Below are 55,303 nucleotides of genomic sequence, written 5' to 3'. Positions count from 1 at the left end.
GCGAGAAGTGCATGCCCTCGTGACCCATCGAGATGCCGTCGGACACGGAGATGGTGCCGAACTCCAGGGGGTAGCCGCCGGCAGCGTGGACACCGTCCTTGACCGCCTTGGCCAGCCGGTCGAGGGAGAGGTTGCAGGGCGTGATCTCGTTCCACGAGCTCGCGACACCGATCTGCGGCTTGACCCAGTCGTCGTCGCCCATGCCCACCGCTCGGAGCATCCCTCGGGCCGCGGTCTTCTCGAGACCGTCGGTGACGTCGCGGCTGCGGGGCTTGATGTCGATCTCGGGCTTGCTCATGGGGCAACTCTAGGGCGCCCGTCCACGACGTGGGACGCCGATCTCACTGTCCGACCAGGCCCGTCCGGAGTGGCGGTCAGGCGAGCCGACGCGGCCACCAGAACCGGTCGCCGAGCACGAGCGCGATCGCCGGGACGAGCACCGTGCGCACGACGAGGGTGTCGAGCAGCACGCCCACGCAGATGACCACCCCGAGCTGGGCGAGCACGACGAGCGGGAGGACGCCGAGGACCGCGAAGACCGCCGCCAGCAGGATTCCGGCGCTGGTGATGACCCCTCCCGTGGCCGAGAGTGCCCGCAGCATGCCCTCACGGGCACCGTGACCACGCGCCTCCTCTGCCGCCCGGGTGACGAGGAAGATGTTGTAGTCCACGCCGAGCGCCACGAGGAAGACGAAGGCCAGCAGGGGCACCCCGTCGTCGAGCCGCTCGAAGCCGAGCACCTGGGTGAAGAGGACCCACGAGATCCCCAGGCTCGCCAGGTAGGTCGCGACGACGGTCGACACGAGGATGACGGGCGCGACGACCGAGCGCAGGAGCAGGCCCAGCGCGACGAGGACGAGACCGAGGATGAGCGGGAAGATGAGGAGGCGGTCCCGGGTCGACGCCTCGGCGGTGTCGAGGGCCTCGGCCTCGGTCCCGCCCACGTGTGAGTCTGGGGTGCTGCCGAGCGCCGCCCGGATGGCGGTCACTGCCTCCGCTGCCTCGTCGGAGCCCGGTGACGGCTCGAGGACCGCCTGGATCTCGCTCACGCCACCAGCGCTGGCGACCTCACGCGTCGACGAGACACCGTCGACCGCGGACACGGCCCGGGTCAGCTCCGCCGAGCTCGCGCGGGAGACGATGACGACGGGGTCGGCGGATCCCGCGGGGAAGGACTGCGACAGGCGCTCCCCGGCCGCGATCGCCTCGGGCTTCTGGAGGAACTGGTCAGCGCCGTCGAGGCCGGTCCGGATCTGGCTCAGCCCGGTCCCGGCCAGCGCCAGCAGCACGACGGTCACTGTCGCGAACAGGGCGGGGCGCCGGGCGACCGCGTTGCCGATGCGCCGCCAGAACGACCGCGAGTCGGCGAGGCTGGCCTGACCCTCTCGCGGCACCTTGGGCCAGAAGATCCAGCGCCCGAACACGACGAGGGTCGCCGGCAGCACGACGAGCACGAAGGCCGCGGCCACGACGACGCCCACGGCACAGGCCAGACCGAGCCCGCGCGTGGTGGGGAAGGCCGAGAGGAGCAGGGTCAGCAGACCGACGACGACGGTCGAGGCGCTCGACAGCACGGCCTCGGCGGTGCGGGCGAGCGCCCGGGCCATCGCGTCCCGACGGTCCGTGTGGACCCGCAGCTCGTCGCGGTATCGCGAGATGAGGAGCAGCGCATAGTCCGTGCCGGCTCCGAAGACGAGCACGGAGAGGATGCCGATCGTCGACTCGTCCCACTGCACGTCGAACGCCGCCAGCGTGTGGGTCGCGAGGACCGCCGCCAGCTGGTCGGCTGCGGCGACCACGGTGAGCGGCACGAGCCACAGCACCGGGCTGCGGTAGGTGATGATGAGGAGGATGGCGACCACTCCTGCGGTGGCCCCGAGGAGGCGGAAGTTCGCCCCGTCGAAGACTGCGGCCAGATCGGCCTCGATCGCCGCGGGCCCGGTGACCTGCGCGAGCAGGCCCTCGGGCAGGTCGGCCTTGGCCGCCGCGCGCAGCTCAGTGACGACCTCTGCGGTCCCCGTCGCATCGTTGGCCCGGACGGGGACGAAGACCGTTGCGGCAGTGCCATCCTGCGAGATGACGGGTGGCGCGCCGGAGGCCCCGGGCAGTGATCGCGCCCTCTCCTGCACGAGCGCGAGAGCATCCGGGTCGAGCGGTCGGTCGCTGCTGAACAGCACGACGGCCGCGGAGCCCTGGGCCTCCGGCAACGTGGCGCTCAGCTCCGCCGCTGCACGGCTGTCGGACCCGATCGGGAGGGCGGCGGTGGCTGTCGGGCCGCGCTCGGCCTGCCCCAGCACACCGATGACGGCCCCCGCGCCGACGAGGGCGAAGAGCGCGAGCAGACCGGCGACCCACTTGCGGGTGATGAGGCGAGCAAGACCGGCCATGGCCACGGGCTCCTTGATAGTGTTGATCGATGGGTGATTCACCAAGTTACTAAGTAGGTGAGTGATATTACGGAACCACCGCAGGGCGATGCAAGCCGCGACGCCACGGCTGAGGACCCGACCACGACGGTGACGTCGTTCGTCCCGGGCTATCGACCTTCGGCGTCCCTCGACGCACTTCAGGAGCTCGTCGACCTCGCTGCGCAGGTGCCTCATGACGTCGCTCGCAAGGCGGGGCTCTCCGTGTCGGAGCTGCACTCACTGCGTCACCTCATGGCAGCGCCCATGGGACCGGTCGAGCTCGCCAAGGCACTCGGCGTCACCTCAGCCGCCTCGTCCGGAGTGGTGGATCGGCTCGTCGCCCGCGGGCATGCGAAGCGCCACCCCCATGGCCAGGACAGGCGCCGCACCGAGGTGGTCGTCACGGACTCGGGCCGTCGCGAGGTCTTCGCCCTCCTGGCACCGATGTTCGCGAAGCTGGCCGAGGTGGACTCCGCGCTCGACGACGACGAGCGAGCCGTGGTCGAGCGCTACCTGCGCGGGGCCATCGCTGCGATGCAGGCGGTCACCTAGGCGTCGGGACACTGACCGGGCTCCCGGGCAGCACTTCAGCAGCACTCCCCCAGCGCGGCTCAGTGGCTGCCGGCGCGCGCAGTGCTCGCGGGGCTCGCGGGGCTCGCGGCACGGGCGACGTGGAAGCGGTCGAGTCGCGCCACCCCGGCAGCGAGATCGCTCCAGTGACCCGAGAAGCGCAGGATCGCAACGCCCGCCGTGGGGAATCCCTGGCTGAGGAGCTCGTGGGCCCGGTCGCTCCCCTCGCCGTCCGCCAGGAGCGAGGCCAGCACCGGGATCCCCGGCGCGTGACCGACCATCATCACGACGTTGGCGTCGGCGTCGGCCTCACGCACGACCTCGAGGAGCCGGTCGACGGAGGCGTTGTAGATGCGGTGCTCATGACGGATGTCGGCCTCCGAGCAGCCCGCGCTCCACACACCCTCACAGGTCTGCTGGGCGCGGGTGGCCGTCGAGCAGAGCACCTCGTCGACGCCGATGCCCTGCTCGTGGAGCCACCGTCCGGCAGCGGCCGCGTCGCGGTGCCCGCGTGGGGTGAGCTCGCGCTCATGGTCGGCGTCGTAGCCGCTCTGCTGCGCCTTGGCATGGCGCACGAGCACGAGCGTCCGGTCCTCAGCAGCAGCGGTCATGTCCTGATCTTGCCCCTGTCGGGCGGGGTTGTCAGGTCTTGACAACCGGTCGAACGAGGTGGCGGGGCGCGTCGCCTGCGGCCACTCCGGTCAGCTGCTTCCGCAGGAGCTCGGCCATCCTCCCCAGCAGGTCGGTCGTGTTGCCCCCGGCGTGCGGAGTGATGAGCACCTGAGGCGCGGTCCAGAGGGGGTGCCCGTCCGGGAGGGGTTCGGGGTCGGTGACGTCGAGGGCGATCCGCAGGCGTCCGGCGTGCCTCACCAACGCGTCGGTGTCGGCGACCGGTCCCCGGGCGACGTTGACGAGCAGCGAGCCGTCGGGCATGGCCGCGAGGAAGGCCTCGTCGACGAGGTGGTGGGTCGAGTCGTTGAGCGGGACGATGACCACGACGACGTCGTGGACCGGCAGCAGGTGAGGCAGCTCGTCGATGCCGTGCACTTCGTCGACGAGGTCGTCTCCGGCGCGGGCGCGGGAGGCCACAGCCGTGAGGGTCACGTCGAAAGCGTTGAAACGGCGAGCGATCGCCGTCCCCACGGAGCCGTAGCCCACGATGAGCACCCGGCAGCCGACCAGCGAGGGACGTTGTCCGAGCGGGTTCCATCGCGCGTCATCGCCGGAACGCACGGCCTCGGGGATACCGCGCAACGAAGCGATCGTGAGGCCCAGTGCCAGCTCGGCCGTGGGCGCGTCATAGACACCTGCCGCGTTCGCGACGGCGACCGACTCGGGGACGACCTCGAGCACGCCGTCGTAGCCGGCCGACTGGAGCTGCACCAGACGGCAGTCCGGGAGGTCGACCACATGACCGAGGACTCCGGCCGCCCCGAGATAGGGGGCGATGACGACCTCGATGCGTGCGTCAGTGGCCGGCCCGGCGGCCGGGTCCCACAGGACCGGCTGCACACCGGGTATCTCGCCCACGGCGTCTCGCAGCAACGGGTCGGGGAAGGAGACGACAACCATGCTCCGACCCTAGGCGACCTCAGATCCGGATGAGCTCGGCGACCGGAATCGTGCGGTCGGTCTTGGCCTCGTAGCCCGCGAAGGTCGTCCCCTCCGTGACGAAGCGGACCCACAGCACGTCCCGCTCGGCAGCGGGGAGGACGCGAACCCGGACCTGGTGGGTCACGTCGCCCACCTCCACGCTCGCACGATCTGCGGCCCGGAGGTTGCGGAACCACTGCGGGTCCCCGTCGGCGCCGTTCGCGCTCCCGGCCACGGCATACCCACCGTCGATCTCGATGTAGCAGACCGGCGTCGTGATCTCCTTTCCGCTGCGACGACCCTTGACGGTGAGCAGCAGGATCGGCAGTCCGGCGATGCGGCGGATCCTGGGCGAGTCGATCCGGCGGTAGAGCGCAGCGTGCAGGCCCGTGGCGGCCCGGGAGAAGCTTCGACGTGAGGGACATGCTGTGAGTCTGGACCTCCCCGGCGGTTTTCGACAGCCCTTGGGCGACGATGGAGGTATGCCGTCCGCTCACCTCTGGAACCGACCTCTCCTGCTGGCTGCCGTCGTGGCACTGGGCGCGACCGGATGCACGGGCAGCGGTGGCGACCCGGCTCCCTCGACTGCCGGCCCGTCAACGACGTCACCGTCGACCTCACCCACGACAGCGACCGTGACGCCGTCCGGGTCCCCGTCGGGATCTGCGTCCCCGAGCCGGTCGGCGAGCCCGGCGATCCCCGCCGGATCCCCCTCCGACGTAACGACCGGGCTCGACGTGCCGTGGTCGATCGCCTTCCTCCCCGAGGGTGACGCACTCGTGACCCTGCGGGACAGGGCAGAGGTCCTCCGCGTCACCCCGACCGGCCAGCGGTCCAGCCTCGGAACCATCGACGGCGTGGACGCCGGTGGCGAGGGCGGCCTGCTGGGCGTCGCGGTCTCCCCTGCGTTCGCCAAGGACCGGACGGTGCACCTCTACCTCACCGCCGACAACGACAACCGGGTCGTCAGGACGACCCTCGGGGCAGACGGGTTCGGCTCCACGACAGCGGTGCTCACCGGCATACCCAAGGCAGGCAACCACAACGGTGGCCGCATCGCCTGGGGTCCGGACGGCTTCCTCTATGTCGCGACGGGTGATGCGGCGGACACCGGGCGCTCCCAGGACCGCGACAACCTCGGCGGCAAGATCCTGCGCATCACCGGCGACGGGAAGGCTGCACCCGGCAACCCGTTCGGCGGCAGCCCCGTCTGGAGCCTCGGGCACCGCAACGTGCAGGGACTCGCGTGGGGCAAGGACGGGACGATGTTTGCCAGCGAGTTCGGCCAGAACGCCTGGGACGAGCTCAACGTCATCATGCCGGGCCGCAACTACGGCTGGCCCGAGGTCGAGGGCATCGAGGACGGTGGCGGGGACTTCACCGCGCCGATCGCCCAGTGGGAGACCTCGGACTCGTCGCCGAGCGGCATCACGGTCGGGGCAGACGGCGCGGTCTACATGGCGGCGCTGCGAGGTGAGTCGCTGTGGAAGATCGCCGTGGCCGGGAGCCGTCGGCAGGGCGATCCGGTTCGCCTGCTGGAGGGCCGGTTCGGCCGGATCCGCGATGTCGTCAGTGCACCGGACGGGACCCTGTGGATGCTCACCAACAACACCTCGCGCGGCGACCCGCGCGACGGGGACGACCGCCTCGTGCGGGTGCCGATCGGCTGAAGCCGTGGCCCCGTCCGGGTCCAACCCCCCTCGGGGCCCACGCGGTGAGTACGTTGAGCGAAGTGGTGGGCGCCGACGCCCACCAGACCCCTGAGAGGTGGCACCCACGATGGCTGCAGTTGACGACATGCTCCAGAACCTGCCGATCGAGCAGCTGGCCCGACAGGTCGGCGCGGAGCCGCAGGAGGTCCAGCGAGCCGCTCAGGCCGCCCTGCCCGCCCTCTTCGGCGGGCTCCAGGCCAACGCCCAGGGTGGAGGGTCGGGCTCGATCGTCGAGGCGCTCGGCCAGCACACCGACGAGGTCGAGCCGGGCCAGGTCGACCGTGCCGACGGCGAGAAGATCGCCTCGCACATCTTCGGACCCAACGAGGACCAGGTCTACTCCGCCCTCGGCGGCCCCGGAGCCAGCAGTGACCTGGTCAAGAAGCTCATCCCCATCCTCGCGCCGATGGTCCTGTCCTACCTCGCCAAAAGGGTGCTGGGGGGCGGTGGCGGCCTCGGTGGTGGCACCTCGGGGACCCAGGCGGCGCCCGCCGACCAGGGCGCCCAGAACGGTCCGGGCTCCCTCGACTCGATGCTCCAGGACGTGCTCGGCGGAGCGCTCGGCGGAACGACCCAGCACGTCCCACCCCCGCAGCAGCAGACCCAGCGGTCGGAGCAGTCACCCGGTGGCGGCATCCTCGACGTCCTCGGCGGCCTCCTCGGCGGAGGTCGCCGCTGACAGACCCCGACGCACATGGTGCGGTGCGTGCGTTTGCGACGAAGGAGCAACTGAGCACGTACCGCACCATGTGCGTCGGGACCATGAGCGTGCGGGGAGCGCCAGCTGACGAGCGTCAGCTGGTGAGTGTCAGGAGGTGAGCTTGGCGAGGATGATCTCGCGGGCCTTGCCGGCGTCGGCCTGGCCCTTCATCTCCTTCATGACCTGACCGATGAGCGCACCGGCGGCCTGGACCTTGCCGTCGCGGACCTTTTGCGCGACATCGGGGTTGGCGTCGATGACCTTGTCTACGGCCGCCTCCAGGGCACCGTCGTCCTGGACCAGCTCGAGCCCGCGGGCGTCGGCGACAGCGGTCGGGGTGCCCTCACCGTCGAGCACGCCCTCCCAGACCTGTCGGGCCATCGAGTCGTTGAGCCGACCCGCCTTGACGAGGCCCTCGAGCTCGACGACATGGGCGGGCGTGATCCCCTTCTCCGCGGCATACGCCGGGACGTCGGTCGCGGCCTCCGCGTTCGCACGACGAGCGATCTCACCGGACCACCACTTGCGCGCACCGGCCGGGGTCGAGCCGGCAGCGACGGTCTCACCGATGAGGTCCACGAGACCCGCGTTGAGCACGTCGCGCATCTCGAGGTCGCTGAAGCCCCAGTCGGACTGGAGCCGCTTGCGACGCTCCGCCGGCGGCTCAGGCAGCGTGGCCCGGAGCTGTTCGACGGTCTCGCGGGACGGAGCGACCGGCACGAGGTCGGGCTCGGGGAAGTAGCGGTAGTCGTCGGCGTCGGACTTGACGCGACCGGAGGTCGTGACGCCGGTGTCCTCGTGCCAGTGACGGGTCTCCTGGAGGATGGTCCCGCCCTGCTGGAGGATCGCGCCGTGCCGGCACATCTCGTAGCGGACCGCGCGCTCGACCGACCGCAGCGAGTTGACGTTCTTGGTCTCGGTGCGGGTGCCCAGCGTCGTCGAACCCTTGGGCATGAGCGAGAGGTTGACGTCGCAGCGCATCGAGCCCTGCTCCATCTTGACGTCGGAGACGTCGAGCGCCTTGAGCAGGTCGCGCAGGGTGGCGACATAGGCCCGGGCGATCTCGCCGGCCCGCTCCCCCGCACCGCGCAGCGGCTTGGTGACGATCTCGATGAGCGGGATGCCGGCGCGGTTGTAGTCGACGAGCGAGTGCGTCGCGCCGTGGATGCGGCCGGTCGAGCCACCGACGTGCAGCGACTTGCCGGTGTCCTCCTCCATGTGCGCCCGCTCGATCTCCACGCGGTAGGTCGAGCCGTCGTCGAGCGGCACGTCGAGGTAGCCCTCGAACGCGATCGGCTCGTCGTACTGCGACGTCTGGAAGTTCTTGGGCATGTCCGGGTAGAAGTAGTTCTTCCGGGCGAACCGGCACCACTGCGCGATCTCGCAGTTGAGCGCGAGGCCGATCCGGATCGCCGACTCGACCGCCTTCTCGTTGACGACCGGCAGCGCGCCGGGAAGCCCGAGGCAGACGGGGCAGACCTGGGTGTTGGGCTCGGCGCCGAACTCGGTCGCGCAGCCACAGAACATCTTGGTGTTGGTGCCCAGCTCGACGTGGACCTCGAGGCCCATGACGGGGTCGAACGACGCCATGACCTCGTCGTAGGAGATCGTCGCTTCGGTGTCGACATGCGTCGATGTCATGGGTTCACGCACCCTTCGTCATGGTCGAGAGATCGGGGGCCTTGCCCAGCAGGGGACCACCCCACGACGCGAGGAGACGCTGCTCGAGAGCGGCACCCACGGCATACAGGCGCTCGTCGGCAGCGGCCGGCGCGAGGATCTGGAAGCCGGCCGGCAGCCCGTCCTCGTCGGCGAGGCCGCTGGGCAGCGACATGCCGGGCACGCCCGCGAGGTTGGCCGGGATGGTGGCGACGTCGTTGAGATACATGGCTATCGGGTCGTCGAGCTTGTCGCCGAACCTGAACGCCGTCGTCGGCGCGGTGGGGCTGACGAGCACGTCAGCGCTCTCGAAGGCCTTAGTGAAGTCGTCGGCGATGAGCCGACGGACCTTCTGCGCCGAGCCGTAGTAGGCGTCGTAGTAGCCGGACGACAGGGCGTAGGTGCCCAGGATGATGCGGCGTTTCACCTCGTCGCCGAAGCCGGCGTCGCGCGTTGCCGCCATGACCTGCTCGGCGCTCGGGTCGTCGACGCCCTCGGGCAGGACGCGCAGGCCGAAGCGCATGGCGTCGAACTTCGCGAGGTTGGAGGATGCCTCGCTCGGGAGGATGAGGTAGTAGGCCGCGAGCGCTGCAGTGAAGCTCGGGCACGAGACCTCGACGACCTCGGCGCCGGCGTCGACGAGGTGCTGGACCGACTCGTCGAAGCGCGCCTGCACCCCGGCCTGGAAGCCCTCACCCGTGAGCTCGCGGACGATGCCGATCCGCATGCCCGAGACGTCGGCGCGGCGAGCGGCCTCGACGACGCCGGGCACGGGCGCGTCGATCGAGGTGGAGTCCATCGGGTCGTGGCCACCGATGACCTCGTGCAGCAGGGCCGCGTCGAGGACGGTGCGGGTGCACGGCCCCGCCTGGTCGAGCGAGGACGCGAGCGCGACGAGGCCGTAGCGCGACACCCCGCCGTAGGTGGGCTTGGTCCCGACGGTGCCGGTCACGGCGGCCGGCTGACGGATCGAGCCACCCGTGTCGGTGCCGATCGCGAGCGGCGCCTGGAACGACGCGACGACGGCACTCGAGCCACCACCGGAGCCACCGGGGATGCGGTCGAGGTCCCACGGGTTGCGCGTCGGGCCGTAGGCCGAGTGCTCGGTCGAGGAGCCCATCGCGAACTCGTCCATGTTGGTCTTGCCGAGGATCGGCATGCCGGCCTCGCGCAGTCGCGTCACGACGGTCGCGTCGTAGGGCGGGACCCAGCCCTCGAGGATCTTGCTGCCGCACGTCGTCGGCAGGCCCCTGGTCGCCATGACGTCCTTGACGGCGATCGGCACACCGGCGAGCAGGTGCAGCTGCTCGCCGCGCCCGCGTCGCTCGTCGATGTCGCGCGCACTCGCGAGGGCGCTCTCCCGGGCGACATGGAGATAGGCGTGGACGTCGCCGTCGACGGCGTCGGTGCGGGCCAGGAGGGCCTCGGTCACCTCGACCGACGACGTCTCACCGGTCGTGAGGAGGTCGGCGAGCTCGGCGGCGGTGGCGCGGGTCAGGTCGGTGGTCACATCGGTCCTTGCGGTCTGGGTGTGCGAGGTGCGGGAGAACAACGGCGGGGTATGCCGGGTGCTCACCACCCGGCATACGTGCGTCTCTCAGTCTTCGTCGAGGATGCGCGGCACGGAGAAGCGCTGCTGGTCGGCCTCGGGCGCCCCCGCGAGCACGGCGTCGGCACCGAGGCTCGGTCGGATCACGTCGGGGCGGGTGACGTTGACGATGGGCATGGGGTGGCTCATCGGCTCGACGCCGTCGATCGGGGACTGCTGCACGGTCGCGACGGACTCGAGGATGACGCCCAGCTCGCCGACCATCCGGTCGAGCTCGGCGTCGGAGAGGTCGATGCGGGCGAGACCGGCGAGGTGCGCCACGTCGTCGCGGGTGAGTTCAGCCATGGGCGCCAGTCTAGGTCTCCCCTCCAGGTGCCGTGTCAGGGCTCCGACGGGCGGGGCCACCGCTCCCCGGACATGACGGAGCCGCCCACGGATCTCCCGCGGACGGCTCCGGCCTGTCGTGCGTGCGGCTCAGCGAGGGGCCTTGACGGCGAGCACCGGGCACTCGGCGTCGAGCAGGACCTTCTGGGCCTGGCTCCCGAGGAGGAGCTTGCCGACCGGTGTGCGACGTCGGACACCGATGACGATGAGCTCGGCGTTGGTCTCCTCGGCCAGGTCGACGAGGATCTCGGCAGGGTCCTTCTTGTGGACCGCGTGCGACACCTCGTAGTCCAGGCCCGACGCGTCGAGCTCGGCCCGCAGCGCCGTCAGCTGGTCGTCGTCGACGTAGCGGTTGTCGGCCGAGGCCGCACCCGTGCTGGCGTTGACGACGAGCAGGCGACTGTTGCGGCTCCTCGCCTCGACGACAGCAGCGTCGAGGGCGGCACGTCCTTCCTTGGTGGGCACGAACCCCACGATGACCGGCATGTCAGGCTCCTTCGTTGTTGGCAGGCTGGCGGGCGGTCTCGGCCCCTGTGTGCGGGTCCTGCGGGGTGGTGCCGCGACCGCGAACCCTCGACCAGACCAGGGGGACGATGACGACGAGCAGGATGAGGGCGTAGACGACCTTCGAGAACGTCGTGTTCACCAGGCCTGACAGGTGGCCGTCGCTGATCTGCAGGGCGCGGCGCATGAAGATCTCGGCCCGCGGGGCGAGGATCAGGCCGACGATGAGCGGAACGACCGGGAGTCCGTAACGGCGCATCGCAAACCCGAGACCGCCGACGAGGAGCAGCAGCCAGAGGTCGAACGGCGAGCCGTTGGCCGCGTACCCGCCGAGCGAGGCGAACATGAGGATGCCGGCATACAGGTAGGGCCTGGGGATGAGCAGGAGCTTGGCCCAGAGGCCGGCCATCGGCAGGTTGAGCACGAGGAGCATCGCGTTGCCGATGAGCAGGCTGGCGATGAGCGTCCACACGAGCGGACCCTGCTCGTCGAACAGGCGCGGGCCGACCTGGATCCCGTAGCCCTGGAAGGCGAGGATCATGACGGCCGCGGTCGCGGTCGTCGGGATCCCGAGTGTGAGCAGCGGGACGAGGCTGCCCGCCGCGGAGGCGTTGTTGGTCGCCTCGGGTCCGGCGACGCCTTCGATCGCGCCGTGCCCGAACTCCTCGGGCTTCTTGGACAGCTTGCGCTCGGTGACGTAGGACAGGAAGGTCGGGATCTCGGCGCCTCCGGCCGGGATCGCGCCGAAGGGGAAGCCGATCGCGGTGCCGCGCAACCAGGGCCTCCACGACCGGGAGAGGTCCTCCTTCGTCATGAACCGGCCCTTGATGGGGGTGATCCGGGCCGGGGCCCGCCGCAGGTGCGCCGCGATCCACAGGGCCTCACCCATCGCGAACACGGCAACTGCCACGACGACGACGTCGATGCCGTCCGACAGCTGGTCGATGCCGAAGGTGAGCCGTTGCTGTCCGGACGTCTGGTCGATGCCGATGAGGCCGATCCACACACCCAGCCCGAGGCTGGCGAAGCCACGGATCTTCGAGGAGCCGAGGACCGTGGTCACCGCGACGAACGCGAAGAGCATGACGGCGAGGTAGTCCGGGTCGCCGAGCTGGATCGCGAACTTCACGACCTGGGGCGCGAGGAGCGCGAGGAGCAGCGTGGCGATGGTGCCGGCGACGAACGAGCCGATGGCCGCGGTCGACAGGGCCGCCGCGCCGCGACCCGCCTTGGCCATCTTGTTGCCCTCGATGGCTGTCATCACCGAGGCGCTCTCGCCCGGTGTGTTGAGCAGGATCGAGGTCGTGGACCCGCCGTACATCCCGCCGTAGTAGAGACCGGCGAACATGATGATCGCCTGCTCGACGGGGAGGGTGAGGGTGAGTGGCAGGAGCAGGGCGATGGCCATGGCCGGGCCGATGCCCGGCAGGACGCCGATGGCGGTGCCGAGCAGCACACCGAGGAAGGCGTAGAGGAGGTTCATCGGCGTCAGGGCCGCCGACATCCCGTCGAGCAGGGCGTTGATGCCGTCCATGTCAGAGGATCCCGTCCAGGAGGCCGGCCGGGAGCTTGACTCCCAGACCGAGGAAGAAGCCGTACCAGGTGATGAGGGAGAGTGCGACCGAGATGACCGCGAGCCTCACGTAGTGGCGGTTGCCGAGAGCGTAGGCGGATCCGAAGAAGAGCACGGCGCCGGTGATCGGCCACCCGAGGCGGTCGATGAAGGCCGCGTTGAAGGCGAACGCTGCGGCGAGCAGGCCCACCGTCCTCCAGTCGGAGCCGTGGCTGAGGTCGACGTCCTCGCCCTCCTCCTGCTCACCACGTCCACCGCGAGCGACATCGATCGCGAGGAGCACGGCGCAGAGGATGAGGAGCGCGCCGACGAACATCGGGACGGTCCGCGCGGTCATGAAGCCGCGCGCGCCCCGCTCGATGAGGCCGAGGGCGTCGACGATCGCGACGATGCCCAGGGCCAGCAGGAGGAGGGACACCCCGTACTCGGAGCGCCCCTCCCCCCGCGACTGCAGGTCGTCGCTCATCAGACGAGTCCCAGCTCCTTGAGCACACCGGCGACGCGGTCGCTCTCGGAGGTCAGGAACGTCTTGAACTCGTCGCCCACGATGAAGGCGTCGGTCCAGCCCTTCTCGGCGAGCGTCTTCTTCCACTCCTCCGTGCCGTGCAGGGCGGTCACGGCGGCGACGAGCTTCTGCTTGTCGGCGTCGGTGATGCCCGGAGCGGCGACCAGACCACGCCAGTTGGTGAAGACCAGGTCGACGCCCTGGTCCTTGAGCGGCTTGGCGTCGAGGCCCTCGACCGGCTTGTCGCTCGTCACGGCAAGGACACGCACGTCACCGGACTCGGCCTGCTTGACGACCTCGCTGACGCCGGTGGCGGCGAAGCCGAGCTTCTTGCCGAGGACGGCCGTCATCAGCTCGCCACCGCCGTCGTAGGCGACGTAGTTGACCTTCTTGGCATCGAGGCCGACGGCCTTGGCCAGGAGCATCGGGGTCAGGTGGTCGGGACCGCCGACGTTGGACGCGCCACCGACGGGCACGGCGCCCGGGTTGGCCTTCCAGGCGTTGACGAGGTCGTCGAGGGTCTTGTAGGGGGAGTCCTTCGCCACGACGATGGCCTCTGACTCCTCGATGAGCTTGGCGACGGGTGTCGTGTCGGTGAGCTTGGCCTCCGACTTGTTGCTGTAGGACGCGCCGACGACGCCGAGTCCCATCTGCATGAGGAGGTCGCCCTTGCCCTTCTCGTTGATGAGCCGCGCGAGGCCGACGGTGCCTCCGGCACCGGCCTGGTTGAAGACCTCGACGGAGCCGCTGAGGCCGGCCGACTGGAGGTCGGCGGAGACCGCGCGGGCCGTCTGGTCGTAGCCCGAGCCGGGCGAGTTGGGAACCATGATGCGCAGGCCGGAGAAGCTTCTCGGCGCTGGCGCTGCCACTGGCGCCGGCGGCGGGTTCGTCGGTCTTGCTCACGCCACAGGCGGTGAGGGTGAGGGCTGCGGCGGCGGCGACTGCGGCGCCGCGAACCAGAGAGGTCTTTCGCACGGGTGACTCCTTTGTCGGGGTGGGTGCGTCGATGTCCACCGTTCCGCCTCCCGGCCCCGCTGTCACGGTTGCGGCCACAGACTCTGTTGAGTTCTTTGTGCTCACGGTCCCGGCACCTGTGCGGCGCACCGACCGGCACAATCAAGAGGTGGAGCGAGGAGTGGGCCAACGGGTGCGGACGCTGCTGCGTCGCATCTGGCCCCAGACCCTCGCCGGTCGCATGCTCGCCACCCAGCTGCTCATCGTGAGCATCGTCTTCGTCGGGGTGGGCGCCCTCTCGGTCGCCCAGCAGGGTGCCGGCGTCACCGACCGCGAGGTCCGCCGCGCGCGCCAGGTCGCCGAACAGGTGACCCAGGAGCCCGGAGTCCGACAGGTGCTCGGGCCGCAGGGCGAGTCCTGGATGTCGCAGGCCCAGGCAGCACTCGAGTCGGCCCGCACGCTCTCGGACTCCGAGGGCGTCTACCTCGCGCGCACGAGCGACGGCTCCGTCATCGTGGCCGCCGCTGAGGACCCGCTGCGTCGGCTGCCCCGGACCGACGCCTTCGAGGGCAGCTCGTGGCTCGGCGGTGAGGGGGACGACGACGACCCCGAGACGATGATGGCGATGGCGCCGGTCATCGTCCCCGGCGAGCTCGAGCCGGTCGGTGTCGTCGCCGTGACGAGGCCCTCGCCCTCGGTCTGGGACGACCTCGCGACCATCACCCCCAATCTCCTGACCTACCTCGGCCTGGCCGGGGTCATCGGCGTCGTCGGCTCCCTGCTCCTCGCACGACGGGTGAAGCGACAGACGCTCGGGCTCGAGCCCCGCGAGATCGCAGGCCTCGTCGAGCAGCGCGAGGCGGTGCTGCACGGCATCAAGGAGGGGCTTCTCGCCATCGACCTCGCCGGGCGGGTGACACTCATCAACGACGAGGCCGCCACCCTGCTGTCCATCCCCCAGGCGGGGGCCGTGGGGCACTCGCTGTCCGAGCTGGGAGCCGACAGGCCACTCCTCGAGCTGTTCCCGTCACGACGCCTGCGCAGCGGGCCCACGGTGACGGTCACCGACGAGCCCGAGGTGCCGTCGGTCGACAGGGTCATGCTCGTCCGGGGACGGCTCGTCACCGCCAACGTCATGCCGGTGCGCCAGCAGGGAAGGCTCGTCGGGCACGTCGCCACGCTCCGCGACCGCACCGAGCTCCTCGAGCTGCAGCGCGACCTCGACGTCACCCGGGCGACGACCGACTCGCTGCGTGCCCAGGCTCACGAGTTCAGCAACCGGATGCACGTCGTCGCCGGGCTCATCGCGCTCGAGGAGTACGAGGACGTCCGGGACTACATCCGGCACATCACGGCCGACGAGGCCGAGCTCACCGCACGCGTGGGGACCGCGGTCGCCGACCCTGCGGTCGCGGCCATGCTCATGGCCAAGAGCCGGCAGGCCGCGGAGCGCGGGATCACCCTGGACCTGGATGACGACACCCGGCTGGCCCGGCTCGACGGTGACGTGTCGACAGACCTCAACACGATCCTGGGCAACCTCGTCGACAACGCCCTCGATGCCGTCCCGGAGCTCAGCGGGCGGGTGCGCGTGGCGCTGGCGGGCCCGGACGACGGCACGGTCCGCCTCACGGTGCGAGACAACGGCCCCGGCGTCCCGACCGGCGACATGGGCACCCTCTTCGTGCGCGGCTTCTCGACCAAGGACAGCGAGCCGGGGTCCTCGCGCGGCATCGGCCTGGCCCTCGTGCGTATGGTCTGCACCAAACGCGGAGGAGTGGTGAGCGTGAGCAACGACGACGGTGCCGTCTTCACGGTCAGCCTCCCGACGGGCTGAGCCATGACGCCCTCCCACTCCCTTCCCATCCGCACCGTCGTCGTCGACGACGACTTCATGGTCGCGCGGCTGCACTCCAGCACCGTCGCCCGTCTCGACGCCTTCGAGGTCGTCGGTGTCGCGAGCACCGGCGCGCAGGCCCTCGCGATGGTCAAGGACAAGCGGCCGGACCTCGTGCTCCTCGACGTCTACCTGCCCGACCTCACCGGGCTCGAGGTGCTGCGCCGGCTGCGCGGCCTGGGCGCCGACTGCGACGTCATCGTCATCAGCGCCGCCCGCGACCTCGACTCGCTGCGCCAGGCGATGCAGTCGGGGGTCTACCAGTACCTCGTCAAGCCGTTCGAGCTCGAGGAGCTGCGACGACGGCTCGACGAGTACGCCCTGCACCGCGCCCGGATCCGCGGACAGGACCCGGACACCGCGGTGGAGCAGGACGAGGCCGACCGCCTCTTCCGCGCGCCCGCCGGCAGGAGCCGCACCTCGCTCCCCAAGGGCATCAGCGCCGAGACGGTCCAGCTCGTGAGCCAGGCCCTCGTGGGCGCCGGCGACGAGGGCCTGTCCGCGACAGAGTGCGCGGAGGTCGTGGGCGTCGCGCGGAGCAGTGCTCGCCGCTACCTGGAGTACCTCGTCGACTCAGGGGCGGCCGTCGTGCGTCACCGCTACGGCTCTGCCGGCCGTCCGGAGCGCCGCTATCAGACCGCGGCCCAGTAGGTCCGCTGGTTCATGAACGCATACATCCCCTCGGCCGACAGCTCGCGCCCGTAGCCCGACTGCTTGGTCCCGCCGAACGGCACGCGCACGTCGGACGCGACGACGGCGTTGATGAAGACCGCGCCCGTCGTGACGCGCGCGGCGAGCTCGACGGCCCTCTCGGTCGACGCGCTCCAGACCGAGAGACCCAGCCCGTATGCCGTCGCACCGGCCAGCCGTGCCGCGTCGTCGTCGTCCTTGGCCACCACGACTGCGGCCAGGGGACCGAACGTCTCCTCGTCGAAGGCAGGGACGCCCGGTCCGTCGACGACGAGGACGGTCGGCTCGAAGAACCAGCCGGCACCATCGATCGGCGAGCCACCGGCCACGAGCCGCGCCCCCGCAGCCACGGACTCGTCCACCTGCCGCTTGACGGCCGTGCGCAGGTCGTCGCGCGCCATCGGCCCGACGTCCACCGACTCGTCCGTCGGGTCGCCCACCTGCAGCGCCGAGACACCGAGGAGGAACCGTTCGAGGAAGCTGTCCGCGACGTCGGCGGCGACGACGAACCGCTTCGCACACACACAGGACTGGCCGGCGTTGTGGAAGCGGGCGCGCACGGCGGAGTCGGCCGCAGCGGCCACGTCGGCATCGGACAGCACGACGAAGGCGTCGGAGCCACCGAGCTCGAGGACGGATGGCTTCACCGCACGACCCGCCGCCGCTCCGACCGCTGCGCCGGCACGGTTGCTGCCGGTCAGGGTCACGCCGGCCACCCGCGGGTCGGCGATCAGCCGCTCGCTCACCTCGGCGACCCGGGCCTCGTCGACGACGAGAGTGCGCAGGACGCCCTGTGGCACACCGGCATCGAGCAGCAGGGCCTCGATGGCGAGGGCCGATCCCGTGACGTTCGGCGAGTGCTTGAGGAGGACGGTGTTGCCGGCGCCCACGGCAGGGAGAACGAAGCGCATGACCTGCCACAGCGGGAAGTTCCAGGGCATGACGGCGAGGACGGGGCCCAGCGGCTCGCGGGTCACCCACGCGTTCGCCGAGTCCCCCACGTCTACCCACTGTGGCTCGAGCAGCCGGTGGAGACTGTCGGCGTACCAGCGAGCCGTGCTCGCCGACTTGTCCACCTCACCGCGCGCCTCGCGCAGGGGCTTGCCCATCTCGGACGTGATCAGTGCGGCCATCGAGTTTCGCTGCGCGTCGAGGGTGTCGGCGATCCGGGCCAGGAGGGCTGACCGGTCGGCGACCCCGAGCGCCGCCCAGGTCCGGGCAGCCTCGGTCACCTCGGTGAGGGCGTCCTCGATCGCAGCGTCATCCATGACCGGGTAGGACGCGAGCAACTCCCCTGTGGCCGGGTTGACGGTCTCGATGACGGTCCCGTCGGTGCTCACGGAGTGCTCAGCCCGCCCCGGTCGGCCTCCGAGAGGTGCTCGAAGGTCTCCCCGGTCGCGGTGATCGTCCGTGTCACGTCGCGGCCGCCATAGACCCAGTAGATCCGCATGACGCCCGTGCCTCGGTTGTAGAAGCGGTGCGGCACACCCGCTGGCACCCACGTCGCCTCACCGGCGACGAGCTCGTGCTCCTGCCCGTCGATCTCGGCGACGGCCTCGCCCTCGAGGATGAGCACGGACTCCTCGACGTTGTGGCTGTGCAGCGGCAGGCCCGTCCCCTCCTGGAACTGCGTCTGCCCAGTCGTCACCCGGTTGGTCTCGCAGTTCCACCTGCCGACGTAGGGGATGGTGCGGACTCCGTTGCCACGGTCGAACGGCTCGACCTCGTCGGGTCGGATGATCAGGTTCGGGGCGTCGGGTGCTGTGCGGTCGGTCATCGTGGGGACTCCAGCTTCGTGAGGAGGGCGGTGGTGAACTGGTCGGTGTCGAGGCATCCGCGCAGGTCGCGGGTGCGGGTGGCGGGATCGCCGATGCACTCCCCCACGGCGGCGTCGATGGCATCGGCGGCGCGGGCGAACGTCTCGGACGCGGTGCGCTCCGACCACCAGCGCAGCAGCATGGCGGTGGAGAGGATGAGCGACGTCGGGTTCGCGATCCCTTGGCCGGCGATGTCAGGTGCCGAGCCGTGCTGGGCCTGGGCCACGGCCACTCCGTCGCCGACGTTGAGCGAGCCTCCGAGGCCCAGGCTTCCCGAGAGGGCACAGGCCAGGTCGGAGAGGATGTCGCCGAACATGTTCGTGGTCACGACCACGTCGAACTCCTGCGGGGAGCGCACGAGGTGGGCCGTCGCGGCGTCGACGATGAGCTGGCGCAGCTCGACGCCCGGGTGCCGTGCGGCCACGGCGCGGACCTCCTCGAGGAAGAGCCCGTCGGACAGCTTGAGCACGTTGGCCTTGTGGACCGCCGTGACCCGGCCACGGCGCCCAGCCGCGAGCCGGAAGGCCTCCTCCGCCACGGCGTTGCAGGCCCGGCGCGAGACCTTGCGAACCGAGAGCGCCAGGTCGGGATCGGGCATGAGCTCGCCACTGCCGGCAAACATGTTGCGGTCGCTGTAGAAGCCCTCGGTGTTCTCCCTGACGATGACGAGGTCGAGCGGCTCGGGCAGCACGGTGAGGTCGGGGATGCTGCGGGCCGGCCGGATGTTCGAGTACAGCCGATAGGTCGTCCGGATCGCCGCGGACGGGTTCCATCCGCCCTCGGTCCGGGCGGGGTAGTCCAGGTGCGAGACGGGTCCCAGGATGGTGCCGTCGACCTCGCCCACACGCTCGAGCACGTCCTGCGGCATCGTCTCACCGACCGCCTCGTGCGCAGCCCAGCCGATGTCGCGGCGCTCGATCTCGAGGTCAAGACCGAACGCCTCGTCGGCCGCGCGCAGGACGCGTTCGGTCGCGTCGGTGATCTCGGGACCGATGGCGTCACCCGGGAGCAGGAGGAGCCTCATGCCGGTGCCTCCTGCGCCTTGTCGGTCTCGCGATGGGCGATCACCAGCTCGGTGATGGTGTTCACCTGGCTGCCGGGGACGACGGTGCGAACCACCGCTTCGCGCCACCGCGCGAAGTGGGGTGCGGCACGGTGGGCCTCGAGCGCCGCCTCGTCCCCATAGATCTCGTAGAAGACGAAGTGGTCCGGGTCGGACCGGTCCTGGCAGACGTCGAACCGCAGGCACCCGGGCTCGTCACCGAACGTCGAGGCCGCGTTGCTCGTGATGGCGTCCAGGAACTCCTCTCGACGATCCGGGAGGACGTCCAGTCGGACGATGAGCGAGATCATGCGGTGTCCTTCGGTGCGCTGGTCTGCGGTGGTGTCACGCCCGTGGCGTCGGCGAGCTTCGCCAGCTCGGCCCAGGTCTGGGCGGAGACGGGTATGCCGTCCGCTTCCGCGCGTCGTCGGTTGCGGTCCTCCAGCTCGCCCGGGGTGAGCACGCCGTCGGACCACGCGGCCGGCTCGCTGGAGCGGACCTGGTCGGCCAGCGCCGACACCCTCGAGTCGTAGTCCGCCCGGTCGGCGAAGACGTCGACGTCGAGGGTGATGAGCAGGTGACCGGCGCCGCTGGCCCCCTCCGGGCGGTAGGGACCGACGACGTCCGCCCCGAACGCGCTGCCCGTGAGCACGCCGGCGAGCACGTCGAACATGAACGCCATGACATAGCCCTTGGCGCCGCCCACCGGCAGGATGAGGCCCTCGATCGCCTCGCACGGATCCGTAGTCGGAGTGCCGTCGGCTGCTGCACCCCACCCCGGCGGGATGGACCCGCCCCGGTCGGCGGCGACATAGACCTTGCCACGGGCCACGGCGGTGTTGGCCATGTCCATGACGAGGACGTCGCCGTCGGGTCCGGGGGCGGCGATCGACCACGGGTTGGTGCCGATGAGCTTCGTGCGACCGCCCCAGGGCGCCATGGCCGGCGAGGCGTTCGTCGCGAGCATCGCGATGAAGCCGCGCTCAGCGGCATACCTCGTGAAGTAGGCGGCCGTCCCGAAGTGACCCGAGCGCCGCACTGCGACGGCACTGATGCCGTGCGTCCGGGCGCGCTCGACCCCGAGCTCGACGGCGCGCTGGGTGACGACCTGCCCGAGGCCGTCATGGCCATCCAGGACGACGACACTCCCCGAGTCGCGCACCGCCTCGACCTGTGTGACGGCCCGCATCGCACCGCTACGGATGCGGGTGAGGTACCAGGGAAGCCGGATCGCACCGTGCGACGGGTGCCCCCACAGCTCGGCGACGAGCAGGGTGTCGGCCAGGAGGTCGGCGTCGCCGGTCGGCACCCCGTGGGCCCGGGCCACGTCGGCCATGAACGTGGCCAGGGGCTGTGCCTCAAGGATGCGATCGGTCATGACGGCATGGTTGCATACTTGTACACAAGTAGACAAGACGATCTCACCGCGACAGGATGCCCGCATGTCCACGAGCCCCCGTCGCCGCAGCGGCGCCCAGTTCGTCTACGAGGAGCTGCTCGCCCAGATCCAGGACATGCGGCTCGAGCCGGGACGACGCCTCAACGAGACCGAGCTCGCGAGCTCGCTCGGGGTGAGCCGCACTCCCCTGCGCGAGGCCCTGAGGCTGCTACTCGCGGAGGATCTCCTCGAGCAGCTCCCGACCGGCGGCATGGTCGTCCGTCGCCTCTCGACGCGCGACGCCGCGGAGCTGTATGCCGTCCGCGCCAGTCTCGAGGCTCTCGTCGCCGCTGCTGCGGCGGAGCGGGCCGGACCCGCTGACGTGGGTCGGCTCAGCGCCCTGCTGGACCGCAACGAGGCCCTCGCCGGTCTCGCCGAGGGCGCCATGGAGTCAGGTCACGCCATCCACGTCGAGATCGAGCGGATCGCCGACCACGCCTGGGCCTCAAGGGTGCTCGCGCAGATCGAGGGCCAGCTCGCGCGCTACCGCCGCTTCAGCAACGCCTCGCCCGACCGTCGCGGGGCAGCGCTCGCCGAGCACCGCGGGATCGTCGAGTCGATCGCAGCGGCCGACGCGGCCACGGCCGTAGAGCGTGCCGAGCAGCACGTGCTCGCGGCCCGCGAGGCGACCTTGGCGCAGCTCGAGGTCAGTCTTGCTCCGTCCACCGCCGCAGGATCATCGGGATCACCCCGCCCGACCTGAGCAGGTCCACCTCGACCGAGGTCTCGATCGCGGCCACCAGCGTGAGATCGGTCCTCGCGCCGTCGGAGCGCTCATGGCTGACGTGGACGGAGCACCGGGGAGCCAGCGCACCGGCGTCGACGTCGACGACGAGGCGGTCCGACGCCGCGAGCGTGCCCAGCCTCTTGCGCAGGTCGGCCGGTAGGACGAGCGGCAGGATGCCCATCCCGATGAGGTTGGTCCGGTGGATCCGCTCGAACGACGCCGCGAGGACCGCGCGGACACCGAGCAGGTGCTGTGCCTTGGCCGCCCAGTCACGCGAGCTCCCCATGCCGTAGCGCTCGCCCGCCACGACGACGACCGGCACCTCGTCGGCCCGATAGCGCTCGGCGACCTCGAACACCGGCCCGACCGACCCGTCGGCGTGACGGGTCGTCCCGGGATCACCTCCGGCCACGAGGTCGTTGACCATCGTCGCGTTGACGAAGGCACCCCGCACCATCGCCTCCCAGTTGCCCCGTCGGGCCGCGAGCACGCCCAGGTCGGCGCGGTCCTCACCGCCGGCCACGAGGAAGTCGGCCAGGAGGCTCCTCGTCGGGATCGCGCTGGCAGGCGAGATGTGGTCGGTCGTGATGTCGTCGCCGAGCACGAGGAGCGGGCTGGCCGAGAAGGATGCGAGCGCCGGGGCGTCCGGCCGGACGAACGGCGGTCGGCGCAGCGTCGACGAGCGGGGGTCCCACGGGAAGGTGGGGCCCGACGGCGCCTCGAGCGCGGCCCATCGGTCACTGCGGTGCGCCTGCCGGAAGGCCTGCGGGAAGTCGGAGGTGTCGACGGCCTGGGCCGTCGCGGCAGCGACCTCCTCGTCGGTCGGCATGAGGTCGGCCAGCCTCACCGGGCGACCGTCCGCGGTGGTCGTCAGCACGGCTGACTCGATGTCCTGCGCCGCGTCACCGAGCAGGGCATAGGCCACGACGAGCGCCGGTGACATGAGGAAGCCGGTCGCCAGGTCGGGGTGGACCCGGCCTTGGAAGTTGCGGTTCCCACTGAGCACGGCCACGGGCGCGACCCGACCCGCCCGCCGAGCGGCCTCGATGGCCGGGGGCAGTGCCCCGGAGTTGCCGATGCACGTCGTGCAGCCGAAACCCACGATGTCGAACCCCACGAACGACAGCGCGTCGAGCAGGCCGGACCTGCGCAGATACCGCTGTGCCGCGGGCGATCCCGGCGCAAGCGAGGTCTTGACCCACGGCTTGCTCGTGAGGCCGTGGCTGCGGGCGTTGCGGGCGAGGAGGCCGGCGGCGATGAGCTGGGCCGGGTCGGAGGTGTTGGTGCAGCTCGTGATGGAGGCGATGGCCACCGGTGCCGCCGGGAGGTCGTGCGCCCTCGCCCCTGCAGCCCGCCGTCCCAGGACAACCGGTATGCCGTCCAGCCGCAGGGAGTCCTGTGGACGGGTCGGCCCGGCGACCGTGCGGCGCACTGTGCCGAGGTCGACCTCGAGGGTTCGCGTGTAGTCGGGGTCGACGGCCGGGTCGAACCACAGTCCGGCGGCGCGGTGGTGCGCCTCGACGAGGTCCGCGTCGACCCGCTCACGGGCGACGAGCCGAAGGTGCGACAGCACGGCCTCGTCGACCGGGAAGAAGCCGGTCGTCGCGCCGTACTCGGGCGCCATGTTGGCCACGACGGCGCGCTGTCCGACGGTCAGCGTGCCGACACCGGGTCCGTGGAACTCGACGAATTCCCCGTTGACGCCGAGCCGTCGCAGGACGTGGGTGAGCGTGAGTGCGAGGTCGGTCGCAGTGACACCCTGCGACAACCTGCCCACGAGCCGCACGCCCACGACGTCGGGAATGCGCAGCGTCGCCGGCAGCCCCAGCATGACGAGCTCGGCCTCGAGACCGCCGATCCCCCAGCCGAGCACCCCCATGCCGTTCACCATGGGGGTGTGGCTGTCCGTCCCGAGCATCACGTCGGGGCGCAGGAACCCGTCGTCGCCGACCTCGCTCACCGACGCCAGCTGCTCGAGGTTGATCGTGTGCATGATGCCGCTGCCCGGCGGGTTGAGGTGCACGGTCGGCATCGCCGCCGCCGCCCACTTGAGGAACGAGAAGCGTTCACCGTTGCGTCGCATCTCGAGATCCTCGTTGCGTGCCAGGGCGTCCGGTGAGGCGTAGGCCTCGACGGCGAGCGAGTGGTCCACGGACACCTCGACGGGCAGTCGCGGCGTGATGTCCCGGGGGTCGCGACCCGACTCCGCGAGGCAGTCGCGCATGGCGGCGACGTCGACGAGCGCGGGGGTGCTCGTCGTGTCGTGCATGAGCAGCCGCCCCGGCGTGAGCTCGATCTCCGCACTGCTCGTGCAGGTCGCGGTCCACGCCCCCATCGCCGCGAGCGCCCGGTCGCGGCTCTCCCCTGTCATGCACCTCGCCACGTTCTCGGCGAGCAGCCGCAGGACGTAGGGGAAGCGAGGCAGGTCCGGACCCAGGACCTGCTCCAGGTCGACCATGACGAGATCGCGCCCTCCGTGCGCGAGGGTGGTCGTGCAGAACACTGGGGACGCCGTCATGGGTTGATGGTGACGGTTATAACCTCGTCGAGGCAAGTCACGCAGGGTGAGCGCCACATGCTGGACTAGGGTTATAACCATGACGAAGAGTGAGCTCGCCTATCGCGAGCTGCGCGACCGCATCCTCTGTGGCGACCTCGCTCCCGGGCAGGTCCTCCAGCAGCGCGAGCTCGCCGCCGACCTCGGGATCTCCACCACTCCCCTGCGGGAGGCCCTCCGCCGGCTCATGACCGAGGGGCTGGTCGCCCTCGACTCGCACCGTGACGCACACGTCACCGACCTGCGCGCCGAGCAGGCGCGGGACCTGCTGGAGCTGCGCCTCGCCCTCGACCCCCTGGCTGCGTCCCTGGCCGCGCAGCGTCGCACGACCGACGACCTCGCGCAGATGCGCTCTGCCCTCGAGGGGCTGGAACCCCTCGCCGGGCGCCCCACCCTCGAGCAGCTGGGGGCGCACCGACGGTTCCATCGAGCGGTGTACGCCGCCGGTCACAACGACCTGCTCGTCGCCTCCCTCGAGCAGCTGTGGGACCAGTCCGACCGCTACCGCCTCTTCGCCCTGTCCCACGACCGGCCCGCGGCTGAGGACGAGGGCGGAGACAGGGCCAAGGACAAGACCGAGGAGCACCGCGCCCTCGTCGACGCGATCGCCCACCGTGACGCCGAGACCGCTGCCGAGGTCATGCGGTCCCACATCGGCACGAGTCTCGGGGCGCGGGCGGTGCACCGCCTGGGTCAGTGAGCCCCGGCCGTGGCCGCGAGGGCAGGGTCGTGGCCGTGCCGCGCCAGGGCCTTCGCGACCCACCCGGTCGCGATGAGCTCGTCGACGACGGCGCCCACCCAGCCGATCGTCGCGGCGTCGTGCTGGCGCGACACGGCAACGGCCTGCGGGATCTGCATGAACGCACCGTCCAGCACGCGCAGTCCCGGGTTCGCCGCGACGTAGGCCCGGATCGGTTGCGCGATCCCGGCCGCGACCTCCAGACCCTGCTCGGCGAAGACATCCACACCGTCGGAACCCCTCACCAGCTCGGCCGATCCGAGCGAGCGGGTGAGGTGGAGGTCGTAGGCCGACCCGAGCTTCACACCGATGCGTATGCCGTCCCGGTCCACCTCGTGGGCCGAGCGGAGGGGTGAGCTCTCGCGGACGGCATACGCGCCCTCGATGAGGACGTAGGGCGCCGTGAAGGCGAGCTCCTCGGCACGGACCGGGTCCACCGCGAGGAAGCAGACGTCAGCCGCTCCGTCACGCACCGCGTCGACCGACTTGCGGGCGGCGTCCCAGAGGACGAGCTCGACCGGGACGCCCAGGCGTTCGCCGAGCTCGTGGGCGATGTCGATGGTGATGCCCGCCGGGGCGTCCGCGGATCCGTTGGTCAGGACCGCGTTGCCGAGGTTGATCGAGGCGCGCAGCACCCCGGTGGGCGCAAGGTCAGAGATGCTCGTCACGCCCCGATGCTCTCATCCGCGAGCGCCCGGCACCGGACTCGCGCGACGCCCGGACGTCCGACGGCGGCTCGCTGTGCCCGTGGCTAGGCTGGCGGCCATGACATTCGGAGTGCAGCGTGGGGGCAGGGACGCCGACGACCGGCGCTATGAGGAACAGGTGGAGGCCGCGGCGCGACGGGCCGAGACCAGCGCCGCGTGGAGCGCGCAGGTCATGAGCCTGACCGGGTCGGGCTCCGCGCAGAACGGTCAGGTGCGGGCCACGGTCGACCTCGACGGTCTCGTCACCGGGCTCTCGGTCTCCGACGCCGTCGCCGCCAAGGGTGGACGAGTTGTCGAGCTCGCCGTGCAGAGCGCGGTCCATGCTGCGCAGGAGCACGTGGCCCAGCAGACCAAGGAGCTGACCACGGCGCAGTGGGGTGCGGACTCGCCGACGACCCACGCCGTGACCGGCGAGATCCGGGCCAACGTCAGGACACCTGACCCCGATGGGCCGACGACCGGCACGCGGGGCACGTCCAACCCTGGGGGTCAGTGGTGAGCGCCTTCGACGCCTTCGGTGGCGGGTTGAGCGGCGACGTCCCCGCCCAGGGCGACCTCGACCGGGCCGTGGCCAGAGCCAGGGCCGCCTTCGCCTGGCGCGCGCACGTCGACACCCTGACGGCGCAGGGTCGTGCGGAGGGCGTGGTCGCCACGGTCTCCGGCAACGGGGCGCTGACCGACCTGCGCGTGCCGACGAGCGCCTGCTCCGACGGTGGCGACGCCGTGACGGGGCGCATCCTCCAGGCGATCGCCGCGGCACAGGCCGAGCTCGCGACCTTGATCAGGCAGAGCAGCCTCGACACCTTCGGTGACGACTCGGACCAGGCCAAGCTGGTCAGCGACTCGCTGGGGACGAGGTTTCGGCCGGCTGAGGTCCTCGGCCCCGACGAGACTCGCTGACCCCAGTCGCCGGGCGCAGGGTCAGACCCAGACGCGGGCCACTCCGCGGCCCCAGGCCCATAGTGCCGCGATGCTGCCGACGGTCAGGCCGACCGAGGTGAGGACCCAGGCCCCCCAGCGCCACGCCAGGTCGCCCGCGGAGCCGCGTGAGGTCGCCCGGAAGACGCTCCACCAACGGTTCGCGGCGAGCGGACCGTAGTTCCCCTGCTCGTCGGGGAGGAACGGAAGCCACAGGTCCCCCGCGGTGCGAGCCCGGAAGAACTCGGTGACGACGGGTCGCACGAGGACCCAGAAGACGAAGAAGAACATCGCGAAGATGGCGAGAGCCACCACGACGAGGAACAGACGGACGCCCCACACGAGGCCGGTCATGTCAGTCTCGCGAACCATGGCCCCGACCCTAACGCGTCGCATGGGGAGTGCTCCCCATGGCGCCGTTGAGGCACGGCTCGTTAATCTTGCGTCGGTTCAGACGTGCAGTGACTACGACGGGGAGGCACAGGGTGACTCAGTACGACGTCCGCCCGGACGACATCGGGGGCCACAGCAAGAAGGTCGGGTCGTTCACGGATCGGCTGTCCACCGCGAGCAGCGCCGCCCAGACCACCCTGACCACGGACGCCTTCGGGATCATCAACCAGCCGCTCGCCCTGCTCGCCGTGGGCATCGCCGGGGTCGCAAAGACCACGGTCGCCAACCTGTCGATGGACATGGAGGAGACCATGGTCGGCCTCAACAACACGGTCACCCAGTACAGGGCCGACGACGACAACGCCAAGCAGAGCGTCGAGAACGTGGGGATGCAGTGAGCGACAACCCCCTGGTCGTCCAGCCCGGTGAGCGGTCCTGGCACTCGGGTGCCGGCCTGATCGACTCGGGTGCGAGCTACTGCGAGGCCATCCAGAGCAACAACTGGATCGACATGGCGCTCTCGAGCGTCGCGGTCGGGTTCGACGTCTATGCCACCGTCTCCGACCCGCTCGGCAGCCTCTTCGCCGCCGGGATCGGCTGGATCATCGACCACCTCGACCCGATCAAGACCTGGTTCGACGAGCTGACCGGCAACCCGGAGGCTGTCGGTGCGTTCGCCGCCACGTGGCAGAACGTGTCGACCGAGGTCGGTTCGGTGCGTGACGACTTCCAGCAGGACGCCGACAGTCGCCTCGAGGGGATGACCGGTCCCAACGTCGAGGCCTACCGCCAGCACGTCACCAAGCAGGTGCAGAAGCTCGACCTCATGTCGAAGGGGGCGCGCGCGATATCCTTCGGCTTCGACGGCTGTGCCGTCCTCGTCGGGTTCGTCCACGGCCTCATCCGCGACGCCCTGGCCCAGATCGCCGGCGCCATCTGCAGCTACGTCGCCGAGCTGGTCCTCACTCTCGGCGCGGCGACGCCGCTCGTGATCCACCAGGCCACCACCCGCGTCTCCGCGCTCTGTGCCGAGGTGCTGCCCAAGATCAAGGGCCTCAAGAACTCGGTGCGTGACCTCGACACCCTCATCAGCCAGCTCAAGGACATCCTCAACGACATCCCGCGCTTCCTGGGTGACCGCTACAGCGTCCCCAACCACCCGAACCTCAAGTGGCGCAACGTCCTTCACGACGACCTCCCCCACTTCCCCGGGACGAGCGTCAACGACTGGATCCGTCAGATCAACCTCAAGCCGCAGTACGCGCACATCCTGGCGAAGGACCCCAACCTGTGGTCCAAGGTGATCGCCGACGCGTTCCAGAACGGCACGCCCAACAACCTCAACGACGCCGCCAAGGCGATCCACGCCGCTGTGGACCGTCAGATGGAGTCCAGGGACCACGCCGGGCACCGCTGATCCCGACCGCAGGTCGCCCTGAGAGCTGGGTCTCAGTCGGCCAGGAGCAGCTGGACGAGCCTCACCACGAGCGTTGCCGGCCAGTAGCCCAGGCCCACGAAGACGACGGCCCAGAAGAGCCAGCGCCCGGCCAGACCTCGGCCCGTGCGCTGGTCCGGCGGGGGCGCTCTGTGCGAGGCATAGAACCGCGAGCTGGCGAGCAGTCCGTGGCTGCCCCGGGCATTGCTGACGAAGGGGCTCCACCAGTCCCCCGTGCGCAGCCCCGTGACGACCCCTCGCACGACCGGGATGGCCACGAGCAGCCAGACTCCCCCGAACAGCAGGAGAGCCAGTCCGGACGAGAGCGCGATCGCTCGCTCGGGATGCAGGCTCGCGATCATGCGTCGGGAGCGCTCTCCGCAGAACCGGACTCGAGCAGCGTGACGAAGCCGGCCTCGTCGAGGATGGTCAGTCCGAGCTCGCGGGCCTTGGCCTCCTTGGAGCCCGCTCCGGGTCCGACGACGACGTAGTCGGTCTTCTTGGAGACCGAGCCCGACGCCTTGCCGCCGCGGGCGAGGATGGCTTCCTTGGCCTCGTCGCGGCTGAAGCCCTCCATCGACCCGGTGACGACGACGGTGAGCCCCTCGAGCGTCTGCTCGACCGAGGCGTCACGCTCGTCCTCCATCCGCACGCCGTCGGCAGCCCACTGGTCGACGATGGCGACGTGCCACTCGTTGCCGTCGCGGTCGAACCAGTCACGCACCGACTCGGCGATGATGCCGCCGACGCCCTCGACACCGGAGAGCTCCTCGACGCTGGCCGCCCGGATGGCGTCCATCGACCCGAAGTGCTGGGCCAGGGCCCTCGCCGCCGTCGGCCCCACGTGCCGGATCGACAGCCCGACGAGCACGCGCCACAGTGGCTTGGCCTTGGCGGACTCGAGGTTGGCGACGAGCTTGGCTCCGTTGGCCGACAGCACACGACCCCCGATGACCGACTCCGGCGGGTCGGTCTTCTTGGCCGCACGGGTGTAGAGCGGGACCTTGGCGATGTCGGCGTCGGTGAGACCGAACAGCGTGGACTCGTCGGTCAGCACCCCCGACTCGAGCAGCGCGACCGAGCCCTCCCACCCCAGCGCCTCGATGTCGAACGCGCCACGACCCGCGAGTCCTGACAGCCGCTCGCGCAGCTGCGACGGGCAGGAGCGTGCATTGGGGCAACGGATGTCCTTGTCCCCCTCCCTGGCCGCCGCGAGCGGCGTGTCGCAGGACGGGCAGCGCGTCGGCATGACGAAGGCTCGCTCGCTGCCGTCGCGCAGGTCGACAACGGGTCCGAGGATCTCGGGGATGACGTCACCGGCCTTGCGCAGGACGACCGTGTCGCCGATGAGGATGCCCTTGCGGACGACCTCGGTGGCGTTGTGCAGGGTGGCCCGCTCCACCGTCGAGCCGGCGACGACGACGGGCTCCATCACGCCGAACGGGGTGACCCGGCCCGTGCGACCGACGTTGACCTGGATGTCGAGGAGGACGGTGTTGACCTCCTCGGGCGGGTACTTGTAGGCGATCGCCCACCGTGGCGCCCTCGATGTGGACCCGAGCTGTCGCTGCACCGAGATCTCGTCGACCTTGACGACGACACCGTCGATCTCGTGCTCGACGTCGTGGCGGTGCTCGCCCGTGGAGACGATGAACTCGTTGACCTCCTCGATGGTGTCGACGACGCGGTAGTGGCTCGAGACGGGCAGACCCCAGGCCTCCAACGCGGCATACGCCTCGCTCTGCGTCGTGAGGGCGAAGCCCTCGCGCTTGCCGAGACCGTGGACGAGCATCCGCAGCTCACGGCTGGCCGTGACGCGAGGGTCCTTCTGCCGCAACGACCCCGCCGCGGTGTTGCGCGGGTTGGCATAGGGCGGCTTGCCCGCCTCGACGAGCTGCGCGTTGAGCTCGCCGAACGCCTCGATCGGGAAGTAGACCTCGCCGCGCACCTCGACGAGGTCGGGCACCGGATGCTCCGTGGTCCCCTTGAGCCTGCTCGGTATGCCGCTCACCGTCCGCACGTTGAGCGTCACGTCCTCGCCGGTGCGGCCGTCCCCGCGGGTCAGGGCGCGCACCAGCCTGCCCTTCTCGTAGAGGAGGTTGATCGCGAGCCCGTCGATCTTGAGCTCGCACAGGTAGTGGAAGCCAGATCCGGCGTCGCGGGTGACCCGCGCCGACCACTCGAGCATCTCCTCGGGCGAGAACGCGTTGTCGAGGCTGAGCATCCGCTCGAGGTGGTCGACGGAGTCGAAGTCGGTCGAGAAGATCGCGCCGCCCACGCTCTGGGTGGGGCTGTCCGGCGTGCGCAGCGACGGGTACTCGTCCTCGAGGGCGTTGAGGCGCTTCATCAGCGTGTCGTACTCACCGTCGCTGATGGTCGGCGAGTCCTTGACGTGGTAGGCGAACTGGTGGGCGCTCGCCTGGTCGGCGAGGTCGGTCCACTCGTGCCGGACCTCGTCGGGGACGTCGGCGGCAGGCTCGCCATCGGTGGTGGGGGCGCTGTCGACCTCGGACTCCACGTCGTTCTCGCTCACCCGCTCATCCTGCCGCACGACACCGACATCAGGACCGCTGGCGCGGTGGCTCGACGTCCGGTGACCGAAGGCCTGCAGGGCGTGTCCCGCCCGAGGTGCCACCCGGCATACCGGGTATGTGCCAGAGTGCGTCCACCACTCGATCACTGCAGGGGGAACTGCCATGACCGACGACTCGATCCGGGTTGCCCACACCACCGACACGCACGACGTCGGCAGGCTCGTCGCCGATCTCCTGGCGTCCTTCGACGGCGATGTCGACGCCGCTGTCGCGGCACTGCGTCGCCACGGAGGGCCGGAGCCCGTCGTGCGCCTCCCAGTGCTGCCACCCCGTCCGCGCCGCGAGCGCTCCGGCGACCACATCATCACGGTGGCCGACCTGCGCAAGACCTACAAGATGGGCCGCCAGCGCGTGGCTGCCCTCGGTGGAGTGTCGCTCGAGATCGACCGCGGCGAGTTCGTCGCCCTCACCGGGGCGAGCGGCAGCGGCAAGAGCACCCTCCTCCAGATCATCGGCGGGCTCGACAAGCCCAGCGGCGGCACCGTCATGGTGGACGGTGTCGACATCGGGCGGCTCGGCGACGCCAAGCTGTCGCGCTTCCGCAACCGCACCATCGGCTTCGTGTTCCAGTTCTTCTATCTCCAGCCCTTCCTCCGCCTCGCGACCAACACCGAGGTTCCCGGCATGTTCGCCCGCACTCCGCGCAAGCAGCGCCGCGCACAGGCTCTCAGCCTCATCGAGGAGGTCGGCCTCTCGGACCGTTCGGGTCACCTGCCCCGGGAGATGTCGGGCGGCCAGATGCAGCGCGCCGCCATCGCGCGGGCGTTGCTCAACCAGCCGCTCGTCCTCCTCGCCGACGAGCCCACGGGCAACCTCGACAGCGCCACGGGCGCCTCGATCATCGAGCTGTTCGAACGCATCCGCGACGAGTTCGGCACGACCATCGTCATCGTCACCCACGACGACGACCTCGCCCGGAGGGCGGACCGGACCATCCGGCTCAGTGACGGCCACATCGTCGCCGAGGAGGTCGTCGCATGATCGGCCTGCGCGACTCCCTCACCCTGGCCCGCACCAAGGTCCGGTCCAAGCGGATCCGGCTGCTCATCACGACGATCGTGTCCGGGCTGCTCTTCGGGCTCATCGGGGGCGGTGTGCTGCTCTTCGACGGCACGTCCGCCAGCATCGACCGGTTCGCCGAGCAGAACCTCGGCGGGCGCTACCTCGTCCAGGGCACGCCCGTGCTGAACTCCCCCGACCTCTACCCGAACCCGGCCGACCCTCAGGTCCGCAAGGAGGTCGAGGCGCTGCACGCGGTCTACATCGAGGAACGCAAGGCGGCCGCGAAGAGGTACGGCATCACCGACTACGACCCCGCGACCGAGGCTGAGCCGGTCATCGACGACACCTTCGGCGACCCCAGCATCCCGGTGGACCAGCGCAGGGTCGCCAACCTCGAGTCCGTGGCATGGAAGCGCCGCGAGGCCGCGGCCTTCGCGAAGTTCCGTGAGACGTCGCAGGCCACGCCGGAGAAGTTCGCCGCCGAAGCCAAGGCGTCCGGTGCCACCGACACCTACGAGCCGCGCCCCCTGCAGCACCTCGGCCTGACCTACCTCAAGGACGGGCGCGAGGACCTCACCGCCGACGCAACGGGCAAGGAGGGCGACCCGCAGTCCGGCTCCGAGAACGGGGGCCCGGACTCCAGCATCGCGACGTCCGCGTTCACGGTCATGGACGACGCGTTGGTCAAGGCGTTCATCGCCGAGCCGAACGCGGCGCGGTCCACGCCCAAGGGCATCCCCGTCCTCGTCCCGGTCGACGACGTCGTCACCACCCTAGGCAAGGGGCTGGGCCTGGCCAAGCGACCGAAGGACAGCGCCGGCCAGGTGGCCTGGTACCGCGACGTGCGCGACCGGGCCAACGGCGTGACCTTCACCGCCTGCTACCGCAACCAGGCCGAGCGCGACCGGGTCGACGAGGCCCGACAGGCTGCCGCGGCAAGCGCAGCCAGGACGAAGGCGGGCACGAACGCCGGCACGGAGCCCGGCCCCGAGGCCACCGGTGGCACCCCCGGTCCGGGCGAGCCCGAGCTCGTGCTGGCACTACCCACCAAGCCCTGCGGAGCAGTCACCGTGGCGTCGGACACCCGCAGCGAGCAGGACAAGGTCAGGGACGAGAACCGGCGTGCCTTCGATGCCCAGACCTCGACCGTGGAGACGCCGAAGGCGGAGCTGCTGACCTTCCAGGTCGTCGGTGTCCTGCCGACGCAGCAGTCCGGCAGCGGGGGCCTCGAGTCCCTCGTCTCCTCGGTCGTCGGCACCAGCTACGGCTACGGCTCCATCATCCCGTCGGGCCTGCTGCAGTCGGTCCCGACGGAGCTGCGCCACGACGAGCTGCTCTCCCAGAAGCCGGCAGCCACGCCGGAGTCGATGATGATGTGGGGACCGATTGGCCCTGAGGCCTCGTTCATCGCGTCGCTCCCCACCGTCGAGGCCGCGAAGAGGTTCATCTCCACCTACTCGTGCGACGACGGCGGCGGAGGCTTCCTCGGCGGCGGGTACTACGGCGACTGCGGCAAGGCCTTCTCGGTGAGCACCTACGGCACGAGCTACCTCGTGGTCGACGACATCGGCCGTGAGGCGCGCCCGTTCCTCATCAGTGTGCTGGGCGCGTTGTTCGGCGTGGCCACCATCATCATCTGGGCGATGATGGGCCGGGTCATCGCCGACTCCCGTCGCGAGACCGCCGTCTTCCGCGCCATCGGGGCCAAGCGCTCCGACATCATCAAGGTCTACCTCCTCTACTCGCTCTGGGTCGCGGTGCGCATCGCCCTCTTCGCGGGAGTGCTGGCAGCTGCGATCGTCCTGGTCGTCGAGACGCTGTTCACCCGTCGGGCCACGAATGCCGCCCAGCTGGCCTACGGGGTCTTCGACGGGGACGCAGCCTTCCACTTCTACGGCACGCCCTCTCTGCTCTTCTGGACGATCCTCGCCGGGATCCTCGCGATGGCGCTGGTGGCGATCACTCCCCCGCTGCTGCGCAACATCCGCCGCAACCCCATCCGGGACATGCGCGACGAATGAGGTGGCGTCGGTCAGCGAGCCGCCACCAGGACGTCGCGGGTGACCTCGAGCTGCCCGAGGTGCTGCGAGAGCTCCTCGTAGACGTGCGCGAGGACGGCTCCCTGGGTCGCGTATGCCGTCCGGTCCCGGTCCGTGGGCGGGTTCCGAGGCGCTGCGGCCGGCTCTGCCGCGCGGGCGTCCTCGTGCAGCCGCGCACGGCCGAGGTCGAGCAGGGCCAGGGCCTCGTCGACGGTCCCGGTGGCCGTGAACTCCGCGTCCCGGTCGCGAGGCACGACGATCCCCCGGTTCACCGTGCGACCCCACCGGCCCATGACGCCGACGACGTGCGCCACGAGGGCGAACGCCGAGTTGGACCCCTCGATGCCGGGAAGCGAGCTGTTGACGTGGGCTTCGCCCAGCTCACGCACGCACGCGGCATACCCGTCCAGAGCCCGGTCGCAGAAGGTGAGGTACTCGTCGATGCTGATCACGCACGGGATTGTATGAGCACCGCAGCATCGTCGTCATCGGCGAGCAGCGCCGTCCGGGCACGCTGCGCACCCGGAGTGCGGGTGAGGTCCCCGGACAGCCGGGCGAGGAGGGCTGCCGTGTCGGGGTCGGGTGAGAGCAGTCGCTCGGCTGCGGCTCGCAGCTCCTCGGGAGTGGCCGAGTTCGGGTCGAGTGCCTCGCCCAGCCCGGCCCTCTCGAGCGAGGCGGCGCCGGCGAACTGGTCGGTGGACATCGGCAGGAGCAGGAGCGGGACGCCCGCGGTCAACGCCTCGGTGACGCTGTTGTTGCCTCCGTGCGACACGGCCAGCGCGGCGTGCGTCAGCAGCGTCGGCTGCGGGAGCGCCGCCCGGACCAGCCATGACGGCGGGACCGGGCCCAGAGCCCCAAGCGGAGTGGACCCGCTGGCCAGCGCGACGCGGACGTCCAGACCTCGCAGGGCCTCGGCGATGCGTCCCAGCACGTCGGAGCGCACCGACAGGAAGCTGCCGAGGCTGACATAGACGACCGGCCCGTTGTCGCGCGCCAGCCAGGCGTCCACCTCCGCGTCCGGCTCGTCGCTGCGGACGGCGGAGCCGAGGAAGGCGTGCCGGCCCAGCAGCGCCGTCCGCTCGGGCGGGTGGAGCTCGCCGGGGTAGTTGAGGAGCAGGAGGTCCCCCGTCTCGGCGAAGGCGTCGTCACTCGCCGGAGCGGACGGATCGAGGGCCGCGAGCGCCGCGTTCCACTCCTGGGTGAACACGTCGCGCACGTCCTCGCACTGGCGCCGGAGGTCGACGAGGGAGGAGCGAGTCGGCTGGAGGCGCCGGGGCCACGCCGGCGGGTGGCCGTAGACCTCGTCGCCCACGGTCAGCGCGGACGGGTGACCCAGGACGACGTCGGCGTGCCGCACCCCCGCGCCGGTCAGGCCCAGGCGAGCGCTGAAGGCGAGGTGGTCGACGATGACGTGGTCGGGTCGCACGCGTTCCACGAGGCGATCCACCTCGCGGGCGACGCGCAGCGGCTCCCAGAGCAGGTCGGCTCCACGGGCCGATGCCTGGAACGCGAGCGTCGGGACCGCTCCGAGGCGGGTGGCCTCGAAGAAGCCGCGCAGCGCGTCGTCCTCCCCGCGCGGCTGGTCCTCGGCACGGATGACCCCGGGGTTGGACCCGCGGCCGAGCTGGAGGTGCTCCCGTTCGAAGCCGAACCTGCGCACGATCGCATCGGTCGCAGGGCCGGTGGCGACGACGACCCGCTCGCCGGCGTCGGCCCAGGCCGTGGCGAGCGTCGCGAGGGGCAGCAGGTGGGAGGCGTAGTCAGGACTGATGACGAGCAGCGTCACGGGAGACCTCCGAGTAGATCGTGGCGAGGGACGCAGCCATGGTGCCGACACCGAACTCCCGCGCCACCCTGGCCCGGACGTGGTCGGCACGCGCTGCGGCGTCGGGAGCGGCAGCCAGCTCGAGCGCGGAGACCACCGCGGCTGCGAGGGCGGTCGGTGAGGTGGTGTCGACGAGCAGGCCGGTCACCCCCTGCTCGACATAGGTCGCCGGCCCTCCCTCTCGCGGGGTGACGACGACGAGGCCCGAGGCCATCGCCTCGAGGATCGCGATGCCGAACTCCTCCTTGAGGCTGGCGGAGACGTAGATCCCACCTGGTGCACTGAGCCCGGGGCGCCCCAGACGGACCGCCGCCAGCCACGTGGCGACCACCCCGTTCGGACGGTGACCGGCCAGCAGCAGGCCCCGGTCGGCGGCACCGGCTCGGGCGACCGACGCACAGATGCGGGTCAGCTGCTCCGCCTCGTCGGCGTTCGGGTCGTCGAGGTCGCCGCCGACGACGAGCAGGTTGCAGCCCTGGTCGAACGCGGCATCCGAGGCCCACGCCTCCACGAGCGTGGCCATGCCCTTGACGCGGTGCAGCCGCCCGACGGTGATCACCAGTGGCAGGTGCCGGCGTCCCGGCGGGAGGGTCGCGAGCAGCGCGTCCAGCTCCGCGAGCGCGTCCGCCGTGGCGACCGGGACGGCCACGCCCCGGGCGGCGTCCGCCACCTCGACGGCCGCCCGGTCGAGCGGGGCGAGGTCGATGCCCTCGGGGACCACCGTGAGGGAGCGGTCGCCCGCGTCCGGGTCGAGGTGGAGGAGCTCTCGCAGGTCGTGGTCCAGCCGTGGGCGGGGGAAGGCGACGAGGTGGGCCGCCTGGTCCGCGAGGTCGCGCAGGAGCCGGACCCGGAAGAGCAGGTGCTCCACCTGGTCCGCCGCGCCGAAGGTGGCCCGGGTCAGGGTGCCGGAGGCCTCGCGCGCAGCGATGAGCGCGTGCGGGTCCGGAGCCAGCGTGAGCACGGTGGGGATGCCCAGCTCCTTCGCCACCTCGGACGCCGCCCACGACCCCACGTCCGCCATCCGCAGGTGGAGGACGTCGACCGGTGCTGCCGCGACGAGCGCCCGTCGGAGCCCGCGCCGGATGCCGACCCGCAGCGGCCACGTGTCGGCGGACGGCCGCGCCGGGCCGGGGAGGGGGACGCCGAGGTAGTGGTGGCCGGGGGCCGCGGACTGGTCGGGCCGGCGTTCCCCCTCGTGGTGGCTGCGCGAGAAGGTCAGCACGCGCGAGACCTCGGGCTCGGCGACGAGGGCATCGCCGAGGTGGACGAGGAGGGTCGCGATCCCGCCGGTGTCTCCCTTGCCGGCGTTGCGCAGGCTCCCGTCGATGTCGGCGTGGAGGAACAGCTGGGCGACAGTCAGGCCGTCCCGGCCGGACTCGGAAGGACGCACCTGACGAGGCGGAGCCTGGTCGTCGGCCTCGGGTTCGAGGACGCCCCAGGCCTCGAGCGTTGCCTCGGCGAGCATCCCGACGAAGCCGCCCTCCTCCATCGCTGCCCGCAACGGCGCCACCGCCTCGGCCAGCGGCGCAGACGTGCGCAGCGCCCAGGCAGCGTGCTCCTTGAGGAAGGGCACGCGGGCGGTCAGCAGCGGCACCACGAGCGCCCGCACCATGGCCGGGCCCCCGGCGGCGGCGGCGTGCACCGCCGCGATCGCCGTCAGCTGGTCGGTCTCGTCGTCGATGGCGTCACGCAGGGCGCCCCGTGCAGCGTCGCCGTCCTCCCGCACGGACTCCACGAGGGGGTCGATGAACTCGATCGCCGCGAGGAGGGAGGGCGCGGTCCGGACCGCGTCGAGCATCCCCACGTTCGGCCTGGCCAGAATGTCCGTCACCTTGGCATGGTAGGCCATGCCTTGGACAAACCTTCTACAAACGATCGGGCCCATCTCGGTGGCCGGGGCGTCGCGACGGCGGCCCGAGCAGCACGGACGGGTCTCACCCGTGCCGCCCCACGGGCCCGCTCGAGCAGACACAATGGCGACGAACCCGTCACGGCAAAGGAGCCACACCATGGGCAGCGCAGACGCCAACCTCGCAGCACCACTTGTCCGCACGGCGAGCGAGATGCCGGACCGGCCAGCCCTCAAGATCAACGGGCAGGACATCAGCTACCAACAGCTGCACGGCATGGCCGCCCAGCTCGCAGGAGCGTTGCGCGCCAACGGGATCGAGCCGGGTGACCGCGTCGCGCTCATCCTGCCCAACGTCCCGGCCTTCCCGGTCGCCTTCTTCGCCACGCTCCTCGCGGGCGGCGTCGTCGTCCCGATGAACCCGCTCCTCAAGTCCGGCGAGATCGACTTCTTCTTCACCAACTCCGGTGCCAAGATCGCCTTCGTGTGGCCGGACTTCGTCGACGAGGCGACCAAGGGCGCGGCGAGCTCGGGCACGAGAGTCATCGAGTGCGGACCGATGGGTCCGGTCGAGGGTGCCCTCGAGGGCGGAGAAGCCATTGCCGAGCCCACCGAGCGCGAGGGCGACGACACCGCGATCATCCTCTACACCTCGGGGACGACCGGTCGACCCAAGGGCGCCGAGCTCACCCACGACAACGTGAGCCTCAACGCCATGCGCTGCGCCGAGGTGATCCAGGAGCTCAGCGAGGACGACGTGATCATGGGGTGCCTGCCCCTCTTCCACGTCTTCGGTCTCGTCGTCGGCCTCAACGCGGCCGTGCGGGTCGGCGCCTCCCTCGCGCTCATCCCCCGGTTCGACCCGGCCGCCGCGATCAAGGTCATCGGTGACGAGAGGGTCACCGTCATGCAGGGCGTGCCCACGATGTATGCCGCGATCCTCAACCACCCCGATGCCGACAGCCTCGACGCGTCGTCGCTGCGGACCTGCGCCTCGGGCGGCTCGGCGATGCCGCTCGAGGTGATGAAGGCGTTCGAGGAGAAGTTCGGCTGCGTCATCCTCGAGGGCTACGGCCTGTCCGAGACCTCTCCAGTGGCGTCGTTCAACCTGCCCGGGCGCGAGCGCAAGCCCGGCACCATCGGCCTGGCCATCCCCGGCTGCGAGATGCGGGTCATCGACCTCGACGGCCAGGAGGTCGAGCACGGCGAGGTCGGCGAGATCGCCATCCGGGGCGACAACGTCATGAAGGGCTACTGGGACAACCCCGACGCGACGGCCGAGGCGATCCCGGACGGCTGGTTCCGCACCGGCGACCTGGCCACCCAGGACGACGAGGGCTACTTCACCATCGTGGACCGCAAGAAGGACATGATCCTGCGCGGTGGGATGAACGTCTACCCGCGCGAGGTCGAGGAGGTCATCTACCAGCACCCCGACGTCCTCGAGGTCGCGGTCGTGGCCGTGCCCGACGAGCTGCTCGGTGAGCAGGTGGGTGCCGGGGTGACGCTCCGCGAGGGTTCGAGCGCCACGGCGGAGGACATCATCGAGTTCACCAAGGAGCGCATCGCGGCCTACAAGTACCCCCGCCAGGTGTGGTTCCTCGACGAGCTGCCCAAGGGGCCGACGGGCAAGATCCTGCGCCGAGACGTCAAGGCTCCGACCACGGCCTGACCCCGGATCACGGCCTGCCGCTGCACCTCGCCCGGTGTCGGGGATCCGGGGTCACCGCCCGCGGGATGGTCCCGGATCCCCGACACCCGGTCGCGGCAGCTCCCTCAGGCGCGGGGCGCAGCCGACGCGGCCGGGGCCTCTGCCTCCTCGGCGCGGGGCGTCCGCTCCGGGGCGTTGATCACCCCGGCTGCGGCGAGCACGATCACGAACCCGGCCAGCTCCCAGAACCCGAGCGACTCCCCGAGCAGGGCGACCCCGAGGAGCACGGAGACGACCGGGATGAGGTAGGTGATCGTCGAGCCCACGACGGCGCCCGCGGCGCGAACGACGTCGAACAGCAGGATGTATGCCGCGCCGGTCCCGACCGCGCCCAGGAGCAGGACGCACACCAGGGGCAGCCACATCCAGCCTCCACCGGTGTGCCCGGCGTCCAGACCGGAGGTCCCGAGCCGCGCCGTGTCGTAGGCCCAGAGCGAGGACACGCCGGCGTCCTGGGCGAGCCCCCAGACCAGCGCGAGGGGAAGCATGACGACGGTCCCCATGAGCAGGGTCGCGGCCGGCTGGCTCAGCCCGCCCAGGTCGGCCCCGGCGAGGAAGCGCCGGTTGTAGGTCCAGCCCACGCCATAGCTGGCACCGCCGGCGAGCGCCATCGCGAAGCCGACGAGGTCGGGGCGGGCATCGTTCCACGGCTGCATGATCGTGATCACCCCGAGGAACCCGACGAGGACGGCGGCGAGCTTGGGTCGGCTCGTGCGGGTCCCCGGCATCATGAGCATCGTCATCAGCACGGTGGCGATGGGCGTCGACGCATTGCCGATCCCGGCCAGCGCCGAGCTGATCCGGGTCTCGGACAGCGCGAAGAGCGTGAACGGCAACGCGCCGAGGAACACCCCCGTGACGACGAGGTGGGCCCAGGTGCGGCGCTCGGTCGGCAGCGAGCCGCCGCGCCCCCAGAGCAGGACGAGGATGGTGGCGGTGCCCGCGACCAGGCGCAGGGTGGCGATCTGCACCGGGTGCAGCGACTCCAGCCCGATCTTCATGAGCAGGAAGCTGGACCCCCAGATGAGCGCCAGCGCGAGGTACTTCGCCTGCCACGGGACCCTGGGTGGGGGTGACATCAGTCGTGCTCCTTCTCGGTCAGCTCACCGGCGACAGCCACCGCCACGCGTTGAACGTCCACGGCCCCCCGAGGTGTGAGCGAGGGCAGTCCGCACGTCGGGGTGACGGTGACGTCGGCGAGCGATGCCAGTGGCAGGCCGACCCGTCCGAACCCGTCGACGACGCGCGCCACCGCTGCCCGGACGGCGTCGGCCGACGAGGTGACGGCGCTCGTCGGCACGACACCGGCCCAGAGCCGGGTGCCGGACTCGACGGCCGCCGCGATGGCCTCCCACCGCTGCGCCGAGGACTCGGTGAGGTCGAGCGCGAGGGCGGTGACCCCGGTGGCGCCGAGGATCTCCACCGGAGCGTCCGGGTGGCACGAGTGCAGGACGACGTCACCGTCGTGCGCGTCACGAACCTCCTGTATGCCGCGTGCCACCTCCGTGCGTTCGACCGCACGGACGCGTCCGTAGCCCGACGCCGTCGGCAGCTCGCCGCGCAGGACCGACACGACGGAGGGCTCGTCGAGCTGGACCGTGACGACCGCTCCGGGCACGAGCCGCTGCACGTCGGCGACGTGCCTGCGCACCCCCTCGGCCAGCGAGCCGACGAGGTCCCGGCGGGCGCCCTCGTCGGTGAGCGAGCGCTCCCCGCGGTTCAGCTCGATGGACGCGCCGAGCGTCCACGGTCCGGCGACCTGGATCTTGAGCGGCCCGGCATACGCGTCGTAGGCCTCGGCGAGCTCGTCGAGATCCTGGCGCAGGAACGCGCGGGCGCGGGCGCTGTCCCGCCCCGGGCGGTCGGTGAACCGCCAACCAGAGGGCTGGAGGTCCACCGAGAGGTCCGCGAGCAGGGCAGCGGACCGGCCGATGAGATCGGATCCCGGCCCACGGGAGGGCAGCTCGGGGAGATAGGGCAAGCCGTGTCCGTCAGGCAGGCCGCCCGCTCCCACGAGCAGGTCGCGGACCGTGACGACGGCCTCGCGCGACGACTCGCCGGGCCAGGAGCCCACTCCAGAAGCATGGGTCACGCGAGAACCCTCGCACTCGCGAAGTCACGCACCGAACGCGGCACCTCGGAGGTGGTGGACGTCGGCGCGGACTCGGGCTCCAGCGCCACCGTGCGCAGCTCCACGACACCGTGCCACGCGTCGGTCGGCTCGTCCGGTGCGCTGGCCGTCCCGGTCCGGACCTTGGTCATGAAGCGTCCCTCCTCGATCGGCAGCGCCATGACCGAGGTCTTGGCCACCTCCTGGCGGGTCATCGGCCGGACCTCGCCGGTTCGTCCGGGGATGAGGCGCTCGGACACCGCGTCGAGGGCGGTGGTGCGGTCGCCGTCGCTCAGCGGGGTGAGGTTGCCGTAGACGACGGCGGAGCGGTAGTTCGCCGAGGAGTCGAACGTGGTGTGGCCGACGACGAGCGCGTCGACGGCGATGACGGCGAGTGCGGCCGGCGCGCCTGCGGCGACGTGGCGCAGGGCGCCGGCGCCGGTGGAGCCGTGCAGCAGGATGCGGTCGCCCTGACGCGCGAAGAGCATCGGCACGACCCACGGCTCGCCGTCGACGACGGTGCTGAGGGTGCCCGCGAGGACGTCGTCGAGGATCGCGTCGAGCGCGAGCCGCTCGGTGCTGCCGCGTTCGCGGTGCCGGTGCAGGGTGAGCTGGGACATGGCTCCATGCTGGGCGACAACTGGACCACCCTCCAGAACCAGTATCGCGGAAGGCACAGGACCAGTATTCTTGCGGGATGCCCCGGTCCGCCCGCACCGCCAGCCTTCCTCTCCGTCTCGAGGCGTCCGACCGGCCGCTGCGTCACCGGATCGCCGACGCGGTCGTGGCCGAGCTGCGCGAGGGGCGGCTGCGCCCGGGCGACCCGCTGCCCTCGACGAGGGTGCTGGCAGCGGAGCTGGAGGTGTCCCGGGGACCGGTGGTCGCGGCATACGACGAGCTCGCGGCGGCCGGCTTCATCGAGACCCGGCCAGGCTCGGGTGCTGCCGTCGCGGCCCAGGCCGACCGGGCCGCCCGGGCCGGCGCCACCTCGTCGGTCGAGCCCATGGACCCGTGCTCCACCGACCCCGTCCCCACCTCGCGGTCGCGGCCGGCGCGACGCGAGACGCGGTTCGACCTGCGGCCGGGCCGACCCGACGTGGGCTTCCTCGACCAGGCCGCGTGGCGACGGGCCTGGCGCCAGGCCGCGTCCCGTCCGCCCACGACCGACATCAGCCACGGCCCCCACCACACCCGGCTGCGCGAGGTGCTGGCCGACCACATCCGGCGCAGCCGGGGCATCGCCGTCGCCCCGGACGACCTGCTCATCACGCCGGGGGTCAGCGCCACCCTCCAGGCCCTTCCGGCCGCCCTGGGCCTCGTCGGTCGCACCGTCGCGGTCGAGGACCCCGGATACGCCGAGGCGTGGACAGCGTTCTCCGACACCGGATCCCGCATCCGGCCGCTGCCGGTCGATGACGACGGACTCGACCCGTCAATGCTCAGACGTGGTGACGCGGCCGTCTACGTCACCCCGTCGCACCAGTACCCACTGGGCGCCCGCATGCCCGTTGCCCGGCGCACTGCGCTCCTCGAGTGGGCCAGGGCCTCGAACGCGCTCGTCCTCGAGGACGACTACGACGGCGAGTTCCGCTACGACGTCTCGCCCCTGCCGGCGCTGCGCTCGCTCGAGGGCGCCGACGACCACGTCCTCTACATCGGCACGGCCTCCAAGATCCTCGTGCCCACGCTGCGCGTGTCGTGGCTGGCGCCACCGACCCATCTGCGCGAGTCCATCCGGGTCGAGCTCGAGCGGCGCAGCCTGCTCGTCAACGAGATGACCGGAGAGGCGGTGGCCGAGTTCATCGCCAACGGCTCACTTGCCGCGCACCACGCGCGGGCTGCGCGGACGTATGCCGCCCGCCGTGCTCGGCTCGTCGCTGCCCTGGCCCGGCATCTGCCCGACCACCGCCTGAGCGGGGTCGACGCCGGCCTCCACCTCGTCCTGCTCCTGCCGGACGACGTCGACGACCACGAGGTCGCGATGACGCTGCTGCGCCACGGTGTGGCGGTCAACCCGCTCTCGGCCTACTGCGTGGAGTCGGTGCGCCGCGGACTCGTGATCGGGTATGCCGGCCTGCCTGAGTCCCTTGCCGACGCGGCGGTGCGTGCCCTTGCTCGCGGACTACCTGACGGCGTGGTGACGACCACTCCCTCGCCAGAGCACCAGTGAGCGTGGTCAGACCATCACGACCTGGTCGTCTCGAGACCAGCGCGGTGGTTCGGGCTCACCTTGCGGCCAGGGCATGTGACGTCGCGGCGATCGTGGCCGAGCCCACGACGCGGGTGCCCTCGTAGAGGACGACCGACTGACCCGGAGCGACCCCACGGATGCGCTCGTCGAGCCGCACGTGGACGACCTGCGGGTCGGCGGTGTCGACGCGCGCCCACCCCGGCACCTCGTCACCGTGCGCTCTCACCTGGGCCCCCACCCGGACCTCACCGACCGGAGCGTCCCCGCACCAGCGAGCGTGGTCGGCTGCGATGAGGTCGACCCCCAGCAGGTCCTGGGTCCCGATGAGCACCCGGTTGGTCGGAGCGTCGACGCCCACGACGTAGCGTGGCTCGGCGTCCAGCGAGGAGCGCTCCAGACCGAGACCGCGTCGCTGACCGACGGTGAAGCCGTAGGCGCCCCGGTGGGTGCCCACCACCGCACCGCTGGACGCGTCGACCATCTCGCCGGGCTGCTCGCCGAGCTGCCTGGTCAGCCAGCCCCGGGTGTCACCGTCGGGGATGAAGCAGATGTCGTAGGAGTCGGGCTTCTTGGCCACCGAGAAGCCGCGCGCCGCCGCCTCCTCACGGATCTGCGGCTTGGTCGTGTCACCGAGCGGGAAGAAGGCACGCGCCAGCTGCTCGTCGTCCAGCACCCCCAGGACGTAGGACTGGTCCTTGGCCGCGTCGACGGCACGGTGGAGCTCGCGCCGCACCACGCCGTCCCCGGCCGGCCGCTCGACGATCTGCGCGTAGTGCCCCGTCGCCACGGCGTCGAACCCCAGCGCCACCGCACGGTCGAGCAGCGCCGCGAACTTGATCGACTCGTTGCAGCGCAGGCACGGGTTGGGAGTGCGGCCCGCCTGGTACTCGGCCACGAAGTCGTCCATGACGTCGCGCTGGAACCGCTCTGCCATGTCCCAGACGTAGAAGGGGATGCCGAGCCGGTCGGCCACGCGCCGAGCGTCCCCGGCGTCCTCGATGGTGCAGCACCCACGGGCGGACTCCCGCAGCGTCGCAGCCGAACGAGACAGAGCGAGGTGCACACCGACCACCTCGTGCCCGGCGTCGAGCATCCGCGCGGCGGCGACGGCCGAGTCCACACCGCCGCTCATGGCGGCCACGACACGCATCAGGCCGCCCCGCTGGCACGTCGGGCCCGCTCGACGACGGCGGGCAGCGCCGCGAGGAAGGCGTCGATGTCGGCGTCGGTCGAGGTGTGCCCGAGCGAGAGGCGCAGTGCTCCGCGGGCCTCCGCCTCCGGATAGCCCATGGCGAGCAGCACGTGGCTCGGCTGCGGCACACCGGCCTGGCACGCCGACCCGGTCGAGCACTCCACGCCGGCGGCGTCGAGGAGGTAGAGCAGGGAGTCGCCCTCGCAGCCCGGGACGAGCAGGTGGGCGTTGCCGGGCAGCCGGTCGGTGGCATCGCCCTCGGTCCAGCACCCGCTCACGCTGATGCCGAGCCCGAGCCCGACCGCACCACCGATGAGGCGGTCCCGCAGCTCGGTGAGGCGCTTGGCCGCGACGTCACGTTCGGCGACCGCCTCCGTGAGGGCAACCGCGAACGCGCGTATGCCGGCTGCGTCGAGAGTGCCCGACCGCACCTGCCGCTCCTGGCCACCTCCGTGGGCGAGCGGCACGAGCCGGGCATCGCGCCGGGCGAGCAGCGCACCGACACCGACCGGTCCCCCGACCTTGTGGGCAGAGACGGTCATGAGGTCGGCGCCGCTCGCGGCGAAGTCGACGGGAAGCTGCCCGACCGCCTGCACGGCGTCGGTGTGGAACGGCACGCCGGCCTCGCGGGCGGCGGCGGCCAGCTCGGCCACGGGCTGCACCGTCCCGACCTCGTTGTTGGCCCACATGACGCTGGCGACCGCCACGTCGAGCGAGTCGCTGGCTCCACCCGCAGCAGCGAGCGCGCTGCGCAGGTCCTCGACCGAGATGTGCCCGCAGCGGTCCGGCTCCAGCCAGGTGACCTCTGCGTCGTGGTGCTTGACGAGGTGCTCCACCGGGTCGAGGACGGCGTGGTGCTCGATCCCGCCCACCACGAGCCGGCGGGCGCCCACGGAACGCACGCGGGCGGCATACGTGCCCTTGATGGCCAGGTTGTCCGCCTCGGTGCCACCGGACGTGAAGACGACCTCCGACGGTCGGGCACCGAGGGCACCGGCGATCTCCTCGCGCGACTCCTCGACGACGGCACGGGAGGCGCGACCGGAGGTGTGCAGCGAGGAGGCGTTGCCGCCGCGCTCGCTCTGCTCAACCCACGCAGCGCGAGCCGACGCCCGCATGGGGGTCGTCGCCGCATGGTCCAGGTACGCGCTCACCAGCCGATTCTACGTTCGCGACGTGGAGCCCACCGCCGCAGGAGCGACGACCTCACGGGGCGCACACCGCCACTACGCTGTCAGCAGCTTGACAGGAGGCACGATGGCGGAGACGACGCCGACGCTCTATGACTGGTGTGGCGGCCACGCCGCCCTGCTGCGGCTCACCCAGGTCTTCTACGACCGGGTGCTCGCCGACCCGGTCCTCGAGCCGGTGTTCCGGCACATGAGCCCCGGCCACCGGGAGCACGTGGCGCGGTGGCTCGGCGAGGTCTTCGGTGGACCGCCCGACTACACCGACCACCTCGGCGGCTACCCCGCCATGCTGCGTCACCACGTCGGCCTGGCCATCAGCGAGGAGCAACGTGCCCGGTGGGCCGGTCTCATCGCGGCGAGCGCCGACGAGGCCGGCCTGCCCGACGACCCGGAGTTCCGCTCGGCCTTCGTGGCCTACGTCGAGTGGGGAACCCGGATCGCGCTGGCCAACTCCGCCGCCGGCGCCGACCCACCCGAGAACCTCCCGGCACCGCGCTGGGGCTGGGGGGAGGCCCCGCCCTACCGCGGTTGACCTGCGGTGGATGCGCTCGATCGGCCCTGGCAAGAGCTCACCCCGCGAACCAGAGGTTCGCGGGGTGAGACCGTGGCGCGGCTGATGCGCAGGAGGCGTGCGGCGCGTCAGGCCTTGGCCTTCTTGACGGCCTCGGTCGCCTGCGGCAGGACGGTGAACAGGTCACCGACGACGCCGAAGTCGACGAGCTCGAAGATCGGCGCCTCCTCGTCCTTGTTGATCGCGATGATCGTCTTGGACGTCTGCATGCCGGCCCGGTGCTGGATCGCACCCGAGATGCCGGCCGCGACATAGAGCTGCGGCGAGACTGCCTTGCCGGTCTGGCCGACCTGGTTGCTGTGCGGGTACCAGCCGGCGTCGACGGCGGCGCGCGAGGCACCGACGGCAGCACCGAGGGAGTCGGCGAACTCCTCGACCGGACCGAAGTCACCCGCGGTGCCGCGACCGCCGGAGACGACGATCTTGGCCTCGGTGAGCTCCGGGCGACCGGTCGCCTCCTTGGGCTTGGACTCCGTGATCCTGGCGGCCTTGGCGGCGTCGGAGAGGGTGACCTCGACCTTCTCCAGGGTGCCCGCGGCGGGCGCCGGCTCGATGGCGACCGAGTTGGGCTTGACCGCGACGATGGCGGTGCCCTGGGTGATGGTCGACGTCACCGTGTAGGACCCGGCGAAGACCGACTGGGTCGTCTCGACGCCCTCGCCACCAGCGGTGACGTCGACGGCGTCGGTGATGACGCCCGACTCGGTGCGGATCGCGAGGCGGGCCGCGATCTCCTTGCCGGAGGCGTTGCTCGGGATGAGCACGGCGAGCGGAGAAGTCTTCTCGACGACCGCGGCGAGGATCTCGGCCTGCGGGGCGACGAGGTACTCGAGGGCGTCGGGGGCGTCGTAGACGTAGACCTTGTGCGCGCCGTACTTGGCGAGGGTGACCTGGGCGGTCTCGGCGCCGGGGCCGATGTAGACCGCGGACGGCTCACCGAGCCGGCGGGCGATGGTCAGCAGCTCGGCGGTCGCCTTGCGGATCTTGCCGCCGACGTGGTCGACGAGGACGAGAACTTCAGCCATGTCTGGTATCTCCTCAGAGGAACTTCTGCGCGGACAGGAACTCGGCGAGCTTGGTGCCGCCGTCGCCCTCGTCGGTGACGAGCTGGCCCTGCTCACGCGGCGGGCGCTTGGCGAACGAGGTCACCCTGGTCCACGCGGCATCGAGACCGACCCGGCCGGCGTCGAGCCCGAGGTCCTCGAGCGTCCACGTGTCGACCGGCTTCTTCTTCGCGGCCATGATCCCCTTGAAGGATGGGTAGCGCGGCTCGTTGATCTGGTCGGTGACCGACACCAGCGCCGGCAGCGACGACGTGATCGTCTCGGACGCGGCGTCACCGTCGCGGCGGATCGTCACGGACCCGTCCTCGAGGGTGAGCTCGGAGGCGTAGGTGACCTGCGGGAGGCCGAGTCGCTCGGCGACCATCGCCGGCACGACGCCCATGACACCGTCCGTCGACGACATGCCCATGAGCACGAGGTCGGGGTTGTCCCCACCAGAGGCCTTCCGGATCGCCTCGGCCAGGATGAGCGAGGTGGCGGCGGCGTCGGACCCGTGGATCGCCTCGTCACTGACGTGGACGGCCTTGTCGGCGCCCATCTGCAGAGCCTTCTTGATCGCGTCGAGGGCCTGCGCGGGACCGACGGTGACGACAGTGACCTGGCCCTCGCCAGCCTCGGCGAGCTTGAGCGCCTCCTCGACGGCGTACTCGTCGATCTCCGACAGGAGACCTTCGACGCCCTCGCGGTCAGTGGTGCTGTCGGCCTCGTGGAACGTGCGGTCGGACTGTGCGTCAGGCACGTACTTGACGCAGACGACGATGTTCATGCGTGCCTCGTCCTCATCTCTGGGTGACTCCGGTGGGGTGAAACGTTCACGACCGAGCGTATGCCGCGTGCTCGCCCTGCGGAGAATCCCCCGGGCGTGATCGTGGGCACAGAAAAGGTTGCCCGACCTCTCCGCCCCACTCCCGGCGATGGGTGAGAGACCATCGAAGGACCGCGCGTTGGACCGAGCGAGAGCTGCGACCACGAGGAGGAGTGCCAGTGTTCAAGGTGCTGCTGCTCGACCTCGACGGGGTCCTGAGGGTCTGGGACCCCGACCACACGGGCGCGGTCGAGCAGGCGCACGGTCTCCCGGCCGGGACCCTCGCGGTGGCGGCGTTCGCCCCGAACCGGCTCCACCCGGCCCTCACCGGTGTCGTCGACGACGGGGCGTGGCGCGCCTCAGTGGCCGAAGCGATCGCGGCGGAGCACGGTGAGGTGGCCCATGCCGCGGTGCACGACTGGATGAAGCCGACGGGCACGGTCGACCACGGCGTCCTCGAGATCGTGCGCCGCGCCCGCGCTGGGCTGCGGGTCGTGCTCTTCACCAACGCCACCAGCCGGCTCGAGGACGACCTCGCCCGACTGGGCCTCGCGGACGAGGTCGACGACGTGATGAGCAGCGCGAACATCGGGATGGCCAAGCCCGACCCCGACGTGTTCAGCCGGGTCGCCCTCCAGAACGGGATGATGTTCAGCGAGCTCGCCTTCATCGACGACTCGCCCGAGAACGTCGCGACGGCCGAGATCCTCGGGATCCGGTCACACCTCTACACCGACGTCGGGGGCCTTCGCTCGTTCGTCGACGAGCTCCTCGGGTCCTGACCTCTCACTCCCACTTCTTGCGAGTTTGACTCAGGCACGGGGGGCCTTCGGCCCGCTCGGCCTGAGTCAAACTCGCAACAAGTCGGTCGTTCAGGCGCCTTCGAAGGTGGCCTTGCCCGGTCCGTTCTCGATGAAGGACGCCATGCCGGTCGTGCGGTCCTTCGTGGCGAACAGGGACGCGAAGAGCATCCGCTCGATCTCGAGCCCGCTCTGCAGGTCGGTCTCGAGGCCGGAGTCGATGGCCTCCTTCGCGGCACGGATCGCGTAGGCCGGCCCACCGGCATACCGGCTCACCATCTTCTTCGCGGCCGCCAGCACCGCCTCCGAACCGCGCTCCCCCGGCTCGACGACCTCGTCGACGAGACCGATCGCGAGCGCCTCGTCGGCATCGACGAAGCGTCCCGTGAAGATGAGGTCCTTGGCCCTGGCCGGGCCGACGAGGCGGGCCAGGCGCTGACTGCCGCCGGCCCCGGGGATGAGCCCGAGAAGCACCTCGGGCTGACCGAGCTTGGCGCCCCTGGCCGCGATGCGGAAGTCGCAGGCGAGGGTGACCTCGCAGCCTCCACCGAGGGCGTAGCCGGTGATGGCCGCGACGGTGGGCTTGGGGATTCGCGCGAGGGCGCGGGTGAAGTCCTGGAACAGGTGGGAGTGGTCGACCATGTCGGTGTAGGACCAGTCCGCCATCTGCTTGATGTCGACCCCGGCAGCGAAGACCTTCTCGCCGCCGTAGACGACGACCGCGAAGACGTCCTTGCGCTCGGTCGCCTCGGCGGACGCGGCGATGATGCCGCGCTGCACCTCGGCGTCGAGGGCGTTCATCGGCGGCCGGTCGAGCCGGATGATGCCGATGCCGTCCTCGACCTCGAGGCGCACGACGTCGCTCATGTCAGCTGTCCTGGCTCGGCGCCGAGCCGTTGGGGCCTCGGCCGGGCTCATCGGAGCCCTCGGGGGCGTCGCTCGGCACCTCGCCCTGCGTCTGCCCGGGCTCGAGGCCCAGCGCGCGCTCGTGCCACAGCTGGACGCCCGAGAGGATGATCGAGGTGCTCACCTGGACGAGCGTGGCCACGTCCGCACCCTCGACGACGATGTGCTCGCTCGTCACGACGAGCGTGTTGTTGGCGACGCCGGTCTTGACGCAGTTGAGCGAGAGGTTGACCTCGTTGCACGTGGCCATGACCTTGTCCCGGTCGGCCGCGACCTCCTCGGGCAGGGTCCACTGCCCGAAGATGCGCATGACGGGCAGCTCGCCCTCGGTGACGCGGACGAAGATCGTCTGCTCGTTGGCCTGGTAGGCGACGTCGCCGTCGGTGTCGAGGTTGGGCTGGGCGCCCGCGTCGACGAGCACGTCGAGGACTCGGCCGCGCAGCGGGTGCTCGTTCGCAGGGGGCGGGAAGTTGGGGAGAGAAGTGGGATCACTCATGAGTCCACCTTGTCACGTGCGGTGTGCGACGCGCGCGGGTGGCGCCTGCTCGCGCCCAGTCCCTCCGGGCCTCAATAGGCTGCACGCCATGACGCCGCTGACGTCCGCCGCCACCGCCTCCTCCTTCCGGGCCCCCCGCGACCTCCCGCCCGCACCGGGCGTGACCCTCGTCGACGGCGGCATCGAGGTGAGCGTCTATGCAGGGCACGCCGACTCGGTCGAGCTGTGCCTCTTCGACGCGGGCGACAGCGAGGGCGTGACCGAGCGTCGGGTGCCCCTGGTCGACCATGCCTTCGGCTGGTGGTTCGGCTTCGTCCCCGACGTCGGTGTCGGCCAGCGCTACGGCTTCCGCGTCGGCGGCGCCTGGGACCCGGAGCAGGGGCTGCGGCACAACCCGGCCCAGCTGCTCATGGACCCCTATGCCCGCGCCATCGAGGGCGAGGTCCGCTGGGGACCCAGCGTCTACGGTCACGTCGTCGACGACCGCTCCTGGCGAGGCGACGGGTCCGCCCCCTCGGACTCGGACTCCGCCCCCGACATGCCGCGGTGCGTCGTCGTCGACGAGTCCTTCGACTGGGGTGATGACGCGCCGCCAGCGGTGACACGCAGCGAGACCGTGATCTACGAGACGCACGTCCGCAGCCTCACGATGCAGCTCCCGGGGGTGCCCGAGGACCTGCGAGGGACGTATGCCGGGATGGCCCACCCGGCGACGATCGACCACCTCACCGGGCTCGGGATCACCGCGGTCGAGCTGCTGCCCGTGCACTCCTTCGCCTCCGAGCCGGCGCTGGTGCAGAAAGGGCTGGCCAACCACTGGGGCTACAACACGTTGGGCTTCTTCGCTCCTCACGCTCCGTATGCCGCGTCCCGGGACCCGCAGGGAGCCCTCGACGAGTTCAAGGGCATGGTCAAGCTCCTCCACGCGGCCGGGCTCGAGGTGCTGCTCGACGTCGTCTACAACCACACGGCCGAGCAGGACGGCACCGGAGCCACCCTCTCCTTCCGCGGGCTCGACAACCGCGCCTACTACCGGCTCGACGAACGCGGTCGCGACATCGACGTCACCGGGACCGGCAACACGCTCGACCTGCGTCACCCGGTGATGTGCCGCCTGGCCTTGGACTCGTTGCGCTACTGGGTGCAGGAGTGCCACGTCGACGGCTTCCGGTTCGACCTGGCGGTCGCCCTCGGCCGCGGGCGCACCGACGAGTTCGACCCCGACCACCCGTTCCTCGTCGGCCTGCGCACCGACCCGGTGCTGTCGCGCACCAAGCTCATCGTCGAGCCGTGGGACGTCGGGATGCACGGCTGGCGCACCGGCCAGTTCCCACCCCCGTTCTCGGAGTGGAACGACCGCTTCCGAGACTCGGTGCGTGACTTCTGGCTGGCCGACCACCGGCCCGAGGTCCCCGGCCAGGTGCCACACGGGGTGCAGGACCTCGCCACCCGCCTCGCCGGGTCGCGAGACCTCTTCGGCACGCGGGACCGCGGACCGACCGCGTCGGTGAACTTCGTGACGGCTCACGACGGGTTCACGCTCGCCGACCTCACGGCATACGACGAGAAGCACAACGAGGACAACGGCGAGGACAACAACGACGGCTCCAACGGCAACCACTCGTGGAACCACGGGGTCGAGGGGCCGACCGACGACGAGCAGGTGCAGACGCAGCGTCGGCGCTCGATGCGCAACCTCCTCGGGACCCTCCTGCTGTCCTCCGGCATCCCGATGATCAACGCCGGTGACGAGCTCGGTCGCAGCCAGAACGGCAACAACAACCCCTACAACCAGGACAACGCGACGACGTGGTTCGACTGGGAGCTCGCGCCCTGGCAGGACGACCTCCTCGCGACGACCCGGCACCTCCTCGCCATCCGCAGCGAGCACCCGGCACTGCGGCAGCGCACGTGGGCCCTCGGGCGCGAGGTGCACGAGGACGGCTCCATCGACCTCGCCTGGTATGCCGCCGACGGTGCGCCCATGCACGACTGGTCCTCCCCCGACAACAGGACCCTGCAGATGCTCGTCAACGGTGCCTGGCTCGGTCATGAGTCGGTCCTCGTCGTGCTCCACGGCGGGCAGCACGAGCAGCAGGTGAGGTTGCCGACGGCGCCGGGCCTCGCCCACTTCCGTCTCCTCTGGGACAGCCAGTGGGAGCGGCCGGAGGACGGTGCGCGGTCGGCCGCGGGCGACGACGTCACGCTCGCGCCGCTCAGCATGCGCGCGTATGCCGTGACCGACCCGACCTGAGGCGGGTTCGCCGGTGCCGTTCCGGCACCCTGTGGAAAACTCCTCGGCCGTCGTGGGCGATGTCCCTAGCGTTCGGGTATGCCGTCCTCGACCGACTTCGACCTCACCGTGCGGTGGCCCAAGCGCCGCCAGGGCGGGGTCGACGTCCGCATCTCGGCCCCGGACGGGTCGACCCTGGCCGACGTCCTGCCGCTGCTCAGCGACCTCCTCGACTGCACCCCGACCACGGTCTCGTGCGGCGGGATCACCGTCGAGCCCGCCGCGCGACTGGGCAGGCCACCCCTGGTGCACGGCGCCACGTTGGTCCTCGACGAGCCCGAGCGCTCTCCTGCAGGCGGGTCGGCGCCCATGGACCTCGCGGTCGTGGCCGGGCCGGACGCCGGTCGTCGTGTCCCGCTGAGCCCGGACGGGGTGGTCGTCGGGCGGTCCGCGGGCCTGGGCCTCAACCTCGCGGACGACCGGCTCAGTCGCCGACATGCGCGGATCAGCCTGTCGGACAACGGTTTTCGGGTCACCGACCTGTCCTCCACCAACGGCACCCGGTGCGGGGCCTCGCGCCTTGCCGACGGGGGCTCCGCCGACATCGACGGGTCCGAGCTCATCGCCATCGGCAACTCGTTGCTGCGTCTCGTGCGCGCCGGAGGCACCACGGCGTCGATGCTTCCACGGGGCGACGGGCGCGTCGTCGTCAACCGCTCGCCCCGGACCCGCCCACCAGAGCTGGCGACGACGATCACGGCCCCTGCGGCGCCGATCCCGCCGCGTCGAGGGCGCATCCCCTGGGTCGCGGCCGTGCTGCCCGTCCCCTTCGCCGGGATGCTCGCCGTCTTCTTCGGCCCACAGATGCTGGCGTTCGCCCTGCTGTCACCGCTCATGCTCGTCGGCAACGTCGTGGGCGACCGGTGGGGAGGCCGGCGGGACCACGCACGCGAGGTTGCCACCCACGAGGCCGAGCTGGCCGAGCGCCGCAGTGAGTTCGACGCCCTCCGGCGGCTCGAGCGCGAGCAGCGGTGGCGTGACCTGCCGGACCCGTCCACGGTGCTCGACATCGCGGTCGGTCCTCGCACCCGCCTCTGGGAACGACGACGTGGAGCGCCCGACTTCGGCCGGGTCCGGCTCGGTGTCGGCGAGCTCCCGACGAGGACCGGCTGGGCCACGGACAGCAACAGCCCCGTGGAGCATCCGGCACTGGCGGACCTTCCGGTCGAGGTCGACCTCGACGAGGTGGGCGGACTCGGCATCGCCGGGCCGCCCGCCGAGGTCGAGGCGATGATCCGCCACGTCCTGGGTCAGGTGGCAGCCCTGCACTCACCTCGAGACCTGCGGATCCTCGTGTGCTCCGAGGGCGGCACTGGCGGTGACGGTTCGCTCTCGTGGGCACGTTGGCTCCCGCACACCACGGCATACGGAGATCTGTCCACCTGCCTGGAGACGCTGCGAGAGCTCGTCAGTCGCCGAGAGGACGACCAACAGGGCGGGCGGCAAGCGCCGCGGGTGCTGCTCGCCCTTCCCCGGTGCGAGAGCGATCTCGCCCTGGGCGAGCTGGTCGACCTCCTCGAGCGCGGTCGCGAGCTCGGCGTGTGGTGCCTCGTGGGAGCGCGCACCGCCGGAGCCCTGCCGTCGTCGTCGCGCGCGGTCGTCGGCGTCGGTGCCAGCGGTGGCGCCGGCGCCGGGGGGCTCGGGGCGAGACTGGACGTCGACGGGGCCGAGCCGGTGGCCGCCTTCACCCCGGACCTCGTCGGATGGTGGTGGGGTGAGCGTCTCGGGCGCGGCCTAGCCGCACTGGTGGACGCCACGGGCGAAGGCGATGTTCTGCCCGGCTCGGTAGACCTTCTCGACGTGCTCCCGTGGCTCGACGGCGCTCCGACCCTCACTGCCACGGCACTGGACGGGCACTGGGCCATGGGCGACGGACGGCCGCGGGCCCGGTTGGGGCGGCTCGCGGGGAGCGAGTGGACGATCGACCTTGCCGCCGACGGCCCCCACCTGCTCGTCGGGGGGACGACCGGCTCGGGCAAGTCCGAGCTGCTCCGCACGCTGGTCACGTCCCTGGCGCTGGAGTGCTCACCCGAGGACATGACGTTCGTGCTCGTCGACTACAAGGGCGGATCCGCCTTCGGCGAGTGCGCCGACCTGCCGCACACGGTGGGTCTCGTGACCAACCTCGACGACGGCCTCGCGCACCGCGCGCTCGTCAGCCTCGGCGCCGAGATCACCCGTCGCGAGGCGTTGC

General features: G+C 71.2%; 52 protein-coding genes and 1 pseudogene (2 of these 53 running past the window's edge). 19 read left to right on the top strand and 34 right to left on the bottom strand.

The genetic code is table 11. The features are described from left to right. Nucleotides 1-298: the 5' portion of a dihydroxy-acid dehydratase gene (gene ilvD, locus ACZZ98_RS14345; protein WP_463516882.1), read on the bottom strand. The gene continues 1,406 nt to the left of window position 1, outside the view; 298 of the gene's 1,704 nt are visible here — the first part of the coding sequence; its start codon is at nt 296-298; the stop codon falls past the left edge of the window. A gap of 76 nt (nt 299-374) precedes the next feature. Then, nucleotides 375-2,387 (bottom strand): MMPL family transporter, encoded by a 2,013-nt coding sequence (locus ACZZ98_RS14340; RefSeq protein ID WP_463516881.1) that lies wholly within the window; start codon nt 2,385-2,387, stop codon nt 375-377. Nucleotides 2,388-2,444: 57 nt separating this feature from the next. Here ACZZ98_RS14340 and ACZZ98_RS14335 point away from each other — a divergent pair, with 57 nt between their 5' ends. After that, complete coding sequence (locus ACZZ98_RS14335; protein WP_463516880.1) at nt 2,445-2,960, top strand: MarR family winged helix-turn-helix transcriptional regulator; 516 nt, start codon at nt 2,445-2,447, stop codon at nt 2,958-2,960. A 59-nt stretch (nt 2,961-3,019) separates the two neighbouring features. On the opposite strand, the gene ACZZ98_RS14330 is transcribed toward ACZZ98_RS14335, so the two are convergent. Genes ACZZ98_RS14330 through ACZZ98_RS14320 form a run of 3 tightly spaced genes read right to left on the bottom strand, consistent with a single transcriptional unit; the run spans nt 3,020 to nt 4,956 of the window. After that, nucleotides 3,020-3,589, bottom strand: a complete 570-nt coding sequence (locus ACZZ98_RS14330) for a SixA phosphatase family protein (protein ID WP_463516879.1) — start codon at nt 3,587-3,589, stop codon at nt 3,020-3,022. 31 nt (nt 3,590-3,620) lie between these two features. Continuing rightward, entirely contained in the window at nt 3,621-4,550 is a 930-nt protein-coding gene (locus ACZZ98_RS14325) for a 2-hydroxyacid dehydrogenase (RefSeq protein ID WP_463516878.1), read from the bottom strand. A gap of 19 nt (nt 4,551-4,569) precedes the next feature. Further along, nucleotides 4,570-4,956, bottom strand: a complete 387-nt coding sequence (locus ACZZ98_RS14320) for a nitroreductase/quinone reductase family protein (RefSeq protein ID WP_463517786.1) — start codon at nt 4,954-4,956, stop codon at nt 4,570-4,572. Between the two features lie 97 nt (nt 4,957-5,053). On the opposite strand from ACZZ98_RS14320, the gene ACZZ98_RS14315 reads away from it, so the two are divergent. Both ACZZ98_RS14315 and ACZZ98_RS14310 read left to right on the top strand, forming a co-directional pair. Next, nucleotides 5,054-6,241 carry a PQQ-dependent sugar dehydrogenase gene (locus ACZZ98_RS14315; RefSeq protein WP_463516877.1) on the top strand — a complete coding sequence of 396 codons (1,188 nt, stop codon included), beginning with the start codon at nt 5,054-5,056 and terminating at the stop codon, nt 6,239-6,241. Nucleotides 6,242-6,350: 109 nt separating this feature from the next. Next, nucleotides 6,351-6,962, top strand: coding sequence for a DUF937 domain-containing protein (locus tag ACZZ98_RS14310; RefSeq protein WP_463516876.1), 612 nt, complete (start codon nt 6,351-6,353; stop codon nt 6,960-6,962). 129 nt (nt 6,963-7,091) lie between these two features. On the opposite strand, the gene gatB is transcribed toward ACZZ98_RS14310, so the two are convergent. From gatB to ACZZ98_RS14275, 7 genes and pseudogenes are all read right to left on the bottom strand, one after another. Further along, nucleotides 7,092-8,624 carry an Asp-tRNA(Asn)/Glu-tRNA(Gln) amidotransferase subunit GatB gene (gene gatB, locus ACZZ98_RS14305; RefSeq protein ID WP_463516875.1) on the bottom strand — a complete coding sequence of 511 codons (1,533 nt, stop codon included), beginning with the start codon at nt 8,622-8,624 and terminating at the stop codon, nt 7,092-7,094. Nucleotides 8,625-8,628: 4 nt separating this feature from the next. Further along, nucleotides 8,629-10,152, bottom strand: a complete 1,524-nt coding sequence (gatA, locus tag ACZZ98_RS14300) for an Asp-tRNA(Asn)/Glu-tRNA(Gln) amidotransferase subunit GatA (protein ID WP_463516874.1) — start codon at nt 10,150-10,152, stop codon at nt 8,629-8,631. 87 nt (nt 10,153-10,239) lie between these two features. Then, entirely contained in the window at nt 10,240-10,536 is a 297-nt protein-coding gene (gene gatC, locus ACZZ98_RS14295) for an Asp-tRNA(Asn)/Glu-tRNA(Gln) amidotransferase subunit GatC (RefSeq protein ID WP_463516873.1), read from the bottom strand. 129 nt (nt 10,537-10,665) lie between these two features. Then, nucleotides 10,666-11,061 (bottom strand): universal stress protein, encoded by a 396-nt coding sequence (locus ACZZ98_RS14290; RefSeq protein WP_463516872.1) that lies wholly within the window; start codon nt 11,059-11,061, stop codon nt 10,666-10,668. A gap of 1 nt (nt 11,062) precedes the next feature. Continuing rightward, nucleotides 11,063-12,613: a tripartite tricarboxylate transporter permease gene (locus tag ACZZ98_RS14285; protein WP_463516871.1), complete on the bottom strand. Its 1,551-nt coding sequence runs from the start codon at nt 12,611-12,613 to the stop codon at nt 11,063-11,065. A 1-nt stretch (nt 12,614) separates the two neighbouring features. Continuing rightward, nucleotides 12,615-13,118 carry a tripartite tricarboxylate transporter TctB family protein gene (locus ACZZ98_RS14280; protein ID WP_463516870.1) on the bottom strand — a complete coding sequence of 168 codons (504 nt, stop codon included), beginning with the start codon at nt 13,116-13,118 and terminating at the stop codon, nt 12,615-12,617. Then, nucleotides 13,118-14,132, bottom strand: a pseudogene (locus ACZZ98_RS14275) (Bug family tripartite tricarboxylate transporter substrate binding protein). The gene ACZZ98_RS14280 and the pseudogene ACZZ98_RS14275 overlap by 1 nt, the downstream one beginning before the upstream one ends. 148 nt (nt 14,133-14,280) lie before the next feature. On the opposite strand from ACZZ98_RS14275, the gene ACZZ98_RS14270 reads away from it, so the two are divergent. After that, complete coding sequence (locus ACZZ98_RS14270; protein ID WP_463516869.1) at nt 14,281-15,948, top strand: sensor histidine kinase; 1,668 nt, start codon at nt 14,281-14,283, stop codon at nt 15,946-15,948. A gap of 3 nt (nt 15,949-15,951) precedes the next feature. After that, the gene (locus ACZZ98_RS14265; protein WP_463516868.1) at nt 15,952-16,659 is read left to right on the top strand and encodes a response regulator; all 708 of its coding nucleotides are present in this window, start codon (nt 15,952-15,954) and stop codon (nt 16,657-16,659) included. On the opposite strand, the gene ACZZ98_RS14260 is transcribed toward ACZZ98_RS14265, so the two are convergent. Genes ACZZ98_RS14260 through ACZZ98_RS14240 form a run of 5 tightly spaced genes read right to left on the bottom strand, consistent with a single transcriptional unit; the run spans nt 16,641 to nt 20,935 of the window. Further along, nucleotides 16,641-18,038, bottom strand: a complete 1,398-nt coding sequence (locus ACZZ98_RS14260; RefSeq protein ID WP_463516867.1) for an aldehyde dehydrogenase family protein — start codon at nt 18,036-18,038, stop codon at nt 16,641-16,643. The two genes, ACZZ98_RS14265 and ACZZ98_RS14260, sit on opposite strands and share 19 nt — an antisense overlap. Continuing rightward, complete coding sequence (locus ACZZ98_RS14255; RefSeq protein WP_463516866.1) at nt 18,035-18,475, bottom strand: cupin domain-containing protein; 441 nt, start codon at nt 18,473-18,475, stop codon at nt 18,035-18,037. The genes ACZZ98_RS14260 and ACZZ98_RS14255 overlap by 4 nt, the downstream gene beginning before the upstream one ends. Beyond that, a complete protein-coding gene (locus ACZZ98_RS14250; protein ID WP_463516865.1) occupies nt 18,472-19,539 on the bottom strand; it encodes an isocitrate/isopropylmalate dehydrogenase family protein in 1,068 nt (355 codons plus the stop codon). Before ACZZ98_RS14250 ends, ACZZ98_RS14255 begins: the two co-directional genes overlap by 4 nt. Next, the gene (locus tag ACZZ98_RS14245; protein ID WP_463516864.1) at nt 19,536-19,868 is read right to left on the bottom strand and encodes a putative quinol monooxygenase; all 333 of its coding nucleotides are present in this window, start codon (nt 19,866-19,868) and stop codon (nt 19,536-19,538) included. The genes ACZZ98_RS14250 and ACZZ98_RS14245 overlap by 4 nt, the downstream gene beginning before the upstream one ends. Continuing rightward, nucleotides 19,865-20,935 (bottom strand): Ldh family oxidoreductase, encoded by a 1,071-nt coding sequence (locus ACZZ98_RS14240; RefSeq protein ID WP_463516863.1) that lies wholly within the window; start codon nt 20,933-20,935, stop codon nt 19,865-19,867. The genes ACZZ98_RS14245 and ACZZ98_RS14240 overlap by 4 nt, the downstream gene beginning before the upstream one ends. A 64-nt stretch (nt 20,936-20,999) precedes the next feature. Between ACZZ98_RS14240 and ACZZ98_RS14235 the strand changes: the two genes are divergently transcribed. Further along, entirely contained in the window at nt 21,000-21,698 is a 699-nt protein-coding gene (locus ACZZ98_RS14235; protein WP_463516862.1) for a GntR family transcriptional regulator, read from the top strand. Here the strand turns inward: ACZZ98_RS14235 and acnA are convergent. After that, on the bottom strand, nt 21,643-24,240 hold the full coding sequence (gene acnA, locus ACZZ98_RS14230; protein ID WP_463516861.1) for an aconitate hydratase AcnA: 2,598 nt from the start codon (nt 24,238-24,240) through the stop codon (nt 21,643-21,645). The two genes, ACZZ98_RS14235 and acnA, sit on opposite strands and share 56 nt — an antisense overlap. A gap of 79 nt (nt 24,241-24,319) precedes the next feature. On the opposite strand from acnA, the gene ACZZ98_RS14225 reads away from it, so the two are divergent. Next, nucleotides 24,320-24,979 (top strand): GntR family transcriptional regulator, encoded by a 660-nt coding sequence (locus ACZZ98_RS14225; RefSeq protein WP_463516860.1) that lies wholly within the window; start codon nt 24,320-24,322, stop codon nt 24,977-24,979. On the opposite strand, the gene ACZZ98_RS14220 is transcribed toward ACZZ98_RS14225, so the two are convergent. Further along, complete coding sequence (locus tag ACZZ98_RS14220) at nt 24,973-25,686, bottom strand: transporter substrate-binding domain-containing protein (protein ID WP_463516859.1); 714 nt, start codon at nt 25,684-25,686, stop codon at nt 24,973-24,975. The two genes, ACZZ98_RS14225 and ACZZ98_RS14220, sit on opposite strands and share 7 nt — an antisense overlap. Before the next feature lie 97 nt (nt 25,687-25,783). Here ACZZ98_RS14220 and ACZZ98_RS14215 point away from each other — a divergent pair, with 97 nt between their 5' ends. Together ACZZ98_RS14215 and ACZZ98_RS14210 are read left to right on the top strand one after the other, a co-directional pair. Then, entirely contained in the window at nt 25,784-26,224 is a 441-nt protein-coding gene (locus ACZZ98_RS14215) for a hypothetical protein (RefSeq protein WP_463516858.1), read from the top strand. Then, complete coding sequence (locus ACZZ98_RS14210; protein ID WP_463516857.1) at nt 26,221-26,625, top strand: hypothetical protein; 405 nt, start codon at nt 26,221-26,223, stop codon at nt 26,623-26,625. Before ACZZ98_RS14215 ends, ACZZ98_RS14210 begins: the two co-directional genes overlap by 4 nt. 21 nt (nt 26,626-26,646) lie before the next feature. Here ACZZ98_RS14210 and ACZZ98_RS14205 read toward each other — a convergent pair whose 3' ends face one another. Then, nucleotides 26,647-27,015: a hypothetical protein gene (locus tag ACZZ98_RS14205; protein WP_463516856.1), complete on the bottom strand. Its 369-nt coding sequence runs from the start codon at nt 27,013-27,015 to the stop codon at nt 26,647-26,649. A gap of 113 nt (nt 27,016-27,128) precedes the next feature. Between ACZZ98_RS14205 and ACZZ98_RS14200 the strand changes: the two genes are divergently transcribed. Beyond that, nucleotides 27,129-27,434 carry a hypothetical protein gene (locus tag ACZZ98_RS14200; protein WP_463516855.1) on the top strand — a complete coding sequence of 102 codons (306 nt, stop codon included), beginning with the start codon at nt 27,129-27,131 and terminating at the stop codon, nt 27,432-27,434. Further along, nucleotides 27,431-28,453 (top strand): hypothetical protein, encoded by a 1,023-nt coding sequence (locus ACZZ98_RS14195; protein ID WP_463516854.1) that lies wholly within the window; start codon nt 27,431-27,433, stop codon nt 28,451-28,453. The genes ACZZ98_RS14200 and ACZZ98_RS14195 overlap by 4 nt, the downstream gene beginning before the upstream one ends. Nucleotides 28,454-28,485: 32 nt before the next feature. On the opposite strand, the gene ACZZ98_RS14190 is transcribed toward ACZZ98_RS14195, so the two are convergent. Both ACZZ98_RS14190 and ligA read right to left on the bottom strand, forming a co-directional pair. Then, complete coding sequence (locus ACZZ98_RS14190; protein WP_463516853.1) at nt 28,486-28,833, bottom strand: hypothetical protein; 348 nt, start codon at nt 28,831-28,833, stop codon at nt 28,486-28,488. Further along, a complete protein-coding gene (gene ligA, locus ACZZ98_RS14185) occupies nt 28,830-31,004 on the bottom strand; it encodes an NAD-dependent DNA ligase LigA (RefSeq protein ID WP_463516852.1) in 2,175 nt (724 codons plus the stop codon). Before ligA ends, ACZZ98_RS14190 begins: the two co-directional genes overlap by 4 nt. Before the next feature lie 163 nt (nt 31,005-31,167). Between ligA and ACZZ98_RS14180 the strand changes: the two genes are divergently transcribed. Further along, entirely contained in the window at nt 31,168-32,046 is an 879-nt protein-coding gene (locus tag ACZZ98_RS14180; RefSeq protein WP_463516851.1) for an ABC transporter ATP-binding protein, read from the top strand. Continuing rightward, nucleotides 32,043-34,088: an ABC transporter permease gene (locus tag ACZZ98_RS14175; RefSeq protein WP_463516850.1), complete on the top strand. Its 2,046-nt coding sequence runs from the start codon at nt 32,043-32,045 to the stop codon at nt 34,086-34,088. Before ACZZ98_RS14180 ends, ACZZ98_RS14175 begins: the two co-directional genes overlap by 4 nt. A gap of 11 nt (nt 34,089-34,099) precedes the next feature. Here ACZZ98_RS14175 and ACZZ98_RS14170 read toward each other — a convergent pair whose 3' ends face one another. Genes ACZZ98_RS14170 through ACZZ98_RS14160 form a run of 3 tightly spaced genes read right to left on the bottom strand, consistent with a single transcriptional unit; the run spans nt 34,100 to nt 37,762 of the window. Beyond that, a complete protein-coding gene (locus ACZZ98_RS14170) occupies nt 34,100-34,558 on the bottom strand; it encodes a mycothiol transferase (protein ID WP_463516849.1) in 459 nt (152 codons plus the stop codon). Further along, nucleotides 34,555-35,892 (bottom strand): nucleotide disphospho-sugar-binding domain-containing protein, encoded by a 1,338-nt coding sequence (locus ACZZ98_RS14165; protein WP_463516848.1) that lies wholly within the window; start codon nt 35,890-35,892, stop codon nt 34,555-34,557. The genes ACZZ98_RS14170 and ACZZ98_RS14165 overlap by 4 nt, the downstream gene beginning before the upstream one ends. Next, entirely contained in the window at nt 35,867-37,762 is a 1,896-nt protein-coding gene (locus tag ACZZ98_RS14160) for a glycosyltransferase (RefSeq protein ID WP_463516847.1), read from the bottom strand. The genes ACZZ98_RS14165 and ACZZ98_RS14160 overlap by 26 nt, the downstream gene beginning before the upstream one ends. Nucleotides 37,763-37,940: 178 nt before the next feature. Here ACZZ98_RS14160 and ACZZ98_RS14155 point away from each other — a divergent pair, with 178 nt between their 5' ends. Further along, entirely contained in the window at nt 37,941-39,452 is a 1,512-nt protein-coding gene (locus tag ACZZ98_RS14155; protein ID WP_463516846.1) for a long-chain-fatty-acid--CoA ligase, read from the top strand. Between the two features lie 104 nt (nt 39,453-39,556). Here the strand turns inward: ACZZ98_RS14155 and ACZZ98_RS14150 are convergent, their stop codons facing one another. The 3 genes from ACZZ98_RS14150 to ACZZ98_RS14140 are packed head-to-tail and all read right to left on the bottom strand — an operon-like array spanning nt 39,557 to nt 42,221. Then, nucleotides 39,557-40,570, bottom strand: a complete 1,014-nt coding sequence (locus ACZZ98_RS14150) for a DMT family transporter (RefSeq protein ID WP_463516845.1) — start codon at nt 40,568-40,570, stop codon at nt 39,557-39,559. Next, nucleotides 40,570-41,583: a uroporphyrinogen decarboxylase/cobalamine-independent methonine synthase family protein gene (locus tag ACZZ98_RS14145; RefSeq protein ID WP_463516844.1), complete on the bottom strand. Its 1,014-nt coding sequence runs from the start codon at nt 41,581-41,583 to the stop codon at nt 40,570-40,572. The genes ACZZ98_RS14150 and ACZZ98_RS14145 overlap by 1 nt, the downstream gene beginning before the upstream one ends. After that, complete coding sequence (locus ACZZ98_RS14140) at nt 41,580-42,221, bottom strand: pyridoxamine 5'-phosphate oxidase family protein (protein WP_463516843.1); 642 nt, start codon at nt 42,219-42,221, stop codon at nt 41,580-41,582. Before ACZZ98_RS14140 ends, ACZZ98_RS14145 begins: the two co-directional genes overlap by 4 nt. A gap of 77 nt (nt 42,222-42,298) precedes the next feature. Between ACZZ98_RS14140 and pdxR the strand changes: the two genes are divergently transcribed. Continuing rightward, nucleotides 42,299-43,771, top strand: a complete 1,473-nt coding sequence (gene pdxR, locus ACZZ98_RS14135; protein ID WP_463516842.1) for a MocR-like pyridoxine biosynthesis transcription factor PdxR — start codon at nt 42,299-42,301, stop codon at nt 43,769-43,771. Nucleotides 43,772-43,826: 55 nt separating this feature from the next. Here the strand turns inward: pdxR and mnmA are convergent, their stop codons facing one another. Together mnmA and ACZZ98_RS14125 are read right to left on the bottom strand one after the other, a co-directional pair. After that, the gene (mnmA, locus tag ACZZ98_RS14130) at nt 43,827-44,942 is read right to left on the bottom strand and encodes a tRNA 2-thiouridine(34) synthase MnmA (protein ID WP_463516841.1); all 1,116 of its coding nucleotides are present in this window, start codon (nt 44,940-44,942) and stop codon (nt 43,827-43,829) included. Continuing rightward, complete coding sequence (locus ACZZ98_RS14125) at nt 44,942-46,102, bottom strand: cysteine desulfurase family protein (RefSeq protein ID WP_463517785.1); 1,161 nt, start codon at nt 46,100-46,102, stop codon at nt 44,942-44,944. The genes mnmA and ACZZ98_RS14125 overlap by 1 nt, the downstream gene beginning before the upstream one ends. 139 nt (nt 46,103-46,241) lie before the next feature. Between ACZZ98_RS14125 and ACZZ98_RS14120 the strand changes: the two genes are divergently transcribed. Beyond that, nucleotides 46,242-46,706: a group II truncated hemoglobin gene (locus ACZZ98_RS14120; protein WP_463516840.1), complete on the top strand. Its 465-nt coding sequence runs from the start codon at nt 46,242-46,244 to the stop codon at nt 46,704-46,706. A 107-nt stretch (nt 46,707-46,813) separates the two neighbouring features. On the opposite strand, the gene ACZZ98_RS14115 is transcribed toward ACZZ98_RS14120, so the two are convergent. Next, complete coding sequence (locus tag ACZZ98_RS14115; RefSeq protein ID WP_463516839.1) at nt 46,814-47,770, bottom strand: electron transfer flavoprotein subunit alpha/FixB family protein; 957 nt, start codon at nt 47,768-47,770, stop codon at nt 46,814-46,816. A gap of 13 nt (nt 47,771-47,783) precedes the next feature. Further along, nucleotides 47,784-48,575, bottom strand: coding sequence for an electron transfer flavoprotein subunit beta/FixA family protein (locus ACZZ98_RS14110; RefSeq protein WP_463516838.1), 792 nt, complete (start codon nt 48,573-48,575; stop codon nt 47,784-47,786). Nucleotides 48,576-48,793: 218 nt separating this feature from the next. Between ACZZ98_RS14110 and ACZZ98_RS14105 the strand changes: the two genes are divergently transcribed. Further along, the gene (locus tag ACZZ98_RS14105) at nt 48,794-49,396 is read left to right on the top strand and encodes an HAD family hydrolase (RefSeq protein ID WP_463516837.1); all 603 of its coding nucleotides are present in this window, start codon (nt 48,794-48,796) and stop codon (nt 49,394-49,396) included. 90 nt (nt 49,397-49,486) lie between these two features. On the opposite strand, the gene ACZZ98_RS14100 is transcribed toward ACZZ98_RS14105, so the two are convergent. Further along, nucleotides 49,487-50,281, bottom strand: coding sequence for an enoyl-CoA hydratase/isomerase family protein (locus tag ACZZ98_RS14100; RefSeq protein WP_463516836.1), 795 nt, complete (start codon nt 50,279-50,281; stop codon nt 49,487-49,489). Nucleotide 50,282: 1 nt separating this feature from the next. Then, a complete protein-coding gene (locus ACZZ98_RS14095) occupies nt 50,283-50,816 on the bottom strand; it encodes a T3SS (YopN, CesT) and YbjN peptide-binding chaperone 1 (protein WP_463516835.1) in 534 nt (177 codons plus the stop codon). Nucleotides 50,817-50,904: 88 nt separating this feature from the next. Here ACZZ98_RS14095 and glgX point away from each other — a divergent pair, with 88 nt between their 5' ends. Together glgX and ACZZ98_RS14085 are read left to right on the top strand one after the other, a co-directional pair. Further along, nucleotides 50,905-53,070 carry a glycogen debranching protein GlgX gene (gene glgX, locus ACZZ98_RS14090; RefSeq protein WP_463516834.1) on the top strand — a complete coding sequence of 722 codons (2,166 nt, stop codon included), beginning with the start codon at nt 50,905-50,907 and terminating at the stop codon, nt 53,068-53,070. A 78-nt stretch (nt 53,071-53,148) separates the two neighbouring features. After that, nucleotides 53,149-55,303, top strand: the 5' portion of a protein-coding gene (locus ACZZ98_RS14085; RefSeq protein WP_463516833.1) for an FtsK/SpoIIIE domain-containing protein. The gene runs 2,099 nt beyond the window's last position; 2,155 of the gene's 4,254 nt are visible here — the first part of the coding sequence; the start codon lies at nt 53,149-53,151; its stop codon lies off the right edge, out of view.

The sequence above is a fragment of the Knoellia sp. AC549 genome, from assembly GCF_979258975.1.
The sequence above is the reverse complement of the archived record's forward strand: the minus strand, read 5'-3'. Positions and strand labels throughout refer to the sequence as shown.

What these genes read in the sequence shown, in the direction of transcription:
- ACZZ98_RS14190 (WP_463516853.1), bottom strand. Translation starts at nt 28,833, where the DNA reads ATGATCGCGAGCCTGCATCCCGAGCGAGCGATCGCGCTCTCGTCCGGA.
- ACZZ98_RS14140 (WP_463516843.1), bottom strand. Translation starts at nt 42,221, where the DNA reads ATGTCCCAGCTCACCCTGCACCGGCACCGCGAACGCGGCAGCACCGAG.
- ACZZ98_RS14180 (WP_463516851.1), top strand. Translation starts at nt 31,168, where the DNA reads ATGACCGACGACTCGATCCGGGTTGCCCACACCACCGACACGCACGAC.
- gatB (WP_463516875.1), bottom strand. Translation starts at nt 8,624, where the DNA reads ATGACATCGACGCATGTCGACACCGAAGCGACGATCTCCTACGACGAG.
- ACZZ98_RS14255 (WP_463516866.1), bottom strand. Translation starts at nt 18,475, where the DNA reads ATGACCGACCGCACAGCACCCGACGCCCCGAACCTGATCATCCGACCC.
- ACZZ98_RS14150 (WP_463516845.1), bottom strand. Translation starts at nt 40,570, where the DNA reads ATGTCACCCCCACCCAGGGTCCCGTGGCAGGCGAAGTACCTCGCGCTG.
- ACZZ98_RS14310 (WP_463516876.1), top strand. Translation starts at nt 6,351, where the DNA reads ATGGCTGCAGTTGACGACATGCTCCAGAACCTGCCGATCGAGCAGCTG.
- ACZZ98_RS14125 (WP_463517785.1), bottom strand. Translation starts at nt 46,102, where the DNA reads ATGCGGGCGTCGGCTCGCGCTGCGTGGGTTGAGCAGAGCGAGCGCGGC.
- ACZZ98_RS14245 (WP_463516864.1), bottom strand. Translation starts at nt 19,868, where the DNA reads ATGATCTCGCTCATCGTCCGACTGGACGTCCTCCCGGATCGTCGAGAG.
- ACZZ98_RS14225 (WP_463516860.1), top strand. Translation starts at nt 24,320, where the DNA reads ATGACGAAGAGTGAGCTCGCCTATCGCGAGCTGCGCGACCGCATCCTC.
- glgX (WP_463516834.1), top strand. Translation starts at nt 50,905, where the DNA reads ATGACGCCGCTGACGTCCGCCGCCACCGCCTCCTCCTTCCGGGCCCCC.
- ACZZ98_RS14155 (WP_463516846.1), top strand. Translation starts at nt 37,941, where the DNA reads ATGGGCAGCGCAGACGCCAACCTCGCAGCACCACTTGTCCGCACGGCG.
- ACZZ98_RS14120 (WP_463516840.1), top strand. Translation starts at nt 46,242, where the DNA reads ATGGCGGAGACGACGCCGACGCTCTATGACTGGTGTGGCGGCCACGCC.
- ACZZ98_RS14095 (WP_463516835.1), bottom strand. Translation starts at nt 50,816, where the DNA reads ATGAGTGATCCCACTTCTCTCCCCAACTTCCCGCCCCCTGCGAACGAG.
- ACZZ98_RS14175 (WP_463516850.1), top strand. Translation starts at nt 32,043, where the DNA reads ATGATCGGCCTGCGCGACTCCCTCACCCTGGCCCGCACCAAGGTCCGG.
- pdxR (WP_463516842.1), top strand. Translation starts at nt 42,299, where the DNA reads ATGCCCCGGTCCGCCCGCACCGCCAGCCTTCCTCTCCGTCTCGAGGCG.
- ACZZ98_RS14110 (WP_463516838.1), bottom strand. Translation starts at nt 48,575, where the DNA reads ATGAACATCGTCGTCTGCGTCAAGTACGTGCCTGACGCACAGTCCGAC.
- ACZZ98_RS14340 (WP_463516881.1), bottom strand. Translation starts at nt 2,387, where the DNA reads ATGGCCGGTCTTGCTCGCCTCATCACCCGCAAGTGGGTCGCCGGTCTG.
- ACZZ98_RS14250 (WP_463516865.1), bottom strand. Translation starts at nt 19,539, where the DNA reads ATGAGGCTCCTCCTGCTCCCGGGTGACGCCATCGGTCCCGAGATCACC.
- ACZZ98_RS14330 (WP_463516879.1), bottom strand. Translation starts at nt 3,589, where the DNA reads ATGACCGCTGCTGCTGAGGACCGGACGCTCGTGCTCGTGCGCCATGCC.
- mnmA (WP_463516841.1), bottom strand. Translation starts at nt 44,942, where the DNA reads ATGCGTGTCGTGGCCGCCATGAGCGGCGGTGTGGACTCGGCCGTCGCC.
- ACZZ98_RS14290 (WP_463516872.1), bottom strand. Translation starts at nt 11,061, where the DNA reads ATGCCGGTCATCGTGGGGTTCGTGCCCACCAAGGAAGGACGTGCCGCC.
- ACZZ98_RS14240 (WP_463516863.1), bottom strand. Translation starts at nt 20,935, where the DNA reads ATGACCGATCGCATCCTTGAGGCACAGCCCCTGGCCACGTTCATGGCC.
- gatC (WP_463516873.1), bottom strand. Translation starts at nt 10,536, where the DNA reads ATGGCTGAACTCACCCGCGACGACGTGGCGCACCTCGCCGGTCTCGCC.
- ACZZ98_RS14115 (WP_463516839.1), bottom strand. Translation starts at nt 47,770, where the DNA reads ATGGCTGAAGTTCTCGTCCTCGTCGACCACGTCGGCGGCAAGATCCGC.
- ACZZ98_RS14100 (WP_463516836.1), bottom strand. Translation starts at nt 50,281, where the DNA reads ATGAGCGACGTCGTGCGCCTCGAGGTCGAGGACGGCATCGGCATCATC.
- ACZZ98_RS14265 (WP_463516868.1), top strand. Translation starts at nt 15,952, where the DNA reads ATGACGCCCTCCCACTCCCTTCCCATCCGCACCGTCGTCGTCGACGAC.
- ACZZ98_RS14285 (WP_463516871.1), bottom strand. Translation starts at nt 12,613, where the DNA reads ATGGACGGCATCAACGCCCTGCTCGACGGGATGTCGGCGGCCCTGACG.
- ACZZ98_RS14235 (WP_463516862.1), top strand. Translation starts at nt 21,000, where the DNA reads ATGTCCACGAGCCCCCGTCGCCGCAGCGGCGCCCAGTTCGTCTACGAG.
- acnA (WP_463516861.1), bottom strand. Translation starts at nt 24,240, where the DNA reads ATGACGGCGTCCCCAGTGTTCTGCACGACCACCCTCGCGCACGGAGGG.
- ACZZ98_RS14215 (WP_463516858.1), top strand. Translation starts at nt 25,784, where the DNA reads ATGACATTCGGAGTGCAGCGTGGGGGCAGGGACGCCGACGACCGGCGC.
- ACZZ98_RS14315 (WP_463516877.1), top strand. Translation starts at nt 5,054, where the DNA reads ATGCCGTCCGCTCACCTCTGGAACCGACCTCTCCTGCTGGCTGCCGTC.
- ACZZ98_RS14325 (WP_463516878.1), bottom strand. Translation starts at nt 4,550, where the DNA reads ATGGTTGTCGTCTCCTTCCCCGACCCGTTGCTGCGAGACGCCGTGGGC.
- ACZZ98_RS14280 (WP_463516870.1), bottom strand. Translation starts at nt 13,118, where the DNA reads ATGAGCGACGACCTGCAGTCGCGGGGGGAGGGGCGCTCCGAGTACGGG.
- ACZZ98_RS14205 (WP_463516856.1), bottom strand. Translation starts at nt 27,015, where the DNA reads ATGGTTCGCGAGACTGACATGACCGGCCTCGTGTGGGGCGTCCGTCTG.